This window comes from Pseudomonas sp. NPDC090233 (assembly GCF_044772285.1).
Lineage (GTDB): Bacteria > Pseudomonadota > Gammaproteobacteria > Pseudomonadales > Pseudomonadaceae > Aquipseudomonas.
The window spans coordinates 195,255-250,012 of the sequence record NZ_JBIVYQ010000003.1 but is presented as its reverse complement, the minus strand read 5'-3'; the positions used below and the strand labels follow the sequence as shown (position 1 = coordinate 250,012).

Sequence of the window (54,758 nt, the reverse complement as noted above, 5' to 3'; positions counted from 1 at the left end):
GCCGCTGTGGCAGCGGGTCGAAGCCTGGCTCGGGCGGCAGCAACCGGGCTGGCAACTGGCGGCCCTGCAACTGCCCGAAGTGCGCTACGTGCAAGGTCACCCTGGCTGGCATCCACGGCAGGTTATGTCGTGAGCCTGGCCTCGCGCCTTTTCACCGGTGGCCTGCTGACCCTGGCCGGCTGGCTGGCCGCGCAATGCGTGCTGCAACTGGGGCGCCAGCCGCAACCGGCCAGCCCACCTGCAGTTGCCAACACGCCGCTGCCAGGATTGTTGGTCGGCCATTGGCAGGCCCCGGCCGACGACGGCGCCATCGCGCTCACCCGCTTGCCCTTGCAGTACCTCGGCGGCCTCAAGGCCCAGCCCCTGTCCGCCAGCGTGGTGGTGCTGCGCTACGGCCAGCAGGTGCGCACCCTCGGCCGTGGCCAGCGCCTGGCGCCGGGGATCGTGTTGCAGGACATCGACGCCGATGGCCTGATTTTCGACAACCAGGGGCGGCGCGAACGCCTGCCCTGGCCGCCACGCCCCGCCGTGACCGGCTTCAAGCGGCAAGGATGAACGATGCTGGTGAAATATTGCGTGGCTGCTGCTTTAAGCCTGGCGCTTACCCTGGCCTGGGCAGAAGAGCCGGAAACCTTTGCTGACGACGGCACGCCGCTGTACGAAGTGAACTTCGTCGACACCGAACTGGGCGAATTCATCGACAGCGTGTCGCGTATCACCGGCACCACCTTCATTGTCGACCCACGCGTCAAAGGCAAGGTCACCGTGCGCACCGTCGACCGCCACGATGCCGATGCGATCTACGACATTTTCCTTGCCCAGTTGCGCGCCCAGGGCTTTGCAACGGTCGACCTGCCCAACGGCAGCGTGAAGATCGTCCCCGACCAGGCCGCGCGGCTTGAGCCGGTGCCGGTCGAGCCCGCCGGCAAGAAAAGCGAAGGCAGCGATGGCGTGGCCACCCGCGTATTCAATGTGCGCAACGCCGCCAGCGAACAGATGCTCGGCATTCTCAAACCGTTGATCGACCCCCGCGTTGGCGTGATCACGCCTTATCCCGCGGCCAACCTGCTGGTGGTCACCGACTGGCGCAGCAACCTCGAACGCATCGACAGCCTGTTGCGCCAGCTCGACCAGGTCAGCGACGAGCCGCTGCAGGTCATGCCGCTGCGCCACGCCAGCGCTGCCGACACCGCGCAATTGCTGACCCGCCTGCTGGCCCGCGAGCAGGGCGCCGACAGCACTCAGGTAGTCGCCGATCCGCGCAGCAATGCGTTGCTGGTGCGTGGCAGCACCGAGCGGGTGAGGACGCTGTTGCGCCAGCTTGACCAGCCCAGCGAAAACCGCCAAAGCAGCAACACCCAGGTGATCTACCTGCGCCATGCCAATGCCGGCGAGGTGGTCAAGGTGCTGCGCGGCTTGAGCCAGGAAGGCGCCGCGCCCAGCGAAGCGACAGGCGAGGGTGAGGGCAAGGACAAACCGGTAATGGCCGCAGCCAGTGATTCGGGCATCCGCCTGGAATACGAGGAAGGCACCAACGCCGTGGTCATGGTCGGCCCCGACAGCGAACTGGCCGCTTACCGCTCGATCGTCGAGCAACTGGACATCCGCCGCGCCCAGGTGGTGGTCGAGGCGATCATCGCCGAAGTGTCCGACAGCAGCGCCCAGGATCTCGGCGTGCAGTGGCTGTTCGCCGACGAAAAGTTTGGTGCCGGCATCGTCAACTTCGGCAGTAACGGAGTGAACATCGCCAATATCGCGGGTGCCGCTGCCAGTGGCGACAACGAAGGGCTCGGTGACCTGCTGTCGGCCACCACCGGCGCCACCGTCGGTATCGGCCATTTCGGCGGTGGCTTCAACTTCGCCATGCTGGTCAATGCATTGAAGGGCAAGAGCGGCTTCAACCTGCTGTCGACACCAACCCTGCTGACCCTGGACAACGCCGAGGCGTCGATCCTGGTCGGCCAGGAGGTGCCCTTCGTCACCGGCTCCGTGACGCAGAACAACGCCAACCCGTACCAGACCATCGAGCGCAAGGAAGTCGGGGTCAAGCTGCGCATCAAGCCGCAGATCAACATCGACAACAGCGTGCGCCTGGACATCGTTCAGGAAGTTTCGTCGATCGCCGACTCCAGCGCCGCCAGCGACGTGATCACCAACAAGCGCGAGATCAAGACCAAGGTCATGGTCGAGGACAACGGCCTGGTGATCCTCGGCGGGCTGATCAGCGACGAGTTGAGCACCAGCAACCAGCGTGTGCCGGGGCTGGGCGATATCCCGTACCTTGGCCGACTGTTCCGCTCCGACGCCAGCAAGAACACCAAGCAGAACCTGATGGTATTCATCCGCCCGCGCATCCTGCGCGACGGGCCGAGCCTGGCGGGTTTGAGCGAGGACAAGTACCGCACCCTGCAACAGACCACCCCGCTGCATTTGCCGGACCTTGCCCAGGACGGCCAGCTGCTGCGGGTATTCCCGGCCAGCCGCGCGCGCCTCGAAGGCGGTGACTGGTGATGCTGCCGTATCGCCTGGCACGCCAGGCCGGGTTGGCTGTGGCCCCTGCCGAGGCGGGCTGGCAGTTGTGGCTGCGCCGCGATGCCGACAGCGATCAATTGCAGGAACTGCTGCGCGTGCATGGCCGCCCCGCGACCTTGGAATATCTGGAGCCTGCCGCCTTCGATGAGCGCCTCGGCCAGTTGTACCAGGCCGGCGATGCCGCCACCGCCGCGCTGATCGAAGGCATTGGCGAGCAGGTCGACCTGGACAGCCTGATGAGTGAAATGCCGCGCATCGAAGACCTGCTCGAAAGCGATGACGAAGCCCCGGTAATCCGCCTGATCAATGGCCTGTTCGGCCAGGCGCTGCGCCTGCGCGCCTCGGACATTCATATCGAGACTTTCGAGCAGAGCCTGGTGGTGCGCCTGCGCGTCGACGGCCACCTGCGCGAAGTGCTGCGCCCGCCACGGGCGCTGTCGGCGATGCTGGTGTCGCGGATCAAGGTCATGGCGCGGTTGGACATCGCCGAAAAGCGCCAGCCCCAGGACGGCCGCATCACCTTGCGTGCGGCCGGAAGAGAGGTGGACGTGCGCGTCTCGACCCTGCCCGGCATCCACGGCGAACGCGTGGTGATGCGTGTGCTCGACAAGCAGGCCAGCCTGCTGGCGTTGGGCAACCTGGGTATGCCCGCCGCCGTGCTGCAAGGCCTGCGCAGTTGCCTGGCGCGGCCCAACGGGATCGTGCTGTCGACCGGCCCGACCGGCTCGGGCAAGACCACCACGCTGTATGCCAGCCTGAATAGCCTCAATGACGGCAGCCGCAACATCCTCACCGTCGAAGACCCGGTGGAATACGCGATTGCCGGCATCGGCCAGACCGCCATCAACCCGCGTGCCGGGCTGACCTTTGCCAGTGGCCTGCGCGCCATCCTGCGCCAGGACCCGGACGTGATCATGCTCGGCGAAATCCGCGACCAGGAAACCGCGCAGATCGCCGTGCAGGCCAGCCTTACCGGCCACCTGGTGCTGTCGACGCTGCACACCAACAGCGCGGTGGGCGCGGTCACCCGCCTGCGCGACATGGGCATCGAGCCGTTCTTGATCGCCTCGTGTCTGCGCGGCGTGTTGGCCCAGCGCCTGGTGCGACGCCTGTGCAGTTGCGCGGTGGCGCAACCGCTGCAGCCAGCCGAGCGCGCGCTGTGGCCGGAGCTGGCAATGCTGGGCTGCAGCCATCACCCGGTGGGTTGCGAACAGTGCCAGGGCAGTGGCTATGTCGGCCGCCTGGGCCTCTATGAATTCATCGAGCTGGACGCCGGCCTGATCGCCTTGCTGTACGACGGCGCCAGCGAGCTGGCGATGCAGGATTACCTGGCCGAGCGCCGCCAGAGCCTGGTGGCGATGGCCAGCGACTGCCTGGCCCGCGGCGAGACCAGCCTGGCCGAAGTGCTGCGCGTGGTCGAGGGCTGACCCATGCCGACCTTTCGCTACCAGGCCGTCGACCTTGCCGGTAAGACCCACAAAGCCAGCCTGCAGGCCGATACGGAACGCCACGCACGCCAACTGCTGCGCGAGCAGGGCCTGTTTGCCCGGCAGTTGCAGCGCGATGCAGGTGGCATCCGGCAACCGCGCCGGCAGCGCTTGAGCCGTGCCCTGCTGTGTGAGCTGACCCGCCAGCTGGCGACCCTGACCGGTGCCGGCATTCCGCTGGTCGATGCCCTTGCCACGCTCGAACGTCAGTTGCGCCAGCCAGCGTTGCACGCGGTACTGGTGGCGCTGCGGGGTTCGCTTGCCGAAGGCCTGGGGCTGGCCCGCAGCCTGGCTCGTCAGGGTGCGCCGTTCACCGGTTTGTACTGCGCGCTAGTCGAGGCCGGCGAGCGCTCCGGGCGCCTGGCCCAGGTGCTGACTCGCCTGGCCGATCACCTGGAGCAGGTGCAGCGCCAGCAGCACAAGGCACGTACTGCCTTGATTTATCCCTGCGTGCTGATGGGCGTGTCGCTGGCCGTGGTGATCGGCCTGATGACCTTCGTCGTGCCCAAGCTCACCGAGCAATTTGCCCATGCCGGGCAGAGCCTGCCGCTGATCACATCACTGCTGATCGGCCTCAGCCAGGGACTGGTGAAGGCCGGCCCCTGGCTGCTGGGGTTGGCAATCCTCAGTACGCTGCTGGGCAGCTGGCTGCTGCGTAAACCGCACTGGTGCTTGCGCCGCGACGACCTGCTCTTGCGCATGCCGCGCATCGGCGCGTTGTTGCAGGTGCTGGAAAGCGCCCGCCTGGCACGCAGCCTGGCGATCCTCACCAGCAGCGGCGTAGCCCTGCTCGAAGCCTTGCAAGTGGCCACCGAAACCGTCGGCAACCGGCGCATCCGCCTGGCCATGGAACAGGTACGCCAGCAGGTGCAGGGCGGCACCAGCCTGCATCGTGCGCTGGATGCCAGCCAGCAGTTTCCGCCGTTGCTGGTGAACATGGTCGGCAGCGGCGAGGCCAGCGGCACGCTGGCCGACATGCTCGAACGCGTCGCCGATGATCAGGAACGCGGCTTTGCTCGCCAGGTGGACACCGCCATGGCGCTTTTCGAACCCCTGATGATCCTGGTGATGGGCGCCGTGGTGCTGTTCATCGTGCTCGCGGTGCTGCTGCCGATCATGCAACTCAACCAGGGCCTGCAACTGTAGATGACAAGGAGTATCCCCATGCAGCATCGACGCAACCGCCAGCGCGGCTTCACCCTCATGGAAATCATGGTGGTGATCTTCATCATCGGCCTGCTGATCGCCGTGGTCGCCCCCAGCGTGCTCGGCAACCAGGACAAGGCCATGAAGCAGAAAGTCATGGCCGATCTGGCCACGCTGGAGCAGGCGCTGGACATGTACCGCCTGGACAACCTGCGGTTCCCCAGCAATGAACAGGGCCTGGCCGCGTTGGTGAAAAAACCGGCCCAGGAGCCGCTGCCGCGTTCGTGGCGCAGCGACGGCTATGTGCGCCGCCTGCCGGAAGACCCGTGGGGCACGCCGTACCAGTACCGCATGCCGGGTGAGCATGGTCGGGTCGATGTCTATTCACTGGGCGCCGACGGCGTGCCAGGTGGCGAAGGGCAGGATGCCGACCTGGGCAACTGGGCGCTGTAATCGATGCCTGGCCAGCGGGGTTTCAGCCTGATCGAGTTGTTGGTGGTGTTGGCCATCGCCGGGCTCATGACCGGGCTTGCCGTGGCCTGGCTCGACAGCGGCAAGGCCAGTGTCGACCAGGCCTTGAAGCGCTTGGTCGCGCAGGTTCACACCCAGGCTGCGCTGGCTCGGCACGCGGGCCAGTTGCGCGGATTGCGCTGGACCGGCCAGCGCCCGGAGTTCGTGCGCCGTGAACGCGAAGGGTGGGTGGTGGAAGCGGTCAGCCTGGGTGATTGGCCCAAGGGCTTGCGCCCGGACTGGCCAGCCGGTAGCCAGCCACGCTTGCTGTTCACGCCGCAGGGTTGGGCGCAGCCAGGCGCAGTGCAGTGGCGTTGGGCCGAGGGTAGCCAGCGTTGGGAGTGGGGCCGCGACGGTCAATTGCGCACGGCGTTGTCACCATGAAGCGCCGGCAGCATGGCTTCACCTTGCTGGAAGTGACCGTGGCCCTGGCGATCGCCGCCGTGCTGGCAGTGATCACCAGCCAGGTCCTGCGCCAGCGCCTGGCGGTGCAGGCCAGCGTGCAGCAACACCGCCTTGGCGTGCTGTGCGCGCGCGAATTGCAGGCGCGTTTTACCGTCGAGCAGTACTGGCCGGCCAGCAACCAGGCCGATGGCGTGCTGAATCAGGGCGGCCAGGCCTGTCATTGGCAGCTACAGCTGCGCCGTACCGGTGTGCGCGATCTGCGCCGCGGCGAGATGCAGCTGTACGCCGACCGCGACCAGCGCCTGCCGCTGGGCCAGTACACAATCTTTCTGGAGCGTCCATGAAGCAGCGTCAGGCGGGCCTGACCCTGATCGAACTGATGGTGGCCATGGCGCTCACTGCCTTGCTGGGCGTGATGCTCGCCGCCCTGGTCAACGGCTGGCTCAAGGTCCGCGAGCGGTTACAGGTGACCCAGGATGAGACCGGCGTGCTGGAGTTTTGCCTGGCATTGGAGCGGCGCTTCGACAGCCCGGTGTTGCGCCGGGTGTACGAACAACGCCTGCCACTCGCCAGCCGCTGGCTCGACTGGCAAGCAGACCGCCAGCAATTGCTGTGGGTGGCGGCCACGGCCGTGCCCGAGGCCGAAGGCGGCGCGCGGCTGCAGCGCCAGCGCCTGCGTTTCGATGCCCGTGATCAACGCCTGCTGCTGGAGACTTCAGCAGACCTGTATGCCGCCAGCGAACCGCGTTGGGTTCTGCGTGAGCAACTGCGGCAGGTCACTGCGTTCAACGTTCTTTATCACCAGGGAGGCCGCTGGCTGCCCTGGCCTTCCGATCAACCCGCGCATCCCGGCCGTGGCGTGCGCGTGCACTTGCAGCGTGATGGAGCACCCTATGACTGCACCTTCATCCTCCCGTGGGGGCGTTCATGAAGCTTGAATGGCGTCGGCGTACGCTGGCCCAGCCCTGGCTGCTGCTGCGTCCGGGTGAAATCTGGGACTGGCTGCTGGTTGAGAACGGTGTCGCCCAGCGCGAAGGGCACGGCGAGCCACCGGCGAACCTGCAAGCACGGGTCGCGTTGATCATTCCCGGCGAGCGCTGCAGCCAGTTTCAGCTGCCTGCTCCGCCCGGGCTCAAGCGTGATGAGTGGCCGCTGCTCCTGGAAGATCACTTGCTGCAGGGCGCGGACGAGGTGCAATGCGCCTGCCTCTCTCGCCAGGCTGGCCAGTTGCGCCTGTTGGCGGTCGATCGCCAGCACCTGGACAACTGGCTCGGGCAATGTGCCGAGTGGGGGCTGCAGATCGAGCGCTGCTGGGCCGAATTTCAGCTGCTGCCCAAGCCTGAGCCGGGCACGGCCCTGCAATGGCAGCGGTCGTCAGGTCTTTGTCTGTATCACGGGCTGACGGCAGAGGGCCGTGAGCACTGGCTGGCTTGGCCTGATGCGCTAGGTGATCCGCCGCAGCAGCCTTGGAGTGCGCTGGACAGAGCAACGTTGGCGGGCCGATGGCCGACCACGTTGGCGCCGCTGGACAAGCTGCCAAGCCTGTTCGAGCGCACGCGCCAGGTGCGCTCATTACCCGCTGTGACGACACCGCAACGGCGCCTGATTGGTGCCTGCCTGGTACTGGTCTTGGTGTGGGGCGGTTTGTGGCTCAGCCAACAGTGGCGCCAGGTACAGGCCTGGCGCGGACAAGTGCTGGCGGTAACTGGCGCGCAGGTCAGCCCCCGGCAGGCGGCCCAAGCCCTGAAACGAATGCGCGAAAGCGAATTGCAGCAGCAACTGCGCGTGCGCCAGCTCGAAGACCTGCAGGCACGCCTGCAAGCCTGGCTGCAAGACCACCCCGGTTGGCGCCTGCAAGCGGTGCGCTTCGACGGCCAGCGCTGGCACCTGCGCCTTGAGGGCGAAGGGAGCGCGCCGCCATGGCAAGAAATGGCCAGTGCCGCTGGGGCTGCGGTGCAGGTGCAAGGCACCGCGCTGTCAACGCAGGTGGTATTCGATCTGGGAGCGGCAACATGAGCCGAGACTGGATTCAGCGCCATCGCCTGACGCTTGCCTGGTGCCTGATCGTTGCCTTGGTGGTGTTCCTGGCACTGCGCGAGGGCTTGTGGCAGTGGCGTGAGCTTGGCCAATGGCGCGTTCTGGCAGAGCAGGCAGGCGCTCTGCAAGCCGGCCCAGGGCTAAGCCTGGAACGGCTGCGTCAGTCTGCCCGGGCCAGGCAGATCGAACTCATTGATGTCGAGGCGCAAGGCAGCCACTGGCAACTGCGCGGCCAGGTGGCCGATGAGCGTGTGCTGCAAGGCTGGCTGCAAGCCTTGCAGGCAGAAGGCGCCCGGCCGTTGCAGTGGGGCCTGGAGCAGGATGCCAAGGGCCTGCGTTTTGATCTGGTGGTGCAACCATGAGGCGCCGGTGGTGGTGGTGGTGGTGGTGGGGCGGGCTGGTCTTCTGCCTGACCCTGCTGATAGAGCTGCCGGCTGCCTGGGTCGCACGTGTTGCTGGCCTGCCGATGCACGGCGTCAGTGGCAGTCTGTGGCACGGCCAGGCCCGCCAGTTCGGGGTTGTCGGCCCCCTGCGCTGGACGCTGCAGCCCTGGCGTCTGCAAGCCAATGCGCAGCTGGGTTTTCAAGGGCAGGGCTGGCAGTTGCACGTTGAAGGGTGGCCATGGCGCTGGCGCTTGGAAGCGCTGGCGTTGGGTGCGCAAGCAACTGAGCAGACAGATTATCGGCTGGCCGGGCAGTGGCACGGCCGGCTGCAGTTGCAAGGCGCTGGACGCCAGTGCCGCACAAGCGAAGGGCGCATCACGGTCAATGATCTGGCATTGAGCCAGCCTTGGTCCCTGGGCCTGGGCCAAGGCTGGTTGGAAATGGATTGCCGCACTGGCTGGCGCCTGCATGGCCTGGTGGCGCAACCCGGGCAGCATCAACTGTCGGTTGATGCCGACGTGGTGGAACGTCGTGCGCAGGTGGCCTTTGAACTACAGCCGGACGCCGAGCTGATACCCGTCCTGCGCGGCGCTCAATGGCTGAGCCCGCAGGCTACGAAAGGGAATCGAAGCCTGCATTGGTAGCGAGGCGGGCGAGCGTCAGTCCGGTTGAGCAAAACCGCGGCGCTGGTTTTCCAGGCGTTTGAGATGTTCCACGGTGATGTCCATGGCGCCTGCCGCTTCGTCGGTCGAAGGCTCCCCCAAGCGGCTCTGGGTCAGCGTGGTGATGGGACCGAGCCGGTCGAGGAAGATGGCCCGGCGCAAGGCGTGAAGGCACAGGGAGGATAACTGCGAGCGTATTGGCATGTTGTTGTTCTCAGAATCCCGCAAATGGCGTACGTCATACGTACTCGTTTGCGTCGATGCTAAAAGCTCTTCAGTTCAATTGGATGCAGTCTACTGCTTGAGGCTATGTAGGACAGTTACATAACTGAGGTAGGAGAGGGCCTATGCCTTAAACGTACATGGGGATCAAGGTCGAATCTCGATCAACGTCCCATCGCGCACCAGGTCCCAGACTTCGCGCATGTCGGAATTGCGCATGGCGATGCAGCCATCGGTCCAGTCGAGGGTGTGGAAGTACCACTCCGGGTACTCGTCGTTGATTGGGGTACCGTGAATCATGATCATGCTGCCGGCACTTACGCCTTCCCGGGTAGCGCGTGCTGCGTCGCTGATATTCGGGTAGTTGATGTGCATGGCCAGATTGAAGCGGTCGCTTTCCTTGCGCCAGTCCAACCAGTACAGGCCTTCGGGAGTCTTTTTGTCGCCCTCACGTTCCTTGGCGCCCTTGGGCTGCTTGCCCAGGGAGATACGGTAGGTTTTCAAAGGTTCGCCCCGGCTGATCAATTGCAGGCGGCGTTCGGACTTGATCACCAGCACCTTGTCGATCAGCGGCTGCATCGCCGCTTGCGATTGCGATTGCGCAGGCACGGGCGGTTGCGGCTTGCGGATGATGACTTCGGTGAAGGCCGCCTGGGACACCGAGGTAACGCAAAGACAGAAAAGGGCGAACAACCAGCGCATGAAGCGGCACCTGCAAGCTTAAGTAGTGGGCGAAACGTTCATCGGCGGCAGGTACTCATGGCCTAGCGGGTAGTGCTGCCCGATGCGGTCGCGATAATAGCATTCTAGTGTGCGTGTGACGGTGCGGAAAGCCAGCTCGCCCCACGGTATCTCGTGTTCCTCGAACAGTCGCACTTCCAGGCTTTCGACACCGATGGCGAAGTCCAGGTCGGCCAGCTCGGCGCGGAAGAACACATGCACCTGGTTGATGTGCGGCAGGTCGAACAGCTGATAGAGAGCCATGTCACCGACTCTGGCACAGGCTTCCTCGACGGTTTCGCGACGGGCGGCCTGATCAAGTGTCTCGCCGTTTTCCATGAACCCGGCAGGCAGGGTCCAGAAACCACGGCGCGGCTCGATGGCGCGGCGGCACAGCAGCACCTGGCTACCCCAGGTCGGCAGCACCCCGGCAACGATATTGGGGTTCTGGTAATGGATGGTCTGGCAATGTTCGCAGACATACCGCAGGCGGCTGTCGCCCTCGGGGATCCGCTGAATGACTGGCTGGCCGCACGCGCTGCAGAATTTCATGCTGTTCTTCCCTATTGACCGGCTTATCTTGGCGCGTCACGCAGGCCCGCCGCAAGCGTACAGGGCTTGGGTGCTTCGCGGCTTTGGTGCATGATGCAGGGCAGGCCTTGGAAACGAGAGTGCGCAATGCTGGACGAGCTACTTCGCCGAATGAGCAACCACCAACCCGCTTCACTGGAAACCGACCGACGGTTCCCCGAGGCCGCGGTTCTCTTGCCCATCACCCGGAGCGAAGCGCCCGAACTGGTCTTGACCCTGCGTGCCAAGGGCTTGTCGACCCATGGCGGCGAAGTCGCCTTCCCCGGTGGCCGACGCGACCCGGAAGACCCCGACCTGGTTTTCACGGCACTGCGCGAAGCCGAAGAAGAAATCGGTTTGCCGCCCGGCCTTGTAGAAGTGCTCGGGCCGCTCAGCCCGCTGATCTCCCTGCACGGCCTGAAAGTTACGCCATTCGTCGGGGTTATTCCCGATTTCGTCGAATACCGCGCCAATGATGCGGAGATCGCGGCAGTATTCAGCGTGCCGCTGGAATTCTTCCGCCAGGACCCGCGCGACCATACTCACCGAATCGATTACCAGGGCCGCAGCTGGTATGTGCCCAGCTATCGCTTTGGCGAATACAAGATCTGGGGGTTGTCGGCGATCATGATCGTCGAGCTGGTCAACCTGCTGTACGACGCAGGCATCAGCCTGGATCAACCTCCCGAGCGCTACATCGAAATCTGAGCGGGGCCCACCCCGCCGCCGTTGCTACCCTGAGGAGCGAACATGAAATACCGCCTGGGCGACCTGCGGGTCGAAACCCATCCCACCAGTTGGGCCGCACCCAACGCCATGCTGATCGGCAAGGTGCGCCTGCAGGCGCGTGCCAGCGTGTGGTTCGGCGCGGTGCTGCGCGGCGATAACGAGCTGATCGACATCGGCGAGGACAGTAACGTCCAGGACGGTACCGTGATGCACACCGACATGGGCGCGCCGCTGACCCTGGGCAAGGGCGTGACCATTGGCCACAACGCCATGCTGCATGGCTGCACGGTCGGCGACTACAGCCTGATCGGCATCAATGCGGTCATCCTCAACGGCGCGCGGATCGGCAAGCACTGCATCATCGGCGCCAATGCGCTGATCCCGGAAGGCAAGGAAATTCCCGACGGTTCGTTGGTGATGGGCTCACCGGGCAAGGTGGTGCGTGAGCTGACCGAGCAACAGAAACGCATGCTCGAAGCCAGTGCCGCGCACTATGTGCACAATGCCCAGCGTTATGCCCGGGAGTTGGTGGTGGACGATGAGTGAGGTCATCGCCACTGAGCGCCCGGTCGCTTCGCCGTGCGTGAGCATCTGCGCGCTGGACGATGAGGATGTCTGTACCGGGTGCCAGCGTACCGTGGCCGAGATCGGCCGCTGGGGGCGGATGGACAATACCGAGCGCCGGGCGGTGTTGAAACTGTGCCATGAGCGGGCGGTGGCGGCGGGGTTGATCATGTAGGGGCTGCGATTGACCCGAAAATCAAGTAATCTGCCCCGCTTGCCCGACGGTCATTTCCCATGTTCTATCTCATCGCCTATATCAGCAGCGTCGTACTGATCAACTACGCCTTCTCCAGCGCCCCGCACCTGGACGTCATCTGGTCCTGCTGGGGCGGGTTGGTGTTCATCCTGCGCGACATGGTGCAGACCCGCTACGGGCATGGCGCGCTGATCGCCATGCTGCTGGCCCTGGTGCTGTCGTACGTCACCTCGGAGCCGGCCATCGCCCTGGCCAGTGCCACGGCGTTCTTCATTTCCGAACTGATCGACTGGCTGGTGTTCAGCATTACTCGCCGGCCCCTGCGTGACCGCCTGTGGCTGAGTTCGGCACTGAGCATTCCGGTGGATACCTTCATCTTCTTCGGCATGATCGGCGCCTTGACCCCGGCCGTGATCGGCACCGCAATGGCCTCGAAATTCGCAGGGGTCACTGCGGTCTGGCTGGCCATGGCATTTCGCGCGCGGCGGGCTGCCGTGGCGAGCTGATGGTGTAGAATACCGGTCCTTTTTCAGCGGGCCGTACCAAGCCTGGTGCGGCCCCGGACGCCTTCGAGGACCTGAAATGACCCGTATCGGAACCCCATTGTCGCCGACCGCGACCCGTGTACTGCTCTGCGGCTGTGGCGAGCTGGGCAAGGAAGTGGTGATCGAGCTGCAGCGCCTGGGCGTCGAAGTGATCGCCGTCGACCGCTACGCCAATGCCCCGGCCATGCAGGTGGCGCACCGCAGTCATGTGGTCAACATGCTCGATGGCGTCGCCCTGCGGGCGGTGATCGAAGCTGAAAAACCGCACTACATCGTCCCTGAAATCGAAGCCATCGCCACCGCTACGCTGGTCGAGTTGGAAAGCGAAGGGTTCACCGTGGTGCCGACCGCCCGCGCCACTCAGCTGACCATGAACCGCGAAGGCATCCGCCGCCTGGCCGCCGAAGAGCTGGACCTGCCGACCTCGCCGTATCACTTTGCCGATACATACGAAGACTATGCCAAGGCCGTGGCCGATGTCGGCTATCCGTGCGTGGTCAAGCCGGTGATGAGCTCGTCGGGCAAGGGCCAGAGCCTGCTGCGCAGCGATGCCGACCTCAAGCAGTCGTGGGATTACGCTCAAGAGGGCGGCCGTGCCGGCAAAGGCCGTGTGATCATCGAGGGGTTCATCGATTTCGACTACGAAATCACCTTGCTGACCGTGCGCCACGTGGGCGGCACCACCTTCCTCGAACCGGTCGGCCACCGCCAGGAGAAGGGCGACTACCAGGAATCCTGGCAGCCCCAGGCCATGAGCGCCAAAGCCCTGGCCGAATCGCAGCGCGTTGCCAAAGCGGTCACCGATGCCCTCGGCGGGCGTGGCCTGTTCGGCGTCGAGCTGTTCGTCAAAGGCGACCAGGTATGGTTCAGCGAAGTGTCGCCACGTCCGCATGACACCGGCCTGGTCACCCTGATTTCCCAGGACCTGTCGCAGTTCGCCCTGCATGCCCGTGCCATTCTCGGCCTGCCGATCCCAGTGGTGCGTCAATTCGGCCCATCGGCGTCGGCGGTGATTTTGCCGGAAGGCCAGTCGCAGCAGACCAGCTTCGCCAACCTTGGCGCTGCGTTGAGCGAGCCAGATACAGCAATCCGCCTGTTCGGCAAGCCGGAAATCAACGGCACTCGCCGCATGGGTGTATGCCTGGCGCGTGACGAGTCGGTCGAAGCGGCGCGGGCCAAGGCGACCCGTGCTTCGCAGGCGGTCAAGGTCGAGTTCTGATCTTAAAAAGAGGGGGCGCCTAGCGCCCCCTCTTTTTCACAGTTCGGTATGACGGGTTTCTTTCAGGCACAGCACAGCAATCAAGCTGATCACCGCTGCCACCGACACATACCCACCCACCCAGCTCAACCCGCCCATGCTCACCAGCTTCTGCGCGAAGAACGGCGCCGCCGAAGCGCCCACGATGCCGCCCAGGTTATAGGCCGCTGAAGCGCCGGTATAACGCACGTGGGTCGGGAACAGCTCTGGCAACAGCGCGCCCATCGGCGCGAAGGTGACCCCCATCAGGAACAGTTCGATGGCCAGGAACAGCGCCACGCCCGTAGTCGAGCCCGAGGTCAGCAACGGCTCCATGGTGAAACCCGAAGCCACTGCCAGCAGGCCGCCGACGATCAGCACCGGCTTGCGCCCGTAACGGTCGCTGAGCCAGGCCGAGAGTGGCGTCGCCAGGGCCATGAAGACCACGGCGAAGCACAGCAGGCCCAGGAAGGTTTCGCGGCTGTAACCCAACGTTGTGACGCCGTAGCTCAGCGAGAACACCGTGGAGATGTAGAACAGCGCATAGCACACCACCATGGCTGCGGCGCCGAGCAGGGTCGGCATCCAGTACTTGCTGAACAAATCGACCACCGGCATTTTCACCCGCTCATGGCGAGCGACCGCCTTGGCGAACACCGGGCTTTCTTCCAGTTTCAGGCGCACGTACAGGCCTACCAGCACCAGAGCGGCGCTGAGCAGGAACGGAATACGCCAGCCCCACTCGCGGAACTGCTCGTCGCTGAGTAGCAGGGCCAGGGTCAGGAACAGGCCGTTGGCGGCGAGGAAGCCGATCGATGGACCCAACTGCGGGAACATGCCGAACCAGGCCCGCTTGCCAGCCGGTGCGTTTTCCGTGGCCAGCAACGCCGCGCCACCCCACTCACCGCCCAGGCCCAGACCTTGGCCGAAGCGCAGCAGGCACAGGATGATCGGTGCCCACACGCCAATGCTGTCGTAACCCGGCAGCACGCCGATCAGCGTGGTCGACACGCCCATCAGCAGCAGCGAGGCGACTAGGGTCGACTTGCGCCCGATGCGGTCGCCGAAGTGGCCGAACAGCGCCGAGCCCAGCGGGCGGGCGAGGAAGGCGATGCCGAAGGTCAGGAAGGCCGCGAGCATCTGCGCAGTGCCCGAACCGGACGGGAAGAACACCGGGCCGATCACCAGGGCGGCGGCAGTGGCATAAACGTAGAAGTCGTAGAACTCGATGGCAGTGCCGATGAAGCTGGCGGTGGCCACCCGCGCAGGCGAGTTGACCGGCGCGGCAGGCGCTTCGGCGTAAGTGCTGGTGGTCATTAAGTAGGTCCCTAACAGTCTTGTCGTGCTCCATAGGCTTGATCCACGCATGCGTGGGGGCCGGAGCGTATTGTTCTTTTGCTCGCCCGACTGACGATAGCCCAAGGGGGATAGGGGCGGGGAGCGGGCACTGTTCGGGGTGTTGAAGCAGGACCGCGGGGCGTGTCAGTGGAGCGGACTGGCCGTGGGTCGCCGGGTGCGGGTAGCAGGCGGGACGGCGGGGCTGGGTAAGCGTGACCCGAGTATAGCTAGCGGGTCACGGTCCACACCAGTACCTTGCTGGCGCAATTGTCCTCTGTTTCGAGGATTTCCAGGCGATAGCGGCCGATCTTCAGGCAAACGGCGCTCTCCGGGATGCTTTCCAGTGCCTCGGTGACCAGCCCGTTGAGGGTTTTCGGGCCGCCGTCAGAGGGCAGGTGCCAGCCCAGGGTGCGGTTGATTTCGCGTAGTGAGGCGGTGCCCTCGATCACGAAGGTGCCATCGTCCTGCGGGTGCACGTGGGGGTTGTCGAGGCTGTGTTCTTCCTCGAACTCGCCGACGATTTCTTCAAGAATGTCTTCCAGGGTGACGATGCCTTGCACCTCGCCGTATTCGTCCACCACCACACCCAGGCGCCGTTGCTGCTTGTGGAAATTCAGCAACTGCAATTGCAGCGGGGTGCTTTCGGGCACGAAGTAAGGTTCGTAGCAAGCGCCGTGCAGCTTCTCCAGGGTCAGCTCGGCCTTGGGCAGCAGGTGGCTGATCAGCTTGGTGTTGAGGATCGCTTCGACCTGGTTGATGTCGTTGTGGTAGACCGGCAGGCGCGTGTGGCGGCTGACGATCAACTGCTCGATGATGCGCTCGATCGGCTCGTCCAGGTTGATGCCGTCGACTTCGTTGCGCGGCACCAGGATGTCGTTGACGGTGACCTTGTCCAGGGACTGCAGGCCATCGAGAAGGCCGGGGCGCTGCACGTCGTGGTCTTCATCTTCGGCAAAATCATCGTCCGCTTGCGGGTGCAGGGCCACGGCGGTGGGCTGTACACGAAACGGCCGCAGGATCAGCTTGGCAATGCCGTCCAGCAGGCAGGCCAGCGGCTGCAGCAGGGCGAGGGGGAGTTTCAGCAAGCTGGCGCCGAGGCTGATAAATGCCATCGGGCTGCGTCGGGCCAGGCGGCGAGGCAGGTATTCGGCAAACACCAGCAAGGCCAGGGTGGCGGCCAGGCCCGCGAGCCAGAAGCCGTGCTCGCCGCTGTAGCGCTGGCCAATCAGGCAGGCCAGGCCCAAAACCAACAGCTTGCCCAGGCTGGCGCACAGCACCAGGGCCTGGGCCGGCAATGGCGGCTGACCGTCATCGCCGCTGCGCAGCGAGCCATTGAGCTGCAGGCGGGCGGCATCCACTGCGGTGAACAGCGCCGACCACAGCAGCGCCAGTGCCAGAGTGCCGAGTAGCGGTGCGTACGGCAGGTTGTCCATGGTCAGCCGTCAGATATGCAGGATGAATTCGCGAACCAGCTTGCTGCCGAAATAGGCCAGCATCAGCAGGCAGAAACCGGCCAGCGTCCAGCGGATCGCCTTGTGCCCACGCCAACCCAGGCGGGTGCGGCCCCACAGCAGCACGCTGAAGACGACCCAGGCCACGCAGGCGAGCAAGGTCTTGTGCACCAGGTGCTGGGCGAACAGGTTGTCGAGGAACAGCCAGCCGGAGATCAGCGACAGTGTCAGCAGGCACCAGCCAGCCCAGAGGAAGCCGAACAGCAGGCTTTCCATGGTTTGCAGCGGCGGGAAGTTGCGGATCAGGCCGGACGGGTGCTTGTTCTTCAACTGGCGGTCCTGCAGCAGCAGGAGCAGCGACTGAAACACCGCGATGGTGAACAGGCCGTAGGCCAGGATCGACAGCAGGATATGCGCGAGGATCCCCGGTTGCTCATTGATCAGCGGCACCGTGCCGGGCGGCGCGAATTGCGCCAGCAATGCCGTGACTGCGCCGAGCGGGAACAGCAGCACCAGCAGGTTTTCCACCGGAATGCGCAGGCAGGCGAGCAGGGTCAGGGCGATGACCGCCACGGCAATCAGGCTGGCGGCGCTGAAAAAGTCGAGGCTCAGGCCCAGCGGGGTAATCAGCTGGAAGAACAGCGCGCCGCCCTGGGCGATGACGGCGAGCGCTCCGAGCAAACCGAGCAGCCGTTTGTCGGCTTTGCGCGACTGGGCCAGGTGCGAACCCTGATAGATGGTCGCTGCTATATAAAGGCCGGCGGCGATCAGGTTGGGGATGAGGCTGGGTGAGGAGACCATAAGTCCTGGTGGGCAAGCCTTAAAGAGACGGAGTTTGGCATAGATCGCGCCGGTCTAGGAAGACTGATGCTTGCCGCCGGGAAGCCGAGGTGTGCGGCGCCGTCGCTCTTCGCTATAATCGCCGCCTTGCTGTGCCCAGCGCGTGTGCATTTTCACCTGGGCGCCTGACAAACCTCGGCTTTTACTGGGCCTGAAAGGATCACCATGTTCGAAAACCTGACCGACCGCCTGTCACAGACGCTGCGCCATGTCACCGGCAAGGCCAAGCTGACCGAAGACAACATCAAGGACACGCTGCGCGAAGTGCGCATGGCCCTGCTCGAGGCCGACGTTGCCCTGCCGGTGGTCAAGGATTTCGTCAACAGCGTCAAGGAACGTGCGGTCGGCACCGAAGTGTCGCGCAGCCTGACCCCGGGCCAGGCGTTCGTGAAGATCGTCCAGGCCGAGCTGGAAAGCCTGATGGGCGCGGCCAACGAAGACCTCGCGCTCAATGCTGCACCGCCTGCCGTGGTGTTGATGGCCGGCCTGCAGGGTGCGGGCAAGACCACCACCGCCGGCAAGCTGGCGCGCTTCCTCAAGGAGCGCAAGAAGAAAAGCGTGATGGTGGTGTCGGCCGACGTCTACCGCCCGGCGGCGATCAAGCAGCTGGAAACCCTGGCCAACGACATCGGCGTGACCTTCTTCCCGTCCGACATCAGCCAGAAGCCGGTGGCCATCGCCGAAGCGGCCATCCGCGAAGCCAAGCTCAAGTTCATCGACGTGGTCATCGTCGACACCGCCGGCCGTCTGCACATCGACGCCGACATGATGGACGAGATCAAGGCGCTGCATGCCGCAGTCAAGCCGATCGAGACCCTGTTCGTGGTCGACGCCATGACCGGCCAGGACGCCGCCAACACCGCCAAGGCCTTTGGTGAAGCCCTGCCGTTGACCGGCGTAGTCCTGACCAAGGTCGACGGCGACGCCCGTGGCGGTGCCGCGCTGTCGGTACGTGCCATCACCGGCAAGCCGATCAAATTCATCGGTATGGGCGAGAAGACCGAAGCCCTCGAGCCCTTCCACCCGGACCGCGTCGCCTCGCGCATCCTCGGCATGGGCGATGTGCTTAGCCTGATCGAGCAGGCCGAGCAGACCATCGACAAGGCCAAGGCCGACAAACTGGCCAAGAAGCTGAAAAAGGGCAAGGGCTTCGACCTCGAAGACTTCCGCGACCAGCTGCAACAGATGAAGAACATGGGCGGCCTGGGCGGCCTGATGGACAAACTGCCGAGCATCGGCGGGGTGAACCTGTCGCAGATGGGCAATGCCCAGGGCGCGGCCGAGAAGCAGTTCAAGCAGATGGAAGCGATCATCAACTCGATGACCCCGGCCGAACGTCGTGACCCCGACCTGATCAGCGGTTCGCGCAAGCGCCGTATTGCCCTCGGCTCCGGCACCCAGGTGCAGGACATCGGCCGGCTGATCAAGCAGCACAAGCAAATGCAGAAGATGATGAAGAAATTCTCTGCCAAAGGCGGCATGGCCAAGATGATGCGCGGCCTGGGCGGCATGATGCCTGGCGGCGGCATGCCGAAGCTATAACCCCTATTCCGAGTGCTTCTCCGTTACCGGATGAGCGCCCAGAACCCCCGCTGCGGCGGGGCAACGGCCACGCACTGCGTGGCTCAACCGGCAAATCTGAGCGCCATGGCGAGGCCGTGGCGAAAAAGTCATTTGCAAATGTCCGTGTATTCCCCGAGAATATGCGGCCTTTTGGGCACGCGTGTGCCTATTTGGCATTCAGATTTGCAGCACCGACTATAGGAACAATGTTCACATGGTAACCATTCGTCTTGCCCGTGGCGGCTCGAAAAAGCGCCCATTCTACCACCTGACCGTGACCAACTCGCGTAACGCCCGTGACGGCCGTTTCGTTGAGCGCGTTGGCTTCTTCAACCCGATCGCATCGGGCGCCGAAGTCAAGCTGTCGGTCAACCAAGAGCGCGTCACCTACTGGCTGAGCCAGGGCGCACAGCCGTCTGAGCGCGTTGCTCAGCTGCTGAAGGAAGCTGCCAAGGCTGCTGCCTGAGCAATATGAACGCGACGCCAGAAAAGGCTGACGACCTGATCGTCGTTGGCAAGATTTTTTCGGTTCACGGCGTTCGCGGCGAGGTGAAGGTGTATTCCTTTACCGATCCGATTGAAAACCTGTTGGATTATCCACGCTGGACGCTTCGGCACGAAGGCAAGGTAAAGCAGGTCGAGCTGGTCAGCGGTCGTGGCTCCCAAAAGGGCCTGGTCGTGAAACTGAAAGGCCTCGATGATCGTGATGAAGCGCGTCTTCTGAGCGGCTTCGAAATCTGCATCCCGCGGAGCCTTTTGCCCAACCTGGCCGCAGACGAGTACTACTGGTACCAGCTGCAGGGCCTGAAGGTCATCAACCAGGACGAACAACTGTTCGGCAAGGTCGATCACCTGTTGGAGACCGGTGCGAACGATGTAATGGTGGTCAAGCCCTGCGCAGGCAGCCTGGATGATCGCGAGCGTCTGTTGCCCTATACGGCGCAATGCGTGCTGGCAATCGACCTGGAAGCAGGCGTGATGCGGGTTGAATGGGACGCGGACTTCTAAACGATGGGTAACCTTCGCGTAGACGTCATCACGTTGTTCCCCGAGATGTTCTCGGCCATCACGGAGTACGGCATTACCAGCCGCGCGGTGAAACAGGGGTTGCTTCAGGTGACTTGCTGGAACCCGCGGGACTACACCACAGATCGCCACCACACCGTGGATGATCGGCCGTTTGGCGGTGGTCCGGGCATGGTGATGAAAATCAAGCCTCTGGAAGACGCCCTGGTTAGCGCCAGGCAAGCGACCGGAGCATCGGCAAAGGTGATCTACCTTTCGCCGCAAGGCCGCAAGCTGACTCAGCAGGCGGTCAAAGGCCTGGCCGAACAGGAATCGTTGATCCTGATCGCCGGTCGTTATGAAGGCATCGACGAGCGCTTTATCGAGGCTCATGTCGATGAGGAGTGGTCGATTGGCGACTATGTGCTTTCCGGTGGCGAGCTACCGGCCATGGTACTGATCGATGCGGTTACACGGCTGCTGCCCGGAGCTTTAGGGCATGTGGACTCGGCGGAGGAAGACTCCTTCACCGACGGTCTGCTTGATTGCCCGCACTACACCCGACCTGAGGTGTATGCGGATCAGCGTGTTCCCGACGTGTTGCTAAGTGGCAACCATGCACATATCCGGCGTTGGAGGATGAAGCAGTCCCTTGGTAGGACCTTCGAACGACGCGCCGATCTTCTGGAAAGTCGCTCGCTTTCTGGAGAAGAGAAGAAGCTGCTCGAGGAATATCTCCGCGAGCGGGACGATAGATAAACGTATCGATGGTGGATCAAGTATCCATCTTAGGAGCACAGCATGACCAACAAGATCATCCAGCAGCTCGAAGCAGAGCAGATGAGCAAGGAAATCCCGACCTTCGCACCAGGCGACACCGTTGTCGTCCAGGTTAAAGTGAAGGAAGGCGAGCGTTCCCGTCTGCAGGCGTTCGAAGGCGTCGTTATCGCCAAGCGTAACCGCGGCCTGAACAGCGCTTTCACCGTGCGCAAAATCTCCAGCGGCGTAGGCGTTGAGCGTACCTTCCAGACCTACAGCCCGCAAATCGACAGCCTGGCCGTGAAACGTCGTGGTGACGTGCGTAAAGCCAAGCTGTACTACCTGCGCGACCTGTCCGGCAAAGCCGCTCGCATCAAGGAAAAACTGTCCTGAGTACAGTTTGCCTGGTGGCCTGAGGCCCCCTGCGAGAAAAAAGCAGCCTTCGGGCTGCTTTTTTGCGTTTTGAAACCCGAGATAAGTGACGTACATGACCAGCCGAGACGAGCAAATCCAGCACCGCACAGAACTGTCGGTGACCCGCGTGACCAAGGCGGTGTTCCCCAGCACCACCAACCACCACAACACCCTGTTCGGCGGTACCGCGCTGGCCTGGATGGACGAAGTGTCGTTCATCGCCGCCACGCGCTTCTGCCGGTTGCCGCTGGTGACCGTGTCCACCGACCGAATCGACTTCAAGCACCCGATTCCTGCGGGTTCGATCGTCGAGCTGGTGGGCACGGTGATCAAGGTCGGCAACACCAGCTTGCAGGTGCAGGTGGATGTGTTTGTCGAGAACATGTACCTGGATGGGCGCGAGCGCGCCATCCACGGCGTGTTCAGCTTCGTCGCCATCGACGAGGACAAGCGCCCGGTGCCGGTGCTGCCGGAGGCGTGAGCCTTCAACTTGTCGCGGTGACGGGCGCGGGTTCGATCAGCGCCACCAAGGTCCAGCCGGGTTGTGGGGTAAGCGGGCTCTCGGGGCTCGCAACGTGTACCCAGCCCTGACCGTCACGGGCGAACAACAGCTGGGCGCGCTCACCATGCAGTGCCTGGTAGTTTTCCCAGTCGAAGCCCTCGGTCAGGTTGGTGCTGTACAGCTCGGCACCCTGGTGCAGGCGATTGGCCAGTTGATGGTAGGTCATCGGGCTTGCGCCCAGCAGTTGGCCACGGTGTTCTTCGCTGGCGCGATGCTTGTCGCTGCGCTGTTTCTCCAGGCCGCTGGCCAGTACGTACAGGCGACTGTGGCCAAAATCATGGCGAAAGCGCGCGCAGGCCAAGGCATTGATTTCGCCTGCGGGGGATAGCCCCAGCAGGTGGCCGAGACCGACCAGGTCCAGGTGCGCGTCGGCATGCTGCGACGCCGGGTTGCCAAAGTAGGTCGGCAGCCCTTCCATGCGCGCGGCGCGGATGTTCTCCCAGCTCGAATCGGTCAGCAGCACCCGGCAACCCAGTTGCTGCAGGGCTTTGCCGATGGCGCGCGCAGGCCCGTTGGCGCCGACGATGAGAAAGCCACTGGGCGCTGGCTCCGCTACTTTGAGCAGACGCGCCAGGGGTCGGGCGGTTGCGCTTTGCAATACCACCGTGCCGATAATCACGGCGAAGGTCAGCGGCACCAGCAGCAGCGCGCCTTGGTGCCCGGCTTCATGCAGGCGAATGGCAAAGATCGCCGAAACGGCTGCGGCAACGATGCCGCGCGGGGCGATCCAGGCCAGCAGGGCCCTTTCACGCCAGTTCAACGTGGAGCCAAGTGTCGACAGGAACACATTGAGTGGACGCGCCACCAGCTGGATCACCAGCAGCAACGCCAGCACCGCAGGGCCCAGGCCGAGCAGCGCATTCAGATCGAGCCGCGCGGCCAGCAGGATGAACAGCCCAGAGATCAGCAATACGCTGAGGTTTTCCTTGAAGTGCAGGATCTGCCGCACATCGACCCCGCGCATGTTCGCCAGCCACATGCCCATGACGGTCACCGCCAGCAGCCCGGATTCGTGGACGATCTGGTTGGCGGCGATAAAGATGCCCAGCACGGCGGCCAGTGACGCCAGGTTGTGCAGGTACTCCGGCAGCCATTGTTCGCGCATGATCTGCCCCAGCAGCCAGCCCCCGGCCGCGCCCAGGGCGCTGCCACAGAAGATGACGCCGGCAAAGGTGCCCAGGCTCTGGGTCAGGCCATCGCCATCGGCGCTGGCGATGATGAAGCTGTAGACCACTACGGCCAGCAAGGCGCCGATCGGGTCGATGACGATACCTTCCCAGCGCAGGATGTTGGCGATCGTCGCCTTGGGGCGCACAACGCGCAGCATGGGCACGATCACTGTCGGGCCGGTCACCAGGGTCAAGGTGCCGAAAAGAATCGCCAGGGGCCAGTCGAAACCCAGCAGCCAGTGGGTCGCCAGCGCGATCACCAGCCAGGTCGACAGCGCGCCGAGTGTGACCAGGCGGTGCACCACGCTGCCGATTTCGCGCCACTGTGACAGGTGCAGCGTCAGGCTGCCCTCGAACAGGATCAGCGCCACCGCCAGCGACACCAGGGGCATCAGCAGCGGGCCGAACAACGCCTGCGGATCTAGCCAGCCGAGCACCGGGCCAAGGGTGATGCCGGCCAGCAGCAGGAAGAGAATGGCCGGCAGCTTCAGGCGCCAGGCCAGCCACTGGCAGGCGAGGGCGGCGGCACCGATGCCGCCGACGCTGAGAAGGATCTGCTGTTCGTTCATGCGGGCTCCCTATGCCGGCTTGGTTATGAAAGACTAAGCGCCATTTCGTCGTTTGCCACCGAGTTTTCATGCCCGCCCTCGACCACCCCCTCATCGACCAGTTTCTCGACGCCCTGTGGCTGGAAAAAGGCCTGGCCGACAACACCCGCGTTTCATACCGCAGTGACCTGGCGTTGTTCAACGGCTGGCTGCAGGAGCGTGGAGTGGCTTTGCCCGACGCAGGCCGCGAGCTGATATTCGATCACCTGGCCTGGCGCCTCGACCAGGGTTACAAGCCGCGTTCTACTGCGCGCTTTCTCTCTGGTCTGCGCGGCTTTTTTCGCTACTTGTTGCGGGAAAAGCTGATCTCCGTCGACCCAACCCTGCAGGTCGAAATGCCGCAGTTGGGTAAGCCTTTGCCCAAATCACTGTCAGAGGCCGATGTCGAGGCCTTGCTGCAGGCCCCGGACCTTGGCGAAGCCATCGGCCAACGCGACCGTGCCATGCTCGAAGTCCTCTACGCCTGCGGCCTGCGTGTCACCGAACTGGTCAGCCTGACCCTGGACCAGGTCAACCTGCGCCAGGGCGTGCTGCGGGTGATGGGCAAAGGCAGCAAGGAACGCCTCGTGCCAATGGGCGAGGAGGCGGTGGTGTGGCTGGAGCGCTACCTGCGCGATGGCCGCGCCGACCTGCTCAACGGGCGCCCAAGCGACGTGCTGTTCCCCAGTCAACGCGGCGAGCAGATGACCCGCCAGACCTTCTGGCACCGCATCAAGCACCAGGCGCAAGTGGCCGGCATCGACAAGTCGCTGTCACCGCACACTTTGCGCCACGCCTTCGCCACCCACCTGCTCAACCACGGCGCCGACCTGCGCGTGGTGCAGATGCTGCTGGGCCACAGCGACCTGTCGACCACGCAGATCTATACCCATGTGGCCAAGGCGCGCTTGCAGCAACTGCACGCCCAGCACCACCCGCGTGGATGAATGATTTTCATGTTCCGCTGACCGGTACGTGCAAGCCGCTTGTTGCCCGGTGTGATGTGGTAGGCTTGAGCGGTTTGCACCAAGGGCCGCACGGTCGCCGCGTTTTTGCGCAGGTGACGCCCTCCGGCCCCTGTCCGCCTTCAGGAGTTTCCATGCGCTTGACCCAGATTTTCGCCGCCGCCGCGATGGCGCTGGCCAGTACCTTTGCCGTTGCCGCGGCAACCGACAGCAATGCCGGCGCCGAGCAGGCCATCCGCAAGTCGTTGCAGAACCTCGAACTGGAAGTGCCGGTGGAAAGCGTGGCCAGCAGCCCGCTCAACGGCTTGTATGAAGTCAAGCTGCAGGGCGGCCGCGTGCTGTATGCCAGTGCCGATGGCCAGTTCGTCATGCAGGGTTACCTGTACCAGATCCAGGACGGCAAGCCGGTCAATCTGACCGAAAAGACCGAACGCCAGGGCGTGGCCAAGCTCATCAACGGCATTCCAGCCGCCGAGATGGTGGTTTATCCTGCCAAGGGCGAGACCAAGTCGCACATCACCGTGTTCACCGACACCACCTGCCCGTATTGCCACAAGCTGCACGCCGAAGTGCCGGAGCTGAACCGTCGCGGTATCGAAGTGCGCTATGTCGCCTTCCCGCGCCAGGGGCTCGGCTCACCGGGTGATGAGCAGTTGCAGGCGGTGTGGTGCTCCAGTGATCGCCGCGCGGCGCTGGACAAAATGGTCGAAGGCAAGGAAATCAAGGCCGCCAAGTGCGCCAACCCGGTCAGCAAGCAGTTCCAGCTGGGCCAGTCGATCGGCGTCAATGGCACGCCGGCGATCGTGCTTGAAAGTGGCCAGGTGATCCCGGGCTACCAGCCGGCGCCGCAGGTGGCCAAACTGGCCCTGGCCGGCCAGCAGCAAGCAGCCAAGTAATTCATTCAGTACGCCGTCGTCATGGGGTGACGGCATGTTTCACGGTCGGCGCAGGTGCCGGCCGTTCAATGGGGAGTTCACAGTGAAACCGGTCAAAGTAGGCATCTGTGGGTTGGGGACCGTCGGTGGCGGTACCTTCAATGTACTTCAGCGCAACGCCGAGGAGATTGCCCGCCGTGCCGGGCGCGGTATTGAAGTGGCACAGATCGCCATGCGCTCGCAGAACCCGAACTGCCAGATTACCGGTACCCCCATTACCGCTGATGTGTTCGACGTTGCGAGCAACCCGGAGATCGACATTGTCATCGAGCTGATCGGTGGCTACACCGTCGCCCGCGACCTGGTGCTCAAGGCCATCGAAAACGGCAAGCACGTGGTCACCGCCAACAAGGCGCTGATCGCCGTGCACGGCAACGAAATCTTCGCCAAGGCCCGCGAGAAAGGCGTCATCGTCGCCTTCGAAGCCGCCGTGGCCGGTGGCATCCCGGTGATCAAGGCCATCCGTGAAGGCCTGTCGGCCAACCACATCAACTGGCTGGCCGGGATCATCAACGGCACCGGCAACTTCATCCTCACCGAAATGCGTGAGAAGGGCCGCGCTTTCCCTGACGTGCTGGCCGAAGCCCAGGCGCTGGGTTACGCCGAGGCCGACCCGACTTTCGACGTCGAAGGCATCGATGCCGCGCACAAGCTGACCATCCTGGCCTCCATCGCATTTGGTATCCCGCTGCAGTTCGACAAGGCCTACACCGAGGGCATCACCCAACTGACCACCGCGGATGTGAACTACGCCGAAGCGCTGGGCTACCGTATCAAGCACCTGGGCGTAGCCCGCCGCACAGCCGATGGCATCGAGCTGCGCGTACACCCGACGCTGATCCCGAGCGACCGCCTGATCGCCAACGTCAACGGTGTGATGAACGCCGTCATGGTCAACGGTGACGCCGCCGGCTCCACCCTGTACTACGGCGCTGGCGCCGGCATGGAGCCGACCGCTTCGTCGGTGGTCGCCGACCTGGTCGACGTAGTTCGGGCGATGACCTCAGACCCGGAAAACCGCGTGCCGCACCTGGCCTTCCAGCCGGATTCGCTGTCGGCTCACCCGATCCTGCCGATCGAAGCCTGCGAAAGCGCCTACTACCTGCGCATCCAGGCCAAGGATCACCCAGGCGTGCTGGCCCAGGTGGCGAGCATCCTGTCGGAGCGCGGCATCAACATCGAGTCGATCATGCAGAAGGAAGCCGAGGAGCAGGACGGCCTGGTGCCGATGATCCTGCTGACCCACGGTGTGGTCGAGCAGCGCATCAACGATGCCATCGTCGCCCTGGAAGCCCTGCAGGACGTGGTCGGCAAGGTCGTGCGCATCCGCGTCGAACAGCTCAATTAACGAACAGTGCCGTTGGGCTGCGCTAGCAGCCCCGGCCCCCAGCATCGAAGGTTTGTAGCCATGCGTTATATCAGCACCCGCGGCCAGGCACCGGCCCTGAATTTCGAAGACGTCCTGCTAGCCGGCCTCGCCACCGATGGCGGCCTGTACGTGCCAGAAAACCTGCCACGCTTCACCCAGGAAGAGATCGCCTCCTGGGCCGGCCTGCCATACCACGAGCTGGCCTTCCGGGTGATGCGCCCGTTCGTCGAAGGCAGCATCGCCGACGCCGACTTCAAGAAGATCCTCGAAGAAACCTACGGTGAGTTCGCCCACGCTGCGGTCGCCCCGCTGCGTCAGCTGAACAGCAACGAGTGGGTCATGGAGCTGTTCCACGGCCCGACCCTGGCCTTCAAGGACTTCGCCCTACAGCTGCTCGGTCGCCTGCTCGACCACGTGCTGGCCAAGCGCAACGAGCGTGTGGTGATCGTTGGTGCCACCAGTGGCGACACCGGTTCCGCCGCCATCGAAGGTTGCCGCCGTTGCGACAACGTCGACATCTTCATCCTTCACCCGCACCAGCGTGTGTCGGAAGTACAACGCCGCCAGATGACGACGATCTTCGGCGACAACATCCACAACATCGCCATCGAAGGCAACTTCGACGACTGCCAGGAGATGGTCAAGGCCAGCTTCGCCGACCAGTCGTTCCTCAAGGGCACGCGCCTGGTCGCGGTCAACTCGATCAACTGGGCGCGGATCATGGCCCAGATCGTCTACTACTTCCACGCAGCCCTCCAGCTGGGTGGCCCGGCGCGCTCGGTGGCGTTCTCGGTACCGACCGGCAACTTCGGCGACATCTTTGCCGGCTACCTGGCGCGCAACATGGGCCTGCCCATCAGCCAGCTGGTGGTCGCGACCAACCGCAACGACATCCTGCACCGCTTCATGAGCGGCAACCAGTACGTCAAGGACACCTTGCACGCGACCCTGTCGCCGTCGATGGACATCATGGTCTCGTCCAACTTCGAGCGCCTGCTGTTCGACCTGCATGGTCGCAACGGCGCAGCCATCGCCGAGCTGATGGCCAACTTCAAGCAGGGTGGCGGCTTCAGCGTTGATCAGGACCGCTGGACCGAGGCGCGCAAGTTGTTCGACTCGCTGGCCGTCAGCGACGAGCAGACCTGCGAAACCATCGCCGAAGTCTTCGCCAGCACCGGTGAAGTGCTCGACCCGCACACCGCGATCGGCGTCAAAGCTGCCCGCGAGTGCCGCCGTAGCCTGGATACGCCGATGGTGGTGCTGGGCACCGCGCACCCGGTCAAATTCCCGGAAGCGGTGGAGAAGGCGGGTGTCGGTAAAGCGCTGGAACTGCCAGCGCACCTGAGCGACCTGTTCAGCCGCGAAGAGCGCTGCACGGTGTTGGCCAACGACCTGAAAACGGTACAGGCCTTCGTCAGCCAGCACGGTAATCGCGGTAAACCGCTTTAACCGACAATCAGGGGCCGCTTTGCGGCCCCTTTTTTTAGCTTTTTCGCTCGATTTGCTCGGAATTGTCCTATATAGGACTCGCTGTTCGTTACATAGAGTTACCGGTCCTTCCCTCAAGGAGCGGCTCATGCATCAGCCCTACGTGTTGATCCACCAGGCACGGCCTTCCCACCAGATCCTCCTGCACCAGGCGTGCAACGCCCAGCGCATATTCGACGTGCGCATCACCCTCGACCTCGCCGACCTCGACGCCTGCCTGGCGCGCGAGCGCAAAGTCGACCTGCTGATCCTCGACCATGCGTTGGCCCTGGCCGGCGGTGTTGCCTTGCTCAACCGCATTCAGCACAACCCGTCGCCACGCGCGCTGCTGTTCACCGGCCATCGCAGCTCCCGCCGCCCTGACCTGGCAAAAGAGGCGCGGCGGCGGGGGCTCTGGGTATTGGCCGATCTGCCCTGGCCGTTGCCGGTACAGCGTTGGCAACAGGCGATACAGCGTATTCAAACGGTCACATCGCCCACGCATGCTCAATGAAAGGGCGCGGCGTACCGAACTTTCCGCTGCGCTTGTTGGTCAGTTCCTTCATGTCCCACCACGCAGCGAGTGATCCGGATGGAAAGAATTTGCAGACTGCTTAATGACGCCCTGAGCCCCTACCAGACCCAGCTCGGCCCCGTGGATCCCAGCGGCAACCGCCAATTGATCGTATTCGACAGCCTCGGTGGCACCACCTTGCGCCGAACAGTCAGCTCGCGCCAGTTGCAGGAGCAACGCCTGCTCATCGACTTGGTCGACGGTTTGCATCGTGACCTGCAAATTGCCGAAGGGCGCCTGCAGCCCTGTGTCATTGCAGCGCTGCAACAACGTCAGCAGCCTGCGGGAACCTTTGCCTGAATGGCTTATCAGAGACAGTGACGGCAGCCAGCCAGCACACAGCTCCGGTGATGGCAGGTTGTCGCGGGAAGCCCGACAGGGCTTTCGATTGGCCCCGGACGTCCTCCCCAGCGTTCGGGGTTTCTTTTTACTGCGCTTCGAAGAAGTGCTTGCTCTGTTCCAGGTAATCCGCTTGCAGATCCGCGTCCAGCCACCGCGCATAAAGCGCGGGCAGTGTGCCTTGGCGTAGTGCGGGCAGCAGCTGATCGATATGGGCAACGGCTTCGCGTCCCAGCGGTGAGTTGGTGCAACCCACGTGCAGGAACTGGTAGCGGTTCACGCCTTGTATCGGGTGAAACTGGTAATCAGCCAGCGTCTCACCCTGCTGTTGAATCAGGTAGCGCACCTCCGGCCAGTAGCCGAGCACCAGTTGCAAGCGCCCCAGGCGCTGCATCTGCAGCAGGCTGGCGGTGGCATCGTTGCCGTAGTGGCGGCTGAAAACGGTGTCGGGCAGCTGTCGCAGCATGTCGTCGATCTGCGTGTTGTAGCTGCGTTCGGCGACGATACCGAGTTTAAGCTCCGTGGTGCTCAGCAAACCCTTGAGGTCGACTTGCTGGTCATGCAAAAACGGGGTCAGTAGCGCCTCGCCTTGCTTGCGCACCACCAGGCCACCACTCATCACGCCCAGCGTCGGCTCGGAGAAGTGTACGAACTTCGCGCGCTCCGGCGTCCACAGCAGCGTTGGGTCGCAGGTGAATGTGCTCGGATCCTGCAGCATCTGAATCCCGCGCGCCCGGTTGACCCGGACGATGGCGTGGTCGTATTCGGGCATCTGGCTGATCAGCAGCGGCAACATCTGGTCCACCACGCCCTGGCCTTTTTCCTCACCCTCGAAGATGGTGAACGGCGGCAGATCGCGGACCAGCCAAAGTAGACGCTCCTTGGCCTGGGCCGGCGCGATGGCCATGGCGAGCAGCAGCCCGCACAGCAAGGCCAGCGGGCGCATGGGCGAGGGCAGCCTCAGACCGTGCCCGCCTGGCGCAACCCTGCAATGGCGGCAGCGTCGTAACCCAGAGTGCTCAGCAGGGCATCGGTATGCTCACCCAGCGCCGGGCCGACCCACTCGGTGGAGCCGGGCGTTTCCGACAACTTGGGCACGATGCCCGGCATCTTGAAGGGTTTGCCGTCGGGCAGGCGAGCCTGCAGGAACATTTCGCGGGCCAGGTACTGCGGGTCGTTGAACATGTCTTCTGCCGAATAGATACGGCTGGCCGGCACTTCGGCGGCAGTCAGTACTTGCATCACCTGCTCCAGCGGCAGGCTGTTGGCCCAGCGGTCGATCACCCCGTACAGCTCGTCACGCCTAGCGTCGCGGCCATCGTTGCTACCCAGCGCCGGGTCGTCCGCAAGGTCGTCACGGCCGATGGCCTGCATGAAGCGCTTGAAGATGGCATCGCCGTTGGCACCGATCTGCACATGTTTGCCGTCGGCGCTGGTGTGGATGGAGGAGGGGGTGATGCCGGGCATGATGTTGCCGGTGCGTTCGCGAATGAAGCCGAACACGTCGAACTCCGGGACCATGCTTTCCATCATGGCGAAAATCGCCTCGTACAGCGCCACATCGACGACCTGCCCCTGGCCGCCGTTGACTTCGCGATGACGCAGCGCCATCAGTGCGCCGATCACGCCCCACAATGCGGCGATCGAGTCGCCGATGGAAATGCCGGTACGCACCGGTGGGCGGTCGTCGAAGCCGGTGATGTAACGCAGCCCACCCATCGACTCACCCACGGCGCCGAAGCCCGGTTGGTCTTTCATCGGCCCAGTTTGGCCAAAGCCCGACAGGCGCACCATCACCAGCTTCGGATTGAGGGCATGCAGAACATCCCAGCCAAGGCCGAGTTTTTCCAATACGCCGGGGCGGAAGTTCTCGATGAGGATGTCGGCCTCGGCCAGCAACCGCTTGAGGATCTCGCGGCCTTCGGGATGCTTGAGGTTAAGGGTCAGCGACTGCTTGTTGCGCGCCTGCACGAACCACCACAGTGACGTGCCCTCATACAGCTTGCGCCACTTGCGCAGCGGGTCGCCGCCATCGGGCGACTCGACCTTGACTACCTCGGCCCCAAATTCGGCGCAGATGCGCGAGGCGAACGGGCCGGCGATCAGGGTGCCGAGTTCGATGACTTTGAGGCCGGCGAGGGGTTTGCTGGGCGTAGACATGAGGCATCCGTGGCAACTGGGCAGATCCGTGGTTTTATCATAGGTCGATAACGGCAGATACTGCTGCGGGGCAACGAAGATCAGGATCGGTTAGACTGTGCCACTTTTCTTTACGCAAGAAGCCCGTCGACCATGGCCCAGCCGTCCATCACCTACAAATTCGAACTGAATCTGACCGATCTCGATCGCGGCGTGTACGAAAACGTCCGGCAGACCATTGCCCGTCACCCTTCGGAAACCGAAGAACGCATGGCTGTGCGTATGCTGGCTTATGCGCTGTGGTACAACGAGCAGCTTTCGTTCGGCCGTGGTCTGTCTGACGTGGATGAGGCGGCGCTGTGGGAAAAGAGCCTGGACGATCGCATCCTGCACTGGATCGAAGTCGGCCAACCGGATGCCGACCGCCTGACCTGGTGCTCGCGCCGCACCGAGCGCACCAGCCTGCTGGCCTACGGCAGCTTGCGCGTTTGGGAAACCAAGGTACTGAGTGCGGTCAAGGGCCTGAAGAACCTGAACATCGCTGCGGTGCCGCAGGAAGTCCTGGAAGTCCTGGCCACCGACATGCCGCGCACCATCAAGTGGGATGTGATGATCAGCGAAGGCACCATCTTCGTCACCGACGACCGCGGCCAGCACGAAGTGCAGCTGCAGTGGCTGCTCGGCGAGCGTGGCTGAGCCGACTGACCGATGCGTATCGAACCCCGCCCGCTACCCCCGACTCTGCCATTTCTGGGTAATCTGCCACCCTTGCTGACACGCCTGTACGCCGCCCGTGGCGTGCAGTCCGAGGCCGAGCTGGACAAGAGCCTGACACGGCTGCTGCCGTACCAGCAGCTCAAAGGCATCGATGCAGCGGTCGACCTGCTGGTCCACGCCCTCGACCAGCGCCAGCGCATCCTCATCGTCGGCGACTTCGATGCCGATGGCGCTACTGCCAGTACCGTCGGCATGCTCGGGCTGCGTCTGCTGGGCGCGGCCCACGTCGATTACCTGGTACCCAACCGCTTCGAGTATGGCTATGGGTTGACCCCGGAGATCGTCGAGGTGGCGCTGCAGCGTCAGCCGCACTTGCTGGTCACCGTCGATAACGGCATCTCCAGTGTCGAGGGTGTGGCGGCGGCCAAAGCGGCCGGGCTCAAGGTACTGGTCACCGACCACCACTTGCCGGGCCAGCAACTGCCGGATGCCGATGCCATCGTCAATCCGAACCAGCCGGGCTGCGACTTCCCGAGCAAGTCGCTGGCTGGCGTGGGGGTGATCTTCTACGTGCTCATGGCGTTACGCGCGCGCCTGCGCAGCCTGGGGCGCTATGAAAACCAGGCGCAACCAAACATTGGCGAACTCCTCGACCTGGTAGCCCTGGGCAGCGTCGCTGACGTGGTGCCGCTGGATGCCAACAATCGCATCCTCATACATCAAGGGCTGGAGCGCATCCGCGCAGGCCGTGCGCGGCCGGGGCTGAAGGCGATTCTGGAGGTGGCGCGTCGCGATCACCGGCGCATCACCTCCACCGACCTCGGTTTCATCCTCGGCCCACGGCTCAACGCCGCCGGGCGCCTGGACGACATGAGCCTGGGTATCGAATGCCTGCTGTGCGAGGACGCAGCGCTGGCCCAGGACATGGCCCAGCAGCTGGATGACCTTAACCAGGACCGCAAATCCATCGAACAGGGCATGCAGCGCGAGGCGCTGGCCCAGCTCAAGGACCTGCCGGTCGAATCCATGCCTTATGGCCTTTGCCTGTTCGATGCCGACTGGCACCAAGGCGTGATCGGCATTCTCGCCTCGCGCCTGAAGGAACGCTACCACCGGCCGACCATCGCCTTCGCCGATGCCGGCGATGGCATGCTCAAGGGCTCGGCGCGTTCGGTGCCGGGGTTCCATATTCGCGATGCGCTGGATGCGGTGGCGGCGCGCCATCCGCAGTTGATCAGCAAATTCGGCGGGCATGCCATGGCGGCGGGGTTGTCGTTGCCGGAAGGGAACTTCCCGGCATTTGCCGAGGCGTTCGACGAAGAAGTGCGGCGCCAGTTGCGCGAGGAAGACCTCACCGGGCGCCTTCTGTCGGACGGCAACCTGGCGGTGGAGGAATTTCACCTCGACCTGGCCAAGGCCCTGCGCCACGCCGGGCCTTGGGGCCAGCACTTCCCCGAGCCGCTGTTCCACGGCGTGTTCCAGTTGGTCGAGCAGCGGGTAGTCGGCGAGCGGCACCTGAAGGTTGTGCTCAAGAGCGAATGTGGTTCGATACGCTTGGACGGCATTGCCTTTGGCATCGACCGCGAGGTCTGGCCCAACCCCACCGTGCGTTGGGTGGAGCTGGCCTACAAGCTGGATGTCAACGAGTTTCGCGGCAATGAAAGCGTGCAACTGATGATCGCCCACATCGAGCCGCGTTGAGGGCCGCGCAAATCCCAGGGACCTTCCCGGCTGGCAATCTGGTCTAGTCTGAAGAATGACCGATACCGGGCCAGCGTCGTGCATGAGTGTCCGGGCCGGATCACCATTGGAGTCCTTGGGAGGTGCCCTCATGAGCCTGCTGCTCGAGCCTTACACCCTGCGTCAACTGACGTTGCCCAACCGCATCGCCGTCTCGCCGATGTGCCAGTATTCCGCCGTCGATGGCCTGGCCAACGACTGGCACCTTGTCCATCTGGGTAGTCGCGCCGTGGGGGGCGCCGGTCTGGTTATCACTGAAGCGGTGGCGGTCACCGCCGATGGTCGAATTACCGCAGAGGACCTTGGCCTGTGGGCAGATGAGCAGATCGCACCGCTGCAGCGCATCACTCGCTTCATCACCGCCCAGGGCGCCGTGCCGGGTATCCAGTTGGCCCACGCTGGACGCAAGGCCAGCACCTATCGCCCGTGGCTGGGCAAGCAGGGCAGCGTCAAGCTGGAGGAGGGTGGCTGGCAGCCTGTAGGGCCGTCGAAAATTGCCTTCGACCCGCAGCACACGCCACCGCGTGAATTAAGCTTGGCCGAGATCCAGGACGTGATCGACGCGTTCGTGGCATCGACCGAACGGGCATTGCAGGCCGGCTTCAAAGTTGTCGAGATCCACGCTGCCCATGGCTACCTGCTGCACCAGTTCCTCTCGCCGCTGAGCAACCAGCGCCGTGACGAATACGGCAGTTGCTTCGAAAACCGCATCCGCCTGACCCTGCAAGTGACCGAAGCCGTGCGCAAGGTCTGGCCGCAGGAACTGCCGGTGTTCGTTCGCGTGTCGGCGACCGACTGGGTGGAAGATGGCTGGAACCCGGACGAAACCGTCGAGTTGGCGCGTCGCCTGCGGGCGCTGGGTGTCGACCTGATCGACGTGTCTTCCGGCGGCACTTCGGTGAATGCCGAGATTCCTACCGGCCCCGGCTACCAGACCCGCTTCGCCGAGCGGGTGCGCAAGGAATCGGAAATCGCCACTGGCACGGTAGGCATGATCACCGAGCCGGCGCAGGCCGAGCATATCCTGCGCACCGGGCAGGCCGACTTGATCTTCCTCGCCCGCGAGCTGTTGCGTGACCCTTACTGGCCGCTGCATGCCGATGACGACCTGGGCGGTAACAGGGCGACGTGGCCGGCGCAGTATCAACGGGCGACCAGCCGGGCGAATCCGATACATGAGTCGGATTTGCGGGATTGATGAACCGTCTCAGGTGTAAGCGGCTTTGCTGAGAATATCGCTGACCCATTGATTGATGCTTTTTTCCGCCAGCTCGGCCTTTGCGGCCACGCTGGCGTGAAGGGTGGGCTCCAGACGCAGGCTCAGCTTCCCCGAGTAAGTCTTCTGCGGCTCTCGACCCAGGCGTTTGCAAGTTTCGAGGTAGTCATCTACGGCCTCTTCGAAGGCTTGTCGCAATTCGCTGATCGATTCGCCGTGAAAACCGATCACGTCGCGTATGCCCGCAACATGCCCAATCAACAATTGGTCTTCGTCGCTGTATTCGATTCTTGCGGCATAGCCGCGGTAGGTCATGACATTCATGGTGTTACTCCAGCCTGCTCGAGGAACTGGCGAGCGTCTCGCAATTGATAGGTTTTGGCGTGTCTGTCCGGGTGAGGCCGATGGAACGTGGCAACCGCTCCATTGAGCTCAAAGCGAACTCGCGATCCTCGACCTTCGATGACCTTGGCTCCAGCCGATACCAATAATGATTCCAGACGGATCCACTCCAGGGTCTTGGGGGCTGGTTTTCTGAAAATTGCTTCAAGGGTCGATCGTTGATGATTATTCATGGTATCAGACTATGATACCAGTTGATTTTGACTCAACAGCTTACGTGTAGGACAAAGGGTCAATACTTGAAGGAAAAGTAAGCGGTGTATACCTATGAGAAACATGGGGATTTTGCAATGGCCTCTCCTCAGCACCCTTTGTGAGAGGCCGGTTGGTCACTGCACCCTCAATGCTTGATCATCACATGCCGCACACAGGTGTAATCCTCCAACCCATACATCGAAAGATCCTTCCCATACCCCGAATGCTTCTGCCCGCCGTGGGGCATTTCGCTGACCAGCATGAAGTGGGTGTTGACCCAGGTGCAGCCATACTGCAAGCGCGCCGCGAGGCGGTGAGCGCGGCCGGTGTCGCGGGTCCACACTGAGGAGGCCAGGCCGTACTCCGAGTCGTTGGCCCATTCCAGCGCCTGGGCTTCCTCGGTAAAGCGGGTCACCGACACCACTGGGCCGAACACTTCATGGCGCACGATCTCATCATCCTGTAGCGCATCGGCCAGCACCGTCGGTTCGAAGAAGAAACCGTCCCCCGGTAACGCTTTGCCACCGGTCACCAGGCGAATGTGTGGCTGGGCGATAGCGCGCCCGACCAGGCCGGCCACCTTGTCGCGGTGCTGAGCGCTGATCAGTGGGCCGAGCTCGGTGTCCTCTGCGTCCTGCAGGCCGGTTTTCAGGCTGGCCACGGCTTTGCCGAGGCGCTCGACGAAGCGTTCGTAAACGCCGGCCTGCACATACAGGCGGCAGGCAGCGGTGCAGTCTTGCCCAGCGTTGTAGAAACCGAAGGTGCGGATGCCGTCGATGGCGGCATCGAGGTCGGCATCGTCGAACACCAGCACCGGCGCCTTGCCACCGAGCTCCATGTGCATGCGCTTCACGCTGCCGGCGGTGGCGCCGATGATGTGCGCGCCGGTAGGAATCGAGCCGGTCAGCGAGACCATGCGCACCTTGGGGTGGGTGACCAGCGGGTTGCCGACCGTCTGGCCACGGCCGAAGAGAATGTTGAGCACACCTGCAGGCAGCACGTTCTTGGCCAGCTCGCCGAGGCGCAGAGCGGTCAGCGGGGTCAGTTCGGACGGTTTGATGACCACGGTATTGCCGGCGGCCAAGGCCGGCGCGATCTTCCACGCTAGCATCATCAACGGGTAGTTCCAGGGCGCGATCGAGGCCACCACGCCGAGTGGGTCGCGGCGGATCATCGAGGTGTGCCCAGGCAGGTATTCACCCGCCACCGAGCCACCGAGGCAGCGGGTAGCACCCGCGAAGTAGCGGAACACGTCGGCGATGGCCGGTATCTCGTCGTTCAAGGCCGCGCTGAATGGCTTGCCGCAGTTCTGCGATTCCAGCCTGGCCAGCTCATCGGCATGCGCTTCGATGATGTCGGCCAATGTCAGCAGCGCCAGTGAGCGTTCTTTGGGGCTGGTCTGCGACCAGCTGTCGAAGGCCTGGTCGGCGGCGCGCACGGCGGTATCCACCTGGGCTTCGGTGGCTTCGTTGATCTGCGCCAGGGCACTGCCTTCGGCCGGGTTGAGCACGGTCCAGGTCGGGCCTTCGCCGGCGACCAGGCGACCATTGATCAGCATGTGGGTTTGCATCGGAGGCTCCTTGTGGGTCATTTGCCGCTGCCCGCGACGCTTTCGCCGCCGCGGGTCAGGTAGTAGGCGCCGAGGATCGGCAGCATGGTCACCAGCATCACCAGCATGGCTACCACGTTGGTCACCGGCACGTCGCGCGGGCGGCTGAGCTGGTTGAGCAGCCAGATCGGCAAGGTGCGCTCGTGGCCGGCGGTGAAGGTGGTGACGATGATTTCGTCGAACGACAGGGCAAAGGCCAGCATGCCGCCGGCCAGCAACGCCGAGCCAAGGTTGGGCAGGATGATGTAGCGGAAGGTCTGCCAGCCATCGGCACCCAGGTCCATCGAGGCTTCGATCAGGCTCTGCGAGGTTCGCCGCAGGCGGGCGATCACGTTGTTGTAGACGATCACCACGCAGAAGGTCGCGTGGCCGACCACTATGGTGAACAAGCCGGGTTCGATGCCCAAGGTCTTGAAGGCCGAGAGCAGGGCGATGCCGGTGATGATGCCGGGCAGGGCGATGGGCAGAATCAGCATCAGCGAGATGCTCTCCTTGCCAAAGAAGCTGCGCCGGTACAGCGCCGCCGAGGCCAGTGTGCCGAGCACCAGTGCAATCAGCGTGGCCAGGCAGGCTACCTGCAGTGACAGCTTGATTGCTTCGAGCACGTCCGGGCGGGCAAACGCCACGGCGAACCATTTGAGGGTGAAGCCCTTGGGCGGGAAGCTGAACGCCGCGTCTTCGGTGTTGAAGGCGTACAGGAAGATGATCAGGATCGGGAAGTGCAGGAACAGCAACCCACCCCAGGCCGCCAGGCGCAGGCCCATAGACGCTTTTTCAGAGTGCATCGAAGGCCCCCAGGCGCTTGACGATGGACAGGTACACCGCGATCAGCACGATTGGCACCAGGGTGAAGGCTGCTGCCATCGGCATGTTGCCGATGGCCCCTTGCTGGGCGTAGACCATGCTGCCGATGAAGTACCCCGGTGGGCCGATCAGTTGCGGCACGATGAAGTCGCCCAAAGTAAGTGAGAAGGTGAAGATCGAACCGGCGGCGATGCCTGGTATCGACAACGGCAGGATCACCTGCATGAACGTCTGCCTGGGCCGTGCGCCGAGGTCTGCCGAGGCCTGCAGCAATGAAGGCGGCAGGCGTTCCAGTGCGGCCTGAACCGGCAGGATCATGAACGGTAGCCAGATATACACGAACACCATGAAACGCCCCAGGTGCGAGGTCGACAGCGTGCTGCCGCCCACCCCGGGCACGGTCAGCAGCGCCTGTAGCAGGCCTTCGAGGTGCAACAGTTGAATGAACCACTGGGCCACCCCGCCCTTGGCCAGCAGCAGTGTCCAGGCATAGGTCTTGACGATGTAGCTGGCCCACATCGGCATCATCACGGCGATGTAGAAGAATGCCTTGGTCTTCCCGCTGGTGTAGCGCGCCATGTAGTAAGCGATGGGGAACGCCAGCACGGCGCTGGCCAGCGATACCGCCACGGCCATGGCCAGGGTACGCAGGATGATGTCGAAGTTCGACGGGTTGAACAGCGCGGCGAAGTTGCCAAAGGTCAGCTGCGGGGTGACCGCCATGGTGAAGTCGTCGAACGTGTAGAAACCTTGCCACAGCAGGTTGAGCAGCGAACCCAGGTAGATGGCGCCGAACCAGGTCAGCGGAGGAATCAACAGCATCAGCAGATAGAGGTTGGGGCGGCGGTAGAGCAGATTGGAGATGCTGCGCAACGGGCTCATCTCACTGCCCCTCGGCCAGGACGGTTTCCTTCAGCGCCGTCATCGCCTCGCGCGGCCAGTGCGCCTGCACCCGCTGGCCGGGTAGCCAATCGTGGGGTTGCGCCTGCCAGCGGTCGTTGGCCTGGCTGACCGCCAGCAGCTGGCCGCTGTCCAGTTGCACTTCATAGCGGGTGGCGCTGCCCTGGTACTGGATGTCGCGCAGCAGGCCGCTGATCTGCACGCCGTCGCCGGCTGCGGCTTCGCTCAGCAGGCGGATATGCTCGGGGCGGATGGAGAAGGGCGCGCGGCTGCCGCTGAGGTGTTCGGCCAGGTCGCCGCGAACCACGTTGGAGGTGCCGACGAACTCGGCGACAAAGGTGGTGGCCGGCTTCATGTACAGGTTACGGGGCGTGTCGACCTGTTCGATGCGGCCACGGTTGAACACCGCCACGCGGTCCGACATCGACAGCGCCTCGGTCTGGTCATGGGTGACGAAGATGAAGGTGATGCCAAGTTGGCGCTGCAGCTTTTTCAGCTCGCCCTGCATCTGCTCGCGCAGTTTCAAGTCGAGCGCGCCGAGTGGTTCGTCGAGCAACAATACCCGTGGCCGATTGACCAGGGCGCGCGCCAGGGCCACGCGCTGGCGCTGGCCGCCTGACAGCTGCGCCGGTTTGCGCTCGCCATAACCTGCCAGGGCGACCATGACCAGCGCTTCTTCGGCACGCGCATGGCGTTCGGCCTTGGCCACGCCCTTGACCTTGAGGCCGTAGGCGATGTTGTCGCGCACGTTCATGTGCGGGAACAGTGCGTAGTCCTGGAATACCGTGTTGACGTCACGCTGGTAGGGCGGCACGCCGGCGGCTTCGATGCCGTGTATGCGGATGGAGCCGCTGCTGGGTTGCTCGAAGCCGGCGATCAGGCGCAGGCAGGTGGTCTTGCCTGAGCCGGAGGGGCCGAGCATGGAGAAGAATTCGCCATCGATGATGTCGATGCTGACCTGGTCGACGGCCTTGACCTCGCCGAAGGTGCGGGAAACCTGGGTAAATTGGACTGCTAGGGGCATGGGCGGTACTCAGTAGTTCTTGTGTTGCCTGTACCGCCCGCGATGAGGCCGGTACAGGCTGTCAGCCGACCTCAGCGCCCCCCCATGATCGCAATATAGTCCTGCGTCCAACGGCTATACGGCACGAACTTGCCACCCTGGGCCTGCGGGGTCTTCCAGAAGGCGATCTTGTCGAAGTTGTCGAAGCCATTGATTTTGCAACCTTCGGCGCCGAGCAGCTCACTGCCAGTGCAAGCCGCCGGTACCGCCGGCAGCGAGCCGAACCAGGCCGCCACATCGCCCTGCACCTTCGGCTGCAGCGACCAATCCATCCATTTATAGGCGCAGTTGGGGTGCTTGGCCTCGCTGTGCAGCATGGTGGTGTCGGCCCAGCCTGTGGCGCCTTCTTTCGGAATGGTCGAGGCCACCGGCTGGTTCTCGGCCTTGAGGCCGTTGACCATGTAGCCCCATGAACTGGATGCAACCACGCCTTCATTCTTCACATCGCTCATTTGCACCGTGGCGTCATGCCAGTAGCGGTGGATCAGCGGTTGCTGTTGGCGCAGCAGTTCGAGTACCGCTTTGTACTGGGCTTCGTTCAGCTCGTAGGGGTCCTGAATGCCAAGCTCCGGCTTGGCAGATTTCAGGTACAACGCTGCGTCGGCGATGTAGATCGGCCCGTCATAGGCCTGCACGCGGCCCTTGTTCGGCTTGCCGTCGGGCAGGTTCTGGGGTTCGAACACCACGCTCCAGCTGGTGGGCGCCTGCTTGAAGGTCGTGGTGTTGTACAGCAACACATTTGGCCCCCACTGGTACGGCGTGCCATAGACCTGCTGGTCGACCACATACCAGCCGCCGTTTTGCAGGCGTGGGTCGAGGTTCTTCCAGTTGGGGATCAGGGCGGTGTTGATCGGTTGCACCTTCTTGCCGACGATCAGGCGCAACGAGGCATCGCCGGAGGCGGTGACCAGGTCGTAGCCACCCTTGTTCATCAGGCTGACCATTTCATCGGAGGTGGCCGCAGTCTTGACGCTGACCTTGCAGCCGGTTTCCTTCTCGAAACCCGTGACCCAGTCGTAGGCCTTGTCGCTTTCGCCGCGCTCGATGTAGCCGGGCCAGGCGACGATATCCAGGCGGCCTTCACCGGCGCCCAGCGCCTTGGGCAGCTCGGCAGCCTGCAGGCCGGCGCTGGCCAGCAGTGCGCCGGTCACGGCGCCGAGCAATGCGGTCTTGTGCACTGACATGGTGTTCCCTCTTCTTGGAGATCTTTGAATGTCATAAGCGTAGTGCGCTTGCGCGTTGTCGAGTCTAGTTGGCTTTTGGCCCGCTAACGCAACATCTGGAAGCAAATCCACGGGTGGCCATGAACCCGGCAGGCCTTACTCTGGCCGTTACTTTCCGCAGCGTGGAGACATGCGAATGAACACTCGGGGCCTGCTCGATCAATTGCTCAAATCTGGCCAGGAACTGCTGAACAAACAGGCTGGCGCGGGCAAGTCCGCGCCTGGTGGCAAGGGCCTCGGAGGCCTGCTTTCAGGGGCTGGCGGCGGGGCTCTGGGGGCCGGCGCCATCGGCCTGCTATTGGGCAGCAAGAAAGCCCGCAAGTACGGTGGCAAAGTCATTACCTATGGCGGCCTGGCCGCGCTCGGTGTGCTGGCCTACAAGGCCTACGGCAACTGGCAGGCTCGCCAGGGCGCAGGGCAGGCGATTGAGCCGCAAACCCTCGATCGCCTGCCGCCGGCCCAGGCCGAACTGCATAGCCAGGCGGTATTACGCGCGTTGGTGGCGGCGGCCAAGTCCGATGGCCATATCGACGAGCGCGAGCGCGAGTTGATCGAAGGCGAGTTCACGCGCTTGGACAGCGACCGCGAACTGCAGCACTGGCTTCATACCGAACTGAACAAGCCGCTGGACCCTGCCGAAGTGGCCCGTGCCGCGCAAACCCCGGAGATGGCCGCCGAGATGTACCTGGCCAGCCTGATGATGGTCGATGAGCAGAACTTCATGGAGCGCGCCTACCTGGACGAACTGGCCCGTCAGTTGCGCCTGGACCCGGCATTGCGTCAGGAATTGGAGAACCAGGCCCGACTTGCCGTGGGCCAATAACGCGTAAATGGCCTGTCCATCAGGCAAGGATGCCTGAATACCCTCTATTCAGCCGCAAAAGCGTAGGACGCCTGGGCTATACTTCGGCGATTTTTCCCGCTCGTTGTGAATTCCTGAGGGCTGAATGTGAAGAACTGGACCTTGCGCCAACGGATCCTGGCAAGTTTCGCCGTGATCATCGCCATCATGCTGCTGATGATCGTGGCCGCTTACTCGCGGCTGGTGGCGATCGAAAGTGCCGAGGAGGCCGTGGGTACCGACAGCATTCCCGGGGTCTACTACAGCTCGATGATCCGCAGCGCCTGGGTCGACAGTTACGTCACCAGCCAGCAGCTGGTGGGGCTGTCCGACCATCGCGAAATCACCGCCGCCGACATGGAGCTGTTCAAAAGCTTCGAAGACCGCCTCAAGCAGCATATGGCGAGTTACCAGCAAACCATCCAGGACAAGGATGACCAGGCGCGGTTCGATACCTTCACCCAGATGGAAGAAAACTACATCGATAGCGTTGGGCAGGTACTCGAAGCCTATCGTAGACAGGACTATGCCGAAGCCGAACGGCTCATCAAGGATGTGCTCACTCCGGCCTGGGTGGATGGCCGCAAGCACCTCAACACGGTAATCGAATACAACCGCGAAGCGGCCGACGCTGCCACACACGAAATCGTCAGTGCCGTGAGCACCGCCAAGGGCAGCATGGTCGTCTCGCTGCTGTTGGCGATCGTCGCGGCCGGTATCTGCGGCCTCCTGCTGATGCGCGCCATCACCGCCCCCGTGCAGCGTGTGGTGCATGCCCTCGACAAATTGCGTTCAGGCGACCTGAGCATGCGCCTGAGCCTGGACCGCAAAGACGAATTCGGCGCCATCGAAAGCGGTTTCAACGAGATGGCCGAGGCATTGGCCAACCTGGTGTCGCAGGCCCAGCGCTCGTCGGTACAGGTGACCACTTCGGTCACGGAAATTGCCGCCACCTCCAAGCAGCAGCAGGCCACCGCCACCGAAACCGCGGCCACCACTACCGAAATCGGCGCCACCTCGCGCGAAATTGCCGCCACTTCACGTGATTTGGTGCGCACCATGACCGAAGTCACCAGCGCCGCCGACCAGGCATCGAGCCTGGCCGGCTCCGGCCAGCAGGGCCTGGCGCGCATGGAAGACACCATGCACCAGGTCATGGGCGCCGCCGACCTGGTCAACGCCAAACTGGCGATCCTCAATGAAAAAGCCAGCAACATCACCCAGGTGGTGGTGACCATCGTCAAGGTTGCCGACCAGACTAACCTGTTGTCGCTGAACGCCGCCATCGAGGCAGAAAAAGCCGGTGAATACGGGCGCGGCTTTGCCGTGGTGGCCACCGAAGTGCGCCGCCTGGCAGACCAGACAGCCGTCGCCACCTATGACATCGAACAGATGGTGCGCGAGATCCAGTCTGCGGTCTCGGCCGGCGTCATGGGCATGGACAAGTTCTCCGAAGAAGTGCGCCGTGGCATGTTCGAGGTGCAGCAGGTGGGTGAGCAACTGACCCAGATCATCCATCAGGTACAGGCGCTGGCGCCGCGCGTGCTGATGGTCAACGAAGGCATGCAGGCCCAGGCCACCGGTGCCGAGCAGATCAACCAGGCGCTGGCCCAGCTCAGCGATGCCAGCACACAGACGGTGGAGTCGCTGCGCCAGGCCAGCTTCGCCATCGACGAGTTGAGCCAGGTGGCCGCAGGCCTGCGCGGCGGTGTGTCGCGTTTCAAAGTCTGACGGCCATGACTGACCAGCCTCTTCATCCGGCTGCAGCGGCCAGCGCCAAGGGCACACTGTACCTGCAGTTTCGTCTCAACCAGCAACGCTTCGCCCTCGATGTGCGCGAGGTGGTCGAGGTGCTGCCGCGCCGGCCACTCAAGCCGATCGCCCAGGCGCCGGCCTGGGTCGCCGGCATCGTCGCCCACCGTGGCGTGCTGGTGCCGGTGGTCGACCTGTCGGCCCTGAGCTTCGCCCAGCCAGCAGCCGAGCGCACCAGCACCCGCCTGGTGCTGGTGCGTTACCGAGGCGAACACCAGTTGGGCTTGATCCTCGAACAGGCCACCGAGACCCTGCGCTGCCCCGCCGATGAGTTTCAGCCTTACGGCCTGGACAAAGGCGAAGCGCGCTATCTGGGCCCGGTTCGCCAGGACACCAATGGTCTGATGCAACGCATCGAAGTCGATGACCTGCTGCCCGATGCCGTGCGCGAGCTGCTGTTTCCCCGTGAGCCTGGGCAGGTGCCAGCATGAGCGAGCAACGGTTTTTCCGATTCCTGCAGGAGCGCATCGGTCTGGATGTCGACTCGGTCGGCGTGCCCATGGTCGAGCGTGCCTTGCAACAGCGTTGTGTCGCGGTCAATGCCGTCGACCTGCACGACTACTGGCTGCGCCTGCAGCAATCGGCAGAAGAACAGCAGGCATTGATCGAAGCGGTGATCGTTCCGGAAACCTGGTTTTTCCGCTACCCGGAGTCGTTCACCGCGTTGGTCGGGCTGGCCCAGAAACGCCTGGGCGAATTGGCCGGCGAGCGGCCGCTGCGCTTGCTCAGCCTGCCGTGTTCGACGGGGGAAGAACCTTACTCGTTGGCCATGGCGCTGCTCGACGCGGGCATGAACCCGGCGTCTTTCCACATCGACGGAATCGACATCAGCCCCAACTCGGTGGCCAAGGGCGTGCAGGCAGTTTACGGGCGCAACTCGTTCCGCGGCAGTGAGCTGGCTTTTCGCGAGCGTCACTTCCACGAACTCGATGAAGGCCATGCTCTGGACGCGCGCGTGCGCGAGCAGGTGAGCCTGAGCGTGGGCAACGTGCTTGACCCGGCGCTGGGCGGGCGCAACGGTTACTACGACTTCGTGTTCTGTCGCAACCTGCTGATTTACTTCGATGTGCCAACGCAGCAGCGGGTCTTCGAGGTGCTCAAGGGCCTTACCCACGAAACCGGCGTCCTGTTCATCGGCCCGGCCGAGGGCAGTCTGCTGGCTAGGCTGGGCATGCGGCCGTTGGGCATAGCCCAGTCGTTTGCCTATGTTCGCCAGCCGGCTGATGCACCGGCACCGCCCGACATTCCACGGCGTAGCCCATCGGCGCCCGTTACCATCCCGCCGAGCCGGCCTGTGCCCGCACCGGCTTCGCGTCCTGCGCGAGCGGCCCCGGTTAGCGCACCTGCAACGGCACAGCGCGAAAGCGAAAGCGCCCTGCTGGCCAGCATCGCCAGCCAGGCCAATGCTGGCGAAAGCGCTCAGGCGCGCGCCAGTTGCCAACGTTACCTGCAGCAATTCGCACCCAAGGCCCAGGTGTATTACTGGCTGGGACTGCTCAGCGATACCGAAGGCGATGCCCGGCAGGCGCTGACGCATTACCGCAAGGCCCTGTACCTGGAGCCTCAGCATCCTGAAGCGCTGTTGCACCTGGCCATGCTGCTGGCGGCCCAGGGCGACGAAGCCGGTGCTCGCCGCTTGCAGCAACGCGCGGCACGCGCAGGTCGGGAGTCTGAACGATGAACGTCGAACATGCGATCGAGCTGCTCGCTCAACACGATATGCACATCGATGATTGCTGGAACCGTATCGGCGTGCATGGTGACAAGCAGTGCCCGCTGCTGGAGCGGCATATCCATTGCCGCAACTGTGACGTCTACGCTGCAGCAGCGACCCGGCTGCTCGACCGCTACGCGCTGGTTCAGGAAGATCATGTTCACCAAGCGGCAGCACCTGAGGCCAATGTAGGGCGTTCGTTGCTGTTGTTCCGTCTCGGGGAGGAGTGGCTGGCGCTGGCGACTGCCTGCCTGGCCGAGATTGCCCCGGTGCAGTCGGTGCACTCCTTGCCCCATCAACGTTCCCGGGTGATGCAAGGCGTGGCCAACGTGCGGGGCGCCCTGGTGCCGTGCCTGTCGCTGAGCGAGCTGTTGGGAATGAGCGCGGCCTCCGGGCAGACGCAGGGCGGCCGGGCGATGCCGCGTCTGTTGATTCTCGCGGCGGCTGGCGGGCCGGTGGTGCTGGCCGTGGACGAGATCGACGGTATTCATCGTCTCGATCCCGCCCTGCTCGGTGCTGCGCAAGATACCGCACCCTTCACCGCTGCCGTGCTGCAGTGGCGCGGGCGAAGCGTGCGGGTGCTGGACGATCAACAATTACTGTCTGCCGTGCAGCGGAGCCTGTCATGACCCCTGAGCAAATGCGCGACGCATCGTTGCTCGAACTGTTCAGCCTGGAAGCCGAAGCCCAGACTCAGGTGCTCAGCACCGGGCTCATAGCGCTGGAGCGCAACCCCACCCAGGCCGATCACCTGGAAGCCTGCATGCGCGCAGCGCACTCCCTGAAAGGCGCTGCACGGATCGTCGGCCTCGATGCCGGGGTCAGCGTGGCCCATGTGATGGAAGACTGCCTGGTAGCCGCGCAGGAAGGCCGCTTGCTACTGCGTGCCGATCACATCGATGCGTTGCTGCGCGGCACTGATCTGTTGCTGCATATTGCTACACCCGGGGATCCGGCAGGTGAAGCGGCAGTGCCAGCGTTCCTGGCGCAGATGGCTGGCCTGCTCGACCCCGGTGCCGCGTCTGTCCCAGCAGCGCTAGCGCCGCCGCCCGTCGTGCCCGTGGTCGAGCCAGTGCTCAGCGAGCCTGAGCCCGAGCCGGAGGTGCAAACACCGCGCAAGGCCGGCAAGCGCGGCGGTGAAGGCGGCGAGCGGGTCTTGCGGGTGACCGCCGACCGCCTCAACAGCCTGCTCGACCTGTCGAGCAAGTCGCTGGTCGAGACCCAGCGCCTCAAACCGTATCTGGCCACCCTGCAGCGCCTTAAACGCATGCATGGCCAAGGCATGCGCGCCCTCGATGGCCTGAAGACGCAATTGGAAGACAGTGGCCAGAGCCTGGAAGTGCTCGACGCTTTGGCCCAGACCCAACGGCTGCTGGTGGAAACCCAGCAGATCCTGCAGCAGCAGGCTGCCGACCTCGACGAATTCGGCTGGCAGGCCAGCCAGCGCGCCCAGTTGCTCTACGACACGGCGTTGGCCTGCCGCATGCGCCCGTTTGCCGATGTGCTCACTGGCCAGAGCCGTATGGTCCGTGACCTGGGGCGTTCGCTGGATAAGCAGGTGCGACTGCAGATCGACGGCGACAAGACCCAGGTCGACCGCGACGTGCTGGAAAAGCTCGAAGCGCCCCTCACCCATTTGCTGCGCAACGCGGTCGACCATGGCATCGAATTGCCCGGGCAACGCGTGCTGGCGGGCAAGCCGGAGGAGGGCACAATCCGCCTGCGCGCCTCGCATCAGGCTGGCATGTTGATCCTCGAACTGAGCGATGACGGCGCGGGTATCGACCTTGAGCGACTGCGCCGCAGTATCGTCCAGCGCGGCCTGTCGCCGGCTGAAACCGTGGCGCAAATGAGCGAGGCAGAGCTGCTGACCTTCCTGTTCCTACCGGGCTTCAGCATGCGCGACAAGGTGACCGAGGTTTCCGGCCGCGGCGTTGGCCTGGATGCCGTGCAGCATATGGTCCGTGACTTGCGCGGCTCGATCGAGCTGACTCAGCAGGCCGGCCAGGGTTGCTGCTTCCACCTGGAAGTGCCGCTGACCCTGTCGGTGGTGCGCAGCCTGGTGGTGGAAGTGGGCGGTGAAGCCTATGCGTTTCCGCTGGCGCATATCGAGCGCACCCTGGAGGTGACCGCCGAGCAGATCGTGCAGATCGAAGGGCGTCAGCATTTCTGGCACGAAGGCCGGCATATCGGCCTGGTCGCGGCCAGCCAGCTGCTCAATCGGCCGACCGCGCCAGGCAATGAAAGCAGTTTGCGGGTGGTGGTGATTCGCGAGCGCGAACAGCTGTACGGCGTGGCCGTGGAGCGCCTGATCGGCGAGCGGGTGCTGGTGGTGATGCCGCTCGATCCGCGCCTGGGCAAGGTTCAGGACATTTCTGCCGGGGCGCTGCTGGACGACGGCTCGGTGGTGCTGATCGTCGACGTCGAAGACCTGCTGCGCTCGGTCGAGAAGCTGCTCAGCACCGGCCGCCTGGAACGTATCGAACGCGGCGTGCAGGGCGGTCGTGGGGCCAGCCGCAAGCGCATCCTGGTGGTCGACGATTCGCTCACCGTACGCGAACTGCAACGTAAGCTGCTGAGCAATCGTGGCTTTGAAGTGGCCGTGGCAGTCGATGGCATGGACGGCTGGAACGCGCTGCGCAGTGAAGACTTCGACATGCTTATCACCGACATCGACATGCCGCGCATGGACGGCATCGAGCTGGTCACTCTTGTACGCCGCGACCAGCGTTTGCAATCACTGCCGGTCATGGTGGTGTCGTACAAGGACCGTGAGGAAGATCGACGGCGTGGCCTGGACGCTGGCGCCGACTACTATTTGGCAAAGGCCAGCTTCCATGATGATGCGTTGCTGGATGCCGTGGTAGAACTGATCGGAGATGCTCAGGGATGAAGATCGCCATCGTCAACGATATGCCCATGGCGGTAGAGGCTCTACGCCGGGCCTTGGCCTTCGAGCCGGCGCACGAGGTGATCTGGGTGGCCGGCAATGGCGCCGAGGCCGTGCGCCAGTGTGCCGAGGCCACGCCCGACCTGATTCTCATGGACCTGATCATGCCGGTAATGGATGGCGTCGAGGCGACCCGGCGGATCATGGCCGAGACGCCGTGCGCCATCGTCATCGTCACGGTCGACCGCAAGCAGAACGTGCACCGGGTGTTCGAGGCGATGGGGCATGGCGCGTTGGATGTGGTCGATACCCCGGCCCTGGGCGCCGGTGATGCGCGCGAGGCAGCGGCGCCGCTGCTGCGCAAGATCCTCAATATCAGCTGGTTGATCGGCCAGCAGCGGCCCAGCGCGACCAAGCCGGTCGCGGCGCCGTTGCGCGATGCTGCGCAGCGCAAAGGCCTGGTGGCGATCGGCTCGTCGGCGGGCGGGCCAGCGGCGCTGGAGGTGTTGCTCAAAGGCTTGCCCAAGGCGTTTCCGGCGTCCATCGTGCTGGTCCAGCATGTCGACCAGGTATTCGCCGCCGGCATGGCCGAGTGGCTCGCCAGCGCCAGTGGGCTGCCGGTGCGCCTGGCCCGGGAAGGCGAGCCGCCGCAACCTGGGCAGGTGCTTCTGGCGGGTACCAACCACCATATCCGGCTGCTGCAAAACGGCCAGTTGGCCTACACTGCCGAACCTGTCAACGAAATCTACCGGCCCTCGATCGATGTGTTTTTCGAGAGCGTGGCGCGCTATTGGCGCGGCGATGCGGTGGGCGTGCTGCTCACCGGCATGGGCCGCGATGGCGCCCAGGGCCTGAAACTGATGCGCCAGCAGGGCTTTCTGACCATTGCTCAGGACCAGTCCAGCAGCGCAGTCTACGGCATGCCCAAGGCCGCCGCGGCAATCGACGCGGCGGTGGAAATCCGTCCGCTGGAGCGAATCGCCGGGCGTTTGATGGAACTCTTTGCAAAATGACGCTATGTAACGAATCACCCCGCCCATGCGGCAGTGATCAGGTGAAAACGAATGACTGATCTACCGATCGAAGGTTTTGCGACCGCCAATGAAAATTCGGCCATGGTCTTGCTGGTCGACGATCAGGCGATGATCGGCGAAGCGGTGCGCCGTGGCCTGGCCCACGAGGAGAACATCGACTTCCACTTCTGCGCCGACCCGCACCAGGCCGTGGCCCAGGCCATGCGCATCAAGCCAACGGTAATCTTGCAGGACCTGATCATGCCCGGCCTGGACGGCCTCACCCTGGTGCGCGAGTACCGCAACAACCCGGCCACCCAGGACATCCCGATCATCGTCCTGTCGACCAAGGAAGATCCACTGGTCAAGAGCGCGGCCTTCGCCGCCGGGGCCAACGACTACCTGGTCAAGCTGCCGGACACCATCGAGCTGGTCGCACGCATCCGCTACCACTCGCGTTCGTACCTGACCTTGCTGCAGCGCGATGAAGCCTATCGCGCGTTGCGTGTCAGCCAGCAGCAATTGCTCGACACCAACCTGATGCTACAGCGGCTGATGAACTCCGACGGCCTTACCGGGCTGTCCAACCGCCGCCACTTCGACGAGTACCTGGAGCTGGAATGGCGCCGGGCCATGCGCGAACAGCAGCAATTGTCGCTACTGATGATCGATGTGGACTACTTCAAGGTCTACAACGACAGCTTCGGTCATCTGGCCGGCGACGAGGCCTTGCGCCAGGTGGCCGAGTGCATTCGCGGCTCCTGCCAGCGACCCACCGACCTCCCTGCACGCTACGGGGGCGAGGAGTTCGCCCTGGTGCTGCCCAACACCTCGCCGGGTGGCGCGCGGCTGGTAGCCGAAAAACTGCGTCAGTCAGTGCATGGGCTGAATATTCCGCATACCGCGCCGCAGGATGATTCGCGCCTGACCGTGAGCATTGGCCTGGCGACGCAGACGCCAGCTGTGGGCAGCCACTGCCGGCAGCTCATTTCTGCGGCTGACAAGGGGTTGTACCTGGCCAAGAACAGCGGGCGTAATCAGGTTGGTATCGCCTGAGGCAGAAGCGGCTGCCCAACGGGCTGCCGCTGCTCCCTGGATCGGTTATACTCGCGGGCTTTTCACCGAATTCGTACGAGAGCCCCGCGCCCATGGAAATCCAACCGATCCTGAACACCATCAAGGACCTCACCGAGCGTTCGCAGTCTATTCGGGGGTATCTTTGACTACGATCAAAAAGCTGACCGCCTGATCGAAGTCAACCGCGAGCTGGAAGACCCGGCCGTGTGGAACAAACCCGAATACGCCCAGGCCCTGGGCCGTGAGCGTGCCATGCTGGCACAGGTCGTCGAGACCCTGGACAAGATGTCCGGCGGCCTGGCTGATTGCCAGGACCTGCTCGACATGGCCGTCGAGGAAGACGATGAAGGCGCCGTAAGCGACGTCGTGACCGAGCTGGAAGGCCTGGAAGAAAAACTGGCCCAGCTTGAGTTCCGTCGCATGTTCAGCGGCGAGATGGACCCGAACAACGCCTACCTGGACATCCAGGCCGGCTCCGGCGGTACCGAAGCGCAGGACTGGGCCAACATCCTGCTGCGCATGTATCTGCGCTGGGCCGACAAGCGCGGTTTCGACGCCACCATCATCGAGCTTTCCGAAGGCGAAGTCGCCGGCATCAAGGGCGCCACCGTGCACATCAAGGGCGAGTACGCCTTTGGCTGGCTGCGTACCGAAATCGGCGTGCACCGTTTGGTGCGCAAGAGCCCGTTCGACTCCGGCGCCCGTCGCCACACCTCGTTCTCGGCAGTGTTCGTATCGCCCGAGATCGACGACAAGGTCGAGATCGACATCAACCCGTCCGACCTGCGCATCGACACCTACCGCTCCTCCGGTGCCGGTGGCCAGCACGTCAACACCACCGACTCTGCGGTGCGTATCACCCACGTTCCGACCAACACTGTGGTGGCTTGCCAGAACGAACGTTCGCAGCACGCCAACAAGGACACCGCCATGAAAATGCTGCGGGCCAAGTTGTACGAGCTGGAAATGCAGAAGCGCAACGCCGCTTCGCAGGCGCTGGAAGACAGCAAGTCGGACATCGGCTGGGGCCACCAGATCCGCTCCTACGTGCTGGATGACTCGCGTATCAAGGACCTGCGTACCGGCGTCGAGCGCAGCGACTGCAACAAGGTGCTGGACGGCGACATCGACCAGTACCTGGAAGCGAGCCTCAAGCAGGGGCTGTAAGCCGCACACCACCGCCGCGATGCCTGGCTGACCGCCGGCATCGCGTGCCCTGCCCGAAAAGGGCAACGAATACCTGATGGAAAGAATGACGACATGAGCGACCTCAAGACCGAATCGCAAGACCTGCAACAGGAAGAAAACACCCTGATCGCCCTGCGCAAGGAAAAACTTGCCGCCGAGCGCGAGAAGGGTCAGGCCTTCCCCAACGACTTCCGCCGCGACAGCTACTGCAACGACCTGCAGAAACAGTACGCGGACAAGACCAAGGAAGAGCTGGAAGCAGCAGCGATCCCGGTCAAGGTTGCCGGTCGCATCATGCTCAACCGTGGCTCGTTCATGGTCATCCAGGACATGACCGGGCGCATCCAGGTCTACGTCAACCGCAAGACCCTGCCGGAAGAAACCCTGGCGGCGGTCAAGACCTGGGACCTGGGCGACATCATCGCCGCCGAAGGCACCCTGGCCCGTTCCGGCAAGGGTGACCTGTACGTCGAAATGACCAACGTACGTCTGCTGACCAAGTCGCTGCGTCCGCTGCCGGACAAGCACCACGGCCTGACCGACACCGAGCAGCGCTACCGCCAGCGCTACGTCGACCTGATGGTCAACGAAGAAACCCGCCACACCTTCCGTGTGCGTTCGCAGGTGATCTCGCACATCCGCAAGTTCCTCATCGAGCGCGACTTCCTCGAAGTCGAAACGCCGATGCTGCAGACCATTCCTGGCGGCGCTGCGGCCAAGCCGTTCGAAACCCACCATAATGCCCTGGACATGGCCATGTTCCTGCGTATCGCGCCGGAGCTGTATCTGAAACGTCTGGTGGTTGGTGGTTTCGAGAAGGTCTTCGAGATCAACCGCAACTTCCGTAACGAAGGCGTTTCGACCCGGCACAACCCCGAGTTCACCATGCTCGAGTTCTACCAGGCCTACGCCGACTACAACGACAACATGGATCTCACCGAAGAGCTGTTCCGTGAGCTGGCGCAGCTGGTACTGGGCAGCACCGACGTGCCGTACGGCGACAAGGTGTTCCACTTCGGCGAGCCGTTCGTGCGCCTGTCGGTGTTCGACTCGATCCTCAAGTACAACCCGGAGCTGACCGCCGCCGACCTGCAGGACGTCGACAAGGCCCGCGCCATCGCCAAGCAAGCCGGCGCCAAGGTGCTCGGCCATGAGGGCCTGGGCAAGCTGCAGGTGATGATTTTCGAAGAGCTGGTCGAGCACAAGCTGGAGCAGCCGCACTTCATCACCGAGTACCCGTTCGAAGTCTCGCCGCTGGCCCGTCGCAACGACGACAACCCGGCCGTGACCGACCGCTTCGAGCTGTTCATCGGTGGCCGCGAGATCGCCAACGCCTACTCCGAGCTCAACGATGCCGAAGACCAGGCCGAGCGCTTCCTGGCCCAGGTGGCCGAGAAGGACGCCGGTGACGACGAAGCCATGCACTACGATGCCGACTTCGTCCGCGCCCTGGAGTACGGCATGCCGCCGACTGCCGGTGAAGGCATCGGCATCGACCGCCTGGTGATGCTGCTGACCAACTCGCCGTCGATTCGCGACGTGATCCTGTTCCCGCACATGCGTCCGCAGGCCTGAGTGAATTGAACAAGCCGCCTTTCGGGGCGGCTTTTTCTTGCCTGGAGCATTATGTTGTCAGTGCCGGCCTCTTCGCGGCTAAAGCCGCTCCTACAGCCGCGAAGAGGTCGGCACTGACGAAGCACTTTTCATGAGGTAATCCCCGTGACCCCCGCCATGCCTCACCAGGGCGCCGCCGGCATCGCCACCGCCGTCGCCGAAAGCGTGCAATACCAGGGTCGCAAGACCGCCCGCCAAGGCAGCGAACAACGCCGCCAGCTGATCCTCGACGCCGCCATGCGCATCGTCGTGCGCGATGGCGTACGCGGCGTGCGCCACCGCGCAGTGGCTGCCGAGGCCGGAGTGCCTCTTTCGGCCACCACCTACTACTTCAAGGATATCGAGGACCTGCTCACCGATACCTTCGCCCAGTATGTCGAGCGCAGTGCCGCCTATATGGCCAAGCTGTGGGCCAACACCGAGGTGGTGCTGCGCCAGCTGCTCGCCCAGGGTGATGGCAGTGTGCAATCGCGGGAGCGCCTGGCCGACGAAGTGGCGCGCATGACCGCCGACTATGTTTCCCGGCAGTTATTGAATCGCCGCGACTTCCTGATGGCCGAGCAGGCTTTCCGCCAGGAAGCGTTGCTATGCCCGCGACTGGCCGAGCTGGTACGTGCCCACGAGCAGATTCTGCTGCACGGCACGCGGCAGTTGTTGCAGGTGGTCGGCTCGCAGCAACCGGAACAGGACGCCCAGATGTTGACGGCGATTATCGAGCAGATGGAATATCAGGGCCTGCTCAAGGATGCCGATGCGCAAGCCGATGGGCAGATGCTCGCTATGCTTAGCCGTTACCTGCATTTGGTGCTGGCATCGGCCTGAGCTGTGAACGAATTTTCAAGGAGAGCTTGATGAAAGCCTGGCGTGTGGTGTTGTTGACGTTGTCATTCCTGCTGCTGGGCGGTTGTCTGGTGACCTTCCATGAGCCGCTGCCGAGCAACCAGGCGGCGCCCAAGGCCCTGCTCGGCAAGTGGAGCAGCAAGGATGCCTGGGGCGAGCCACTGAAGCTTGCGATCAGCCGCAGTGGCGCCGATGCCTACAAGGCCGTGGCCACGGCCAAGGGCAAGAAGCCTGAAGAGTACGTGTTTACCGTGTCTCGCCATGGCAACCGTTGGTACCTTTCGGCCGGTGTGCCGAAAAAGCTGGGCGGCAATTTCCTGATTGGCGGTTTCGATATCGTCGATGGCAAGGAGCTGGTGCTCTACAACCTCGACGTCGAGCAGGTGCAGCAGGCCGTCGATAAGAAGGAATTGAGCGGGCGCAGCACTGAAGTGCCGGAGGACAACGGTGAGGGCGTGCTGATCGACAGCCCGTCGGCG

59 protein-coding genes and 1 pseudogene (2 of these 60 cut by a window edge) are annotated in these 54,758 nt (G+C 63.7%); 44 read left to right on the top strand and 16 right to left on the bottom strand.

Translation table 11 applies throughout. From position 1 onward, the window contains the following. The 12 genes in view from ACIQUF_RS09330 to gspN are tightly spaced (at most 21 nt apart) and all read left to right on the top strand, a layout consistent with a single transcriptional unit that may run on beyond the window. Positions 1–133, top strand: the 3' end of a protein-coding gene (locus tag ACIQUF_RS09330) for a lipoprotein UxpA (protein WP_403130853.1). Its footprint begins 1,508 nt before the window's first position; only the last 133 of its 1,641 coding nucleotides appear in the window; the start codon falls outside the window, past its left edge; the stop codon is at positions 131–133. Continuing rightward, positions 130–555 carry a pilus assembly protein PilZ gene (locus ACIQUF_RS09325; RefSeq protein ID WP_403130850.1) on the top strand — a complete coding sequence of 142 codons (426 nt, stop codon included), beginning with the start codon at positions 130–132 and terminating at the stop codon, positions 553–555. The genes ACIQUF_RS09330 and ACIQUF_RS09325 overlap by 4 nt, the downstream gene beginning before the upstream one ends. 21 nt (positions 556–576) lie before the next feature. Then, positions 577–2,511 carry a type II secretion system secretin GspD gene (gene gspD, locus ACIQUF_RS09320; protein WP_403131389.1) on the top strand — a complete coding sequence of 645 codons (1,935 nt, stop codon included), beginning with the start codon at positions 577–579 and terminating at the stop codon, positions 2,509–2,511. Next, positions 2,511–3,959 (top strand): GspE/PulE family protein, encoded by a 1,449-nt coding sequence (locus ACIQUF_RS09315; protein WP_403130847.1) that lies wholly within the window; start codon positions 2,511–2,513, stop codon positions 3,957–3,959. Before gspD ends, ACIQUF_RS09315 begins: the two co-directional genes overlap by 1 nt. Before the next feature lie 3 nt (positions 3,960–3,962). Next, positions 3,963–5,165, top strand: a complete 1,203-nt coding sequence (gene gspF / locus ACIQUF_RS09310) for a type II secretion system inner membrane protein GspF (RefSeq protein ID WP_403130845.1) — start codon at positions 3,963–3,965, stop codon at positions 5,163–5,165. A gap of 18 nt (positions 5,166–5,183) precedes the next feature. Next, complete coding sequence (gene gspG, locus ACIQUF_RS09305; RefSeq protein ID WP_400802845.1) at positions 5,184–5,618, top strand: type II secretion system major pseudopilin GspG; 435 nt, start codon at positions 5,184–5,186, stop codon at positions 5,616–5,618. Between the two features lie 3 nt (positions 5,619–5,621). Further along, a complete protein-coding gene (gspH, locus tag ACIQUF_RS09300; RefSeq protein WP_403130842.1) occupies positions 5,622–6,059 on the top strand; it encodes a type II secretion system minor pseudopilin GspH in 438 nt (145 codons plus the stop codon). Then, positions 6,056–6,424 (top strand): type II secretion system protein GspI, encoded by a 369-nt coding sequence (locus ACIQUF_RS09295; protein WP_403130839.1) that lies wholly within the window; start codon positions 6,056–6,058, stop codon positions 6,422–6,424. Before gspH ends, ACIQUF_RS09295 begins: the two co-directional genes overlap by 4 nt. Then, entirely contained in the window at positions 6,421–7,011 is a 591-nt protein-coding gene (locus ACIQUF_RS09290) for a type II secretion system protein (protein WP_403130836.1), read from the top strand. The genes ACIQUF_RS09295 and ACIQUF_RS09290 overlap by 4 nt, the downstream gene beginning before the upstream one ends. Beyond that, the gene (gene gspL / locus ACIQUF_RS09285; protein ID WP_403130833.1) at positions 7,008–8,096 is read left to right on the top strand and encodes a type II secretion system protein GspL; all 1,089 of its coding nucleotides are present in this window, start codon (positions 7,008–7,010) and stop codon (positions 8,094–8,096) included. Before ACIQUF_RS09290 ends, gspL begins: the two co-directional genes overlap by 4 nt. Further along, a complete protein-coding gene (gene gspM / locus ACIQUF_RS09280) occupies positions 8,093–8,479 on the top strand; it encodes a type II secretion system protein GspM (RefSeq protein ID WP_403130831.1) in 387 nt (128 codons plus the stop codon). The genes gspL and gspM overlap by 4 nt, the downstream gene beginning before the upstream one ends. Further along, the gene (gene gspN, locus ACIQUF_RS09275) at positions 8,476–9,144 is read left to right on the top strand and encodes a type II secretion system protein N (RefSeq protein WP_403130828.1); all 669 of its coding nucleotides are present in this window, start codon (positions 8,476–8,478) and stop codon (positions 9,142–9,144) included. Before gspM ends, gspN begins: the two co-directional genes overlap by 4 nt. A 15-nt stretch (positions 9,145–9,159) precedes the next feature. Here the strand turns inward: gspN and ACIQUF_RS09270 are convergent, their stop codons facing one another. The 3 genes and pseudogenes from ACIQUF_RS09270 to ACIQUF_RS09260 all read right to left on the bottom strand — a co-directional run bounded on the left by ACIQUF_RS09270 (position 9,160) and on the right by ACIQUF_RS09260 (position 10,656). Next, complete coding sequence (locus ACIQUF_RS09270) at positions 9,160–9,366, bottom strand: hypothetical protein (protein WP_403130825.1); 207 nt, start codon at positions 9,364–9,366, stop codon at positions 9,160–9,162. Between the two features lie 165 nt (positions 9,367–9,531). Then, positions 9,532–9,951: pseudogene (locus ACIQUF_RS09265) on the bottom strand (murein L,D-transpeptidase family protein); the annotation flags it as partial. Positions 9,952–10,104: 153 nt separating this feature from the next. Continuing rightward, complete coding sequence (locus ACIQUF_RS09260; RefSeq protein ID WP_403130823.1) at positions 10,105–10,656, bottom strand: NUDIX hydrolase; 552 nt, start codon at positions 10,654–10,656, stop codon at positions 10,105–10,107. A gap of 126 nt (positions 10,657–10,782) precedes the next feature. On the opposite strand from ACIQUF_RS09260, the gene ACIQUF_RS09255 reads away from it, so the two are divergent. The 5 genes from ACIQUF_RS09255 (at position 10,783) to purT (ending at position 13,927) form a co-directional block, all read left to right on the top strand. Further along, on the top strand, positions 10,783–11,382 hold the full coding sequence (locus ACIQUF_RS09255; protein ID WP_403130821.1) for a CoA pyrophosphatase: 600 nt from the start codon (positions 10,783–10,785) through the stop codon (positions 11,380–11,382). Positions 11,383–11,424: 42 nt separating this feature from the next. Further along, on the top strand, positions 11,425–11,949 hold the full coding sequence (locus ACIQUF_RS09250) for a gamma carbonic anhydrase family protein (protein ID WP_403130818.1): 525 nt from the start codon (positions 11,425–11,427) through the stop codon (positions 11,947–11,949). Then, positions 11,942–12,142, top strand: a complete 201-nt coding sequence (locus tag ACIQUF_RS09245; protein WP_403130816.1) for a DUF1289 domain-containing protein — start codon at positions 11,942–11,944, stop codon at positions 12,140–12,142. The genes ACIQUF_RS09250 and ACIQUF_RS09245 overlap by 8 nt, the downstream gene beginning before the upstream one ends. A 59-nt stretch (positions 12,143–12,201) precedes the next feature. After that, a complete protein-coding gene (locus ACIQUF_RS09240; RefSeq protein WP_403130812.1) occupies positions 12,202–12,669 on the top strand; it encodes a preQ0 transporter in 468 nt (155 codons plus the stop codon). A gap of 76 nt (positions 12,670–12,745) precedes the next feature. Further along, the gene (purT, locus tag ACIQUF_RS09235; RefSeq protein WP_403130808.1) at positions 12,746–13,927 is read left to right on the top strand and encodes a formate-dependent phosphoribosylglycinamide formyltransferase; all 1,182 of its coding nucleotides are present in this window, start codon (positions 12,746–12,748) and stop codon (positions 13,925–13,927) included. 36 nt (positions 13,928–13,963) lie between these two features. Here purT and ACIQUF_RS09230 read toward each other — a convergent pair whose 3' ends face one another. From ACIQUF_RS09230 to ACIQUF_RS09220, 3 genes are all read right to left on the bottom strand, one after another. Then, positions 13,964–15,262: an MFS transporter gene (locus ACIQUF_RS09230; RefSeq protein WP_400802887.1), complete on the bottom strand. Its 1,299-nt coding sequence runs from the start codon at positions 15,260–15,262 to the stop codon at positions 13,964–13,966. 248 nt (positions 15,263–15,510) lie between these two features. Continuing rightward, positions 15,511–16,716, bottom strand: a complete 1,206-nt coding sequence (locus tag ACIQUF_RS09225; RefSeq protein WP_403130805.1) for a transporter associated domain-containing protein — start codon at positions 16,714–16,716, stop codon at positions 15,511–15,513. 9 nt (positions 16,717–16,725) lie between these two features. Next, positions 16,726–17,535 carry an inner membrane protein YpjD gene (locus ACIQUF_RS09220; protein WP_403130802.1) on the bottom strand — a complete coding sequence of 270 codons (810 nt, stop codon included), beginning with the start codon at positions 17,533–17,535 and terminating at the stop codon, positions 16,726–16,728. A gap of 204 nt (positions 17,536–17,739) precedes the next feature. Between ACIQUF_RS09220 and ffh the strand changes: the two genes are divergently transcribed. From ffh to ACIQUF_RS09190, 6 genes are all read left to right on the top strand, one after another. Next, the gene (gene ffh / locus ACIQUF_RS09215) at positions 17,740–19,116 is read left to right on the top strand and encodes a signal recognition particle protein (protein ID WP_172286731.1); all 1,377 of its coding nucleotides are present in this window, start codon (positions 17,740–17,742) and stop codon (positions 19,114–19,116) included. 235 nt (positions 19,117–19,351) lie between these two features. Next, positions 19,352–19,603, top strand: a complete 252-nt coding sequence (gene rpsP / locus ACIQUF_RS09210) for a 30S ribosomal protein S16 (RefSeq protein ID WP_011535318.1) — start codon at positions 19,352–19,354, stop codon at positions 19,601–19,603. Positions 19,604–19,608: 5 nt separating this feature from the next. Then, positions 19,609–20,145, top strand: a complete 537-nt coding sequence (gene rimM, locus ACIQUF_RS09205) for a ribosome maturation factor RimM (RefSeq protein ID WP_012315970.1) — start codon at positions 19,609–19,611, stop codon at positions 20,143–20,145. A gap of 3 nt (positions 20,146–20,148) precedes the next feature. Beyond that, positions 20,149–20,901, top strand: coding sequence for a tRNA (guanosine(37)-N1)-methyltransferase TrmD (gene trmD, locus ACIQUF_RS09200; RefSeq protein ID WP_403130797.1), 753 nt, complete (start codon positions 20,149–20,151; stop codon positions 20,899–20,901). Between the two features lie 42 nt (positions 20,902–20,943). Continuing rightward, positions 20,944–21,294: a 50S ribosomal protein L19 gene (gene rplS / locus ACIQUF_RS09195; protein WP_003252148.1), complete on the top strand. Its 351-nt coding sequence runs from the start codon at positions 20,944–20,946 to the stop codon at positions 21,292–21,294. A gap of 94 nt (positions 21,295–21,388) precedes the next feature. After that, on the top strand, positions 21,389–21,796 hold the full coding sequence (locus ACIQUF_RS09190; protein WP_403130794.1) for an acyl-CoA thioesterase: 408 nt from the start codon (positions 21,389–21,391) through the stop codon (positions 21,794–21,796). Positions 21,797–21,800: 4 nt separating this feature from the next. Here ACIQUF_RS09190 and ACIQUF_RS09185 read toward each other — a convergent pair whose 3' ends face one another. Further along, positions 21,801–23,615 (bottom strand): cation:proton antiporter, encoded by a 1,815-nt coding sequence (locus ACIQUF_RS09185; RefSeq protein WP_403130791.1) that lies wholly within the window; start codon positions 23,613–23,615, stop codon positions 21,801–21,803. Positions 23,616–23,683: 68 nt separating this feature from the next. Here ACIQUF_RS09185 and xerD point away from each other — a divergent pair, with 68 nt between their 5' ends. The 6 genes from xerD (at position 23,684) to ACIQUF_RS09155 (ending at position 29,243) form a co-directional block, all read left to right on the top strand. Beyond that, positions 23,684–24,580, top strand: coding sequence for a site-specific tyrosine recombinase XerD (gene xerD / locus ACIQUF_RS09180; protein ID WP_403130788.1), 897 nt, complete (start codon positions 23,684–23,686; stop codon positions 24,578–24,580). Between the two features lie 152 nt (positions 24,581–24,732). Continuing rightward, complete coding sequence (locus tag ACIQUF_RS09175; protein WP_400802903.1) at positions 24,733–25,494, top strand: thioredoxin fold domain-containing protein; 762 nt, start codon at positions 24,733–24,735, stop codon at positions 25,492–25,494. Positions 25,495–25,576: 82 nt separating this feature from the next. Continuing rightward, complete coding sequence (locus tag ACIQUF_RS09170; protein ID WP_403130783.1) at positions 25,577–26,881, top strand: homoserine dehydrogenase; 1,305 nt, start codon at positions 25,577–25,579, stop codon at positions 26,879–26,881. 60 nt (positions 26,882–26,941) lie between these two features. After that, a complete protein-coding gene (gene thrC, locus ACIQUF_RS09165; RefSeq protein WP_403130780.1) occupies positions 26,942–28,351 on the top strand; it encodes a threonine synthase in 1,410 nt (469 codons plus the stop codon). A gap of 127 nt (positions 28,352–28,478) precedes the next feature. Beyond that, on the top strand, positions 28,479–28,883 hold the full coding sequence (locus tag ACIQUF_RS09160; RefSeq protein WP_403130777.1) for a histidine kinase: 405 nt from the start codon (positions 28,479–28,481) through the stop codon (positions 28,881–28,883). Positions 28,884–28,961: 78 nt separating this feature from the next. Continuing rightward, positions 28,962–29,243 carry a DUF3509 domain-containing protein gene (locus tag ACIQUF_RS09155; protein ID WP_403130775.1) on the top strand — a complete coding sequence of 94 codons (282 nt, stop codon included), beginning with the start codon at positions 28,962–28,964 and terminating at the stop codon, positions 29,241–29,243. A gap of 127 nt (positions 29,244–29,370) precedes the next feature. On the opposite strand, the gene ACIQUF_RS09150 is transcribed toward ACIQUF_RS09155, so the two are convergent. Both ACIQUF_RS09150 and ACIQUF_RS09145 read right to left on the bottom strand, forming a co-directional pair. Beyond that, positions 29,371–30,228 carry a TIGR02285 family protein gene (locus tag ACIQUF_RS09150; protein ID WP_403130773.1) on the bottom strand — a complete coding sequence of 286 codons (858 nt, stop codon included), beginning with the start codon at positions 30,226–30,228 and terminating at the stop codon, positions 29,371–29,373. 14 nt (positions 30,229–30,242) lie between these two features. Continuing rightward, positions 30,243–31,442: a CaiB/BaiF CoA transferase family protein gene (locus tag ACIQUF_RS09145; RefSeq protein ID WP_403130770.1), complete on the bottom strand. Its 1,200-nt coding sequence runs from the start codon at positions 31,440–31,442 to the stop codon at positions 30,243–30,245. A 132-nt stretch (positions 31,443–31,574) separates the two neighbouring features. Between ACIQUF_RS09145 and ACIQUF_RS09140 the strand changes: the two genes are divergently transcribed. From ACIQUF_RS09140 to ACIQUF_RS09130, 3 genes are all read left to right on the top strand, one after another. Continuing rightward, positions 31,575–32,117, top strand: coding sequence for a YaeQ family protein (locus tag ACIQUF_RS09140; RefSeq protein WP_403130767.1), 543 nt, complete (start codon positions 31,575–31,577; stop codon positions 32,115–32,117). Positions 32,118–32,129: 12 nt separating this feature from the next. Next, positions 32,130–33,839: a single-stranded-DNA-specific exonuclease RecJ gene (recJ, locus tag ACIQUF_RS09135; protein WP_403130764.1), complete on the top strand. Its 1,710-nt coding sequence runs from the start codon at positions 32,130–32,132 to the stop codon at positions 33,837–33,839. Between the two features lie 130 nt (positions 33,840–33,969). Next, positions 33,970–35,076 (top strand): NADH:flavin oxidoreductase/NADH oxidase, encoded by a 1,107-nt coding sequence (locus tag ACIQUF_RS09130; protein WP_403130763.1) that lies wholly within the window; start codon positions 33,970–33,972, stop codon positions 35,074–35,076. Positions 35,077–35,085: 9 nt separating this feature from the next. Here the strand turns inward: ACIQUF_RS09130 and ACIQUF_RS09125 are convergent, their stop codons facing one another. The 7 genes from ACIQUF_RS09125 to ydcS form a co-directional block, all read right to left on the bottom strand. Continuing rightward, positions 35,086–35,418 carry a type II toxin-antitoxin system HicB family antitoxin gene (locus tag ACIQUF_RS09125; RefSeq protein ID WP_403130760.1) on the bottom strand — a complete coding sequence of 111 codons (333 nt, stop codon included), beginning with the start codon at positions 35,416–35,418 and terminating at the stop codon, positions 35,086–35,088. Continuing rightward, positions 35,415–35,669: a type II toxin-antitoxin system HicA family toxin gene (locus tag ACIQUF_RS09120; RefSeq protein ID WP_403130757.1), complete on the bottom strand. Its 255-nt coding sequence runs from the start codon at positions 35,667–35,669 to the stop codon at positions 35,415–35,417. The genes ACIQUF_RS09125 and ACIQUF_RS09120 overlap by 4 nt, the downstream gene beginning before the upstream one ends. 167 nt (positions 35,670–35,836) lie before the next feature. Then, on the bottom strand, positions 35,837–37,261 hold the full coding sequence (locus tag ACIQUF_RS09115; RefSeq protein WP_403130754.1) for a gamma-aminobutyraldehyde dehydrogenase: 1,425 nt from the start codon (positions 37,259–37,261) through the stop codon (positions 35,837–35,839). Positions 37,262–37,278: 17 nt separating this feature from the next. After that, the gene (locus ACIQUF_RS09110; RefSeq protein WP_403130751.1) at positions 37,279–38,085 is read right to left on the bottom strand and encodes an ABC transporter permease; all 807 of its coding nucleotides are present in this window, start codon (positions 38,083–38,085) and stop codon (positions 37,279–37,281) included. Continuing rightward, entirely contained in the window at positions 38,075–38,986 is a 912-nt protein-coding gene (locus tag ACIQUF_RS09105) for an ABC transporter permease (protein WP_403130750.1), read from the bottom strand. The genes ACIQUF_RS09110 and ACIQUF_RS09105 overlap by 11 nt, the downstream gene beginning before the upstream one ends. A 1-nt stretch (position 38,987) precedes the next feature. Next, a complete protein-coding gene (locus ACIQUF_RS09100; protein ID WP_403130747.1) occupies positions 38,988–40,028 on the bottom strand; it encodes an ABC transporter ATP-binding protein in 1,041 nt (346 codons plus the stop codon). Between the two features lie 71 nt (positions 40,029–40,099). Then, on the bottom strand, positions 40,100–41,251 hold the full coding sequence (gene ydcS, locus ACIQUF_RS09095) for a putative ABC transporter substrate-binding protein YdcS (RefSeq protein WP_403130744.1): 1,152 nt from the start codon (positions 41,249–41,251) through the stop codon (positions 40,100–40,102). 175 nt (positions 41,252–41,426) lie between these two features. Between ydcS and ACIQUF_RS09090 the strand changes: the two genes are divergently transcribed. The 12 genes from ACIQUF_RS09090 to ACIQUF_RS09035 form a co-directional block, all read left to right on the top strand. Continuing rightward, entirely contained in the window at positions 41,427–42,113 is a 687-nt protein-coding gene (locus ACIQUF_RS09090) for a tellurite resistance TerB family protein (protein WP_403130741.1), read from the top strand. A 126-nt stretch (positions 42,114–42,239) separates the two neighbouring features. Next, complete coding sequence (locus tag ACIQUF_RS09085) at positions 42,240–43,862, top strand: methyl-accepting chemotaxis protein (RefSeq protein ID WP_403130739.1); 1,623 nt, start codon at positions 42,240–42,242, stop codon at positions 43,860–43,862. Between the two features lie 5 nt (positions 43,863–43,867). Next, positions 43,868–44,374: a chemotaxis protein CheW gene (locus ACIQUF_RS09080; RefSeq protein ID WP_403130736.1), complete on the top strand. Its 507-nt coding sequence runs from the start codon at positions 43,868–43,870 to the stop codon at positions 44,372–44,374. Then, entirely contained in the window at positions 44,371–45,624 is a 1,254-nt protein-coding gene (locus ACIQUF_RS09075) for a CheR family methyltransferase (protein WP_403130734.1), read from the top strand. Before ACIQUF_RS09080 ends, ACIQUF_RS09075 begins: the two co-directional genes overlap by 4 nt. Continuing rightward, positions 45,621–46,286, top strand: coding sequence for a chemotaxis protein CheW (locus tag ACIQUF_RS09070; RefSeq protein WP_403130731.1), 666 nt, complete (start codon positions 45,621–45,623; stop codon positions 46,284–46,286). Before ACIQUF_RS09075 ends, ACIQUF_RS09070 begins: the two co-directional genes overlap by 4 nt. Further along, positions 46,283–48,550 (top strand): hybrid sensor histidine kinase/response regulator, encoded by a 2,268-nt coding sequence (locus tag ACIQUF_RS09065; protein WP_403130728.1) that lies wholly within the window; start codon positions 46,283–46,285, stop codon positions 48,548–48,550. Before ACIQUF_RS09070 ends, ACIQUF_RS09065 begins: the two co-directional genes overlap by 4 nt. Next, positions 48,547–49,560, top strand: coding sequence for a chemotaxis response regulator protein-glutamate methylesterase (locus tag ACIQUF_RS09060; RefSeq protein ID WP_403130726.1), 1,014 nt, complete (start codon positions 48,547–48,549; stop codon positions 49,558–49,560). The genes ACIQUF_RS09065 and ACIQUF_RS09060 overlap by 4 nt, the downstream gene beginning before the upstream one ends. 51 nt (positions 49,561–49,611) lie before the next feature. Then, entirely contained in the window at positions 49,612–50,616 is a 1,005-nt protein-coding gene (wspR, locus tag ACIQUF_RS09055) for a Wsp signal transduction system regulator diguanylate cyclase WspR (protein ID WP_403130723.1), read from the top strand. Positions 50,617–50,708: 92 nt separating this feature from the next. Then, positions 50,709–51,804 (top strand): peptide chain release factor 2 gene (prfB, locus tag ACIQUF_RS09050; protein ID WP_400802960.1). Its coding sequence is split into 2 segments (ribosomal slippage): positions 50,709–50,780 and positions 50,782–51,804, totalling 1,095 coding nucleotides; the frame shifts between segments, so codons are not numbered across the junction. Between the two features lie 93 nt (positions 51,805–51,897). Beyond that, the gene (lysS, locus tag ACIQUF_RS09045; protein WP_403130720.1) at positions 51,898–53,400 is read left to right on the top strand and encodes a lysine--tRNA ligase; all 1,503 of its coding nucleotides are present in this window, start codon (positions 51,898–51,900) and stop codon (positions 53,398–53,400) included. Between the two features lie 156 nt (positions 53,401–53,556). Further along, positions 53,557–54,261: a TetR/AcrR family transcriptional regulator gene (locus tag ACIQUF_RS09040; protein WP_403131388.1), complete on the top strand. Its 705-nt coding sequence runs from the start codon at positions 53,557–53,559 to the stop codon at positions 54,259–54,261. A 29-nt stretch (positions 54,262–54,290) separates the two neighbouring features. Beyond that, on the top strand, positions 54,291–54,758 hold the 5' portion of the coding sequence (locus ACIQUF_RS09035) for a hypothetical protein (protein WP_403130718.1). The gene runs 81 nt beyond the window's last position; only the first 468 of its 549 coding nucleotides appear in the window; the start codon lies at positions 54,291–54,293; its stop codon lies off the right edge, out of view.

Bases quoted from the DNA above. Each gene is read 5' to 3' on its own strand.
- ACIQUF_RS09315 (WP_403130847.1), top strand. From the start codon at position 2,511: ATGCTGCCGTATCGCCTGGCACGCCAGGCCGGGTTGGCTGTGGCCCCT.
- gspF (WP_403130845.1), top strand. From the start codon at position 3,963: ATGCCGACCTTTCGCTACCAGGCCGTCGACCTTGCCGGTAAGACCCAC.
- gspG (WP_400802845.1), top strand. From the start codon at position 5,184: ATGCAGCATCGACGCAACCGCCAGCGCGGCTTCACCCTCATGGAAATC.
- gspH (WP_403130842.1), top strand. From the start codon at position 5,622: ATGCCTGGCCAGCGGGGTTTCAGCCTGATCGAGTTGTTGGTGGTGTTG.
- ACIQUF_RS09295 (WP_403130839.1), top strand. From the start codon at position 6,056: ATGAAGCGCCGGCAGCATGGCTTCACCTTGCTGGAAGTGACCGTGGCC.
- ACIQUF_RS09290 (WP_403130836.1), top strand. From the start codon at position 6,421: ATGAAGCAGCGTCAGGCGGGCCTGACCCTGATCGAACTGATGGTGGCC.
- gspL (WP_403130833.1), top strand. From the start codon at position 7,008: ATGAAGCTTGAATGGCGTCGGCGTACGCTGGCCCAGCCCTGGCTGCTG.
- gspM (WP_403130831.1), top strand. From the start codon at position 8,093: ATGAGCCGAGACTGGATTCAGCGCCATCGCCTGACGCTTGCCTGGTGC.
- gspN (WP_403130828.1), top strand. From the start codon at position 8,476: ATGAGGCGCCGGTGGTGGTGGTGGTGGTGGTGGGGCGGGCTGGTCTTC.
- ACIQUF_RS09270 (WP_403130825.1), bottom strand. From the start codon at position 9,366: ATGCCAATACGCTCGCAGTTATCCTCCCTGTGCCTTCACGCCTTGCGC.
- ACIQUF_RS09260 (WP_403130823.1), bottom strand. From the start codon at position 10,656: ATGAAATTCTGCAGCGCGTGCGGCCAGCCAGTCATTCAGCGGATCCCC.
- ACIQUF_RS09255 (WP_403130821.1), top strand. From the start codon at position 10,783: ATGCTGGACGAGCTACTTCGCCGAATGAGCAACCACCAACCCGCTTCA.
- ACIQUF_RS09250 (WP_403130818.1), top strand. From the start codon at position 11,425: ATGAAATACCGCCTGGGCGACCTGCGGGTCGAAACCCATCCCACCAGT.
- ACIQUF_RS09245 (WP_403130816.1), top strand. From the start codon at position 11,942: ATGAGTGAGGTCATCGCCACTGAGCGCCCGGTCGCTTCGCCGTGCGTG.
- ACIQUF_RS09240 (WP_403130812.1), top strand. From the start codon at position 12,202: ATGTTCTATCTCATCGCCTATATCAGCAGCGTCGTACTGATCAACTAC.
- purT (WP_403130808.1), top strand. From the start codon at position 12,746: ATGACCCGTATCGGAACCCCATTGTCGCCGACCGCGACCCGTGTACTG.
- ACIQUF_RS09230 (WP_400802887.1), bottom strand. From the start codon at position 15,262: ATGACCACCAGCACTTACGCCGAAGCGCCTGCCGCGCCGGTCAACTCG.
- ACIQUF_RS09225 (WP_403130805.1), bottom strand. From the start codon at position 16,716: ATGGACAACCTGCCGTACGCACCGCTACTCGGCACTCTGGCACTGGCG.
- ACIQUF_RS09220 (WP_403130802.1), bottom strand. From the start codon at position 17,535: ATGGTCTCCTCACCCAGCCTCATCCCCAACCTGATCGCCGCCGGCCTT.
- ffh (WP_172286731.1), top strand. From the start codon at position 17,740: ATGTTCGAAAACCTGACCGACCGCCTGTCACAGACGCTGCGCCATGTC.
- rpsP (WP_011535318.1), top strand. From the start codon at position 19,352: ATGGTAACCATTCGTCTTGCCCGTGGCGGCTCGAAAAAGCGCCCATTC.
- rimM (WP_012315970.1), top strand. From the start codon at position 19,609: ATGAACGCGACGCCAGAAAAGGCTGACGACCTGATCGTCGTTGGCAAG.
- trmD (WP_403130797.1), top strand. From the start codon at position 20,149: ATGGGTAACCTTCGCGTAGACGTCATCACGTTGTTCCCCGAGATGTTC.
- rplS (WP_003252148.1), top strand. From the start codon at position 20,944: ATGACCAACAAGATCATCCAGCAGCTCGAAGCAGAGCAGATGAGCAAG.
- ACIQUF_RS09190 (WP_403130794.1), top strand. From the start codon at position 21,389: ATGACCAGCCGAGACGAGCAAATCCAGCACCGCACAGAACTGTCGGTG.
- ACIQUF_RS09185 (WP_403130791.1), bottom strand. From the start codon at position 23,615: ATGAACGAACAGCAGATCCTTCTCAGCGTCGGCGGCATCGGTGCCGCC.
- xerD (WP_403130788.1), top strand. From the start codon at position 23,684: ATGCCCGCCCTCGACCACCCCCTCATCGACCAGTTTCTCGACGCCCTG.
- ACIQUF_RS09175 (WP_400802903.1), top strand. From the start codon at position 24,733: ATGCGCTTGACCCAGATTTTCGCCGCCGCCGCGATGGCGCTGGCCAGT.
- thrC (WP_403130780.1), top strand. From the start codon at position 26,942: ATGCGTTATATCAGCACCCGCGGCCAGGCACCGGCCCTGAATTTCGAA.
- ACIQUF_RS09160 (WP_403130777.1), top strand. From the start codon at position 28,479: ATGCATCAGCCCTACGTGTTGATCCACCAGGCACGGCCTTCCCACCAG.
- ACIQUF_RS09155 (WP_403130775.1), top strand. From the start codon at position 28,962: ATGGAAAGAATTTGCAGACTGCTTAATGACGCCCTGAGCCCCTACCAG.
- ACIQUF_RS09150 (WP_403130773.1), bottom strand. From the start codon at position 30,228: ATGCGCCCGCTGGCCTTGCTGTGCGGGCTGCTGCTCGCCATGGCCATC.
- ACIQUF_RS09145 (WP_403130770.1), bottom strand. From the start codon at position 31,442: ATGTCTACGCCCAGCAAACCCCTCGCCGGCCTCAAAGTCATCGAACTC.
- ACIQUF_RS09140 (WP_403130767.1), top strand. From the start codon at position 31,575: ATGGCCCAGCCGTCCATCACCTACAAATTCGAACTGAATCTGACCGAT.
- recJ (WP_403130764.1), top strand. From the start codon at position 32,130: ATGCGTATCGAACCCCGCCCGCTACCCCCGACTCTGCCATTTCTGGGT.
- ACIQUF_RS09130 (WP_403130763.1), top strand. From the start codon at position 33,970: ATGAGCCTGCTGCTCGAGCCTTACACCCTGCGTCAACTGACGTTGCCC.
- ACIQUF_RS09125 (WP_403130760.1), bottom strand. From the start codon at position 35,418: ATGAATGTCATGACCTACCGCGGCTATGCCGCAAGAATCGAATACAGC.
- ACIQUF_RS09120 (WP_403130757.1), bottom strand. From the start codon at position 35,669: ATGAATAATCATCAACGATCGACCCTTGAAGCAATTTTCAGAAAACCA.
- ACIQUF_RS09115 (WP_403130754.1), bottom strand. From the start codon at position 37,261: ATGCAAACCCACATGCTGATCAATGGTCGCCTGGTCGCCGGCGAAGGC.
- ACIQUF_RS09110 (WP_403130751.1), bottom strand. From the start codon at position 38,085: ATGCACTCTGAAAAAGCGTCTATGGGCCTGCGCCTGGCGGCCTGGGGT.
- ACIQUF_RS09105 (WP_403130750.1), bottom strand. From the start codon at position 38,986: ATGAGCCCGTTGCGCAGCATCTCCAATCTGCTCTACCGCCGCCCCAAC.
- ACIQUF_RS09100 (WP_403130747.1), bottom strand. From the start codon at position 40,028: ATGCCCCTAGCAGTCCAATTTACCCAGGTTTCCCGCACCTTCGGCGAG.
- ydcS (WP_403130744.1), bottom strand. From the start codon at position 41,251: ATGTCAGTGCACAAGACCGCATTGCTCGGCGCCGTGACCGGCGCACTG.
- ACIQUF_RS09090 (WP_403130741.1), top strand. From the start codon at position 41,427: ATGAACACTCGGGGCCTGCTCGATCAATTGCTCAAATCTGGCCAGGAA.
- ACIQUF_RS09080 (WP_403130736.1), top strand. From the start codon at position 43,868: ATGACTGACCAGCCTCTTCATCCGGCTGCAGCGGCCAGCGCCAAGGGC.
- ACIQUF_RS09075 (WP_403130734.1), top strand. From the start codon at position 44,371: ATGAGCGAGCAACGGTTTTTCCGATTCCTGCAGGAGCGCATCGGTCTG.
- ACIQUF_RS09070 (WP_403130731.1), top strand. From the start codon at position 45,621: ATGAACGTCGAACATGCGATCGAGCTGCTCGCTCAACACGATATGCAC.
- ACIQUF_RS09065 (WP_403130728.1), top strand. From the start codon at position 46,283: ATGACCCCTGAGCAAATGCGCGACGCATCGTTGCTCGAACTGTTCAGC.
- ACIQUF_RS09060 (WP_403130726.1), top strand. From the start codon at position 48,547: ATGAAGATCGCCATCGTCAACGATATGCCCATGGCGGTAGAGGCTCTA.
- wspR (WP_403130723.1), top strand. From the start codon at position 49,612: ATGACTGATCTACCGATCGAAGGTTTTGCGACCGCCAATGAAAATTCG.
- lysS (WP_403130720.1), top strand. From the start codon at position 51,898: ATGAGCGACCTCAAGACCGAATCGCAAGACCTGCAACAGGAAGAAAAC.
- ACIQUF_RS09040 (WP_403131388.1), top strand. From the start codon at position 53,557: ATGCCTCACCAGGGCGCCGCCGGCATCGCCACCGCCGTCGCCGAAAGC.